Here is a 46,694-nt window from a genome sequence, read left to right on the forward strand (position 1 = left end):
CGCGCTCGACTTGCATGTATTAGGCACGCCGCCAGCGTTCATCCTGAGCCAAGATCAAACTCTCAATAAAATTGTTGAGTTGTTCTACTCTCATTTGAAGCACTAGCTTCTTCTTACTTCTTTTCTTCTTAACTTTCTTGGTTGTTTGGATTCAGTTTTCAAAGATCAATTGTTGCCGTCTTTTGACGACGAGATATAATATATCATGTTTAATTTGTGCCGTCAATACTATTTTTAAAATTAAATAATTAATCCACTAAATAGTATAGCTAAACCTTACTGACACTTTTTTTGACAACAGAAATTAATATAGCATACCAGGGCGTTCGTTGCAATACTTTTTTTGGCCAAATTAGCTGAATAACTAAAATTTATAATTAGGGATATATTTTAAAACTTCTTGTTCCGTAGCCACTCGGCGAAATAGTTGAAATAATACTTGATAGCGATCATACATAGCTTTTTTTACAATGATATCAATCCGTGTATCTTCTAAATCAAAGATCAATTCATCCATTTCCTTTTTTATCATATATTCCAGTTCTTTTAATTCTTTTTCATTTATAATCATTCCTAGCATAACAATCCCTCATCTCTCTATATTTAAACTTAATCATATAATTAACCCTCTATACCTATTATTTTCCCAAATTGCAAAAAAACAAACCATAATAAGTAGCTCTCTATTCATATTCTATAGTGAGACAAGCATAAGATAAATTATCTAATTTATACAAAGGAGTAATTATGATGTCTTTTTTCTTCGTATTTAAATTTAACCAGCTGAAAAAATACTTTATTGTCCTTGCTTTTAGCTTTATAGTCATTTCTTTACTTGTTTTTAATGCTACTAAGTATTTACAGGTTTTTTCTTCAGAAGAGGATCCTCGCGCATTGATGAAGGGAAACGAGGATAGAGATGAAATTGCTTTAACTTTTAATATTACTTGGGGAGATGAAGTGCTCGAACCTATTTTAGACCAATTAGAAGACGAAAATGTATCGGCCACCTTTTTCCTATTAGGTGAATGGGCTGAACACCATCCGCACTTGGTTGATTTAATCGTTGAAAAGGGGCATGAAATTGGTATGCTTGGTTATCGATATAAAAGCTATCTTAAACAAGATATCAACGAAGTAACAAAAGACCTTTATAAAGCAAAAGATGTATTTACAAAACTAAACTATCCTGATTTAAATTTATTACGAACACCTAGTGGCCATTTAAATAAAGAGGTCTTAACGACTGCTGTAAACCAAGGTTTTCAAGTTATTGATTGGCGAGTAGATCCGAATGACTGGGAAAAACCTGGCGTGAATTATATTGTTGATCAGGTCATGTTAGAGACTGAAAGTGGTGATATTATTTTAATGCATGCATCTGATTCCGCCACTCAAACAGCAGAAGCACTGAAAACTATCCTACCTGGTTTAAAGGAAAAGGGATTTCAGTTTGTAACAATTTCCGAACTCATCACTCAAGCAGAAATCAGCATAAAACCGATTGAATAATTATGACACATATTTATGCTTTAATCTTCTCATATTAAGAGTATCGAAATTAATTTGAGAAGGAGTAAAATCAATGCCTAAAAAATATATAATCATTATTTTAATTATCCTTAGCTTAATAACAGGATGTAGCCCAGGCAATGACCAATCCAATCACAGTCAAGATGGCGGGTATGAGGCAACAAAGAAAATGGTAACAGATATTTTAAAGTCAGAAGACGGTAAAAAAGCCATTGCCGAAGTTATTGCGGATGATTCGTCACAAGAAATCTATGTTATTCATGACGACACTGTAAAAAAAGCCATTGAAGACGCTTTGACTTCCGAAAAGGGGAAAGATTTTTGGTCAAAGATGTTTAGTGATCAGGACTTTGCAAAGGAATTCTCCCTTGCGATGATTGAACAGCAAGAGGATATTTTCAAGCGACTAATGGGCGATGCAGAATATCAAAAGAAAATGCTCGATCTTTTTGCTAATCCTGAATTTGAACAACAAATCCAGTCACAGTTAAAAAGTCAAAAGTTTAAAGGACATTTAGAAGAAAGTATCCAGGAAACGTTAGATTCCCCACTTTTTCAAGCCAAGGTCTCTGAAATTATTGTCCAACATGCCAAAAAAATCGTTGGTGAAAGTGAAGAAGATGGAAAAGAGGAACAGGATAAACAACAATCTGAAAAAGAGGATTCAAAAGGCGAGTCTAGTCAGTAAGTAAATGTCCCATTCTCAAATTTTTAGTGAATGGGACATTAATTATCGTATAGAGCTAAATACTAACTAACTGATTATAACAAAGGTCAAAATTCAACCGTTAAAAGATATTCAGCTATATCCTGGTAAATTTGTCCGATTGGATGTGCTTCAGGATAAACAGAACCGTGCTGATTTGGATAAGGACTAGGTTGACTCAAGGGAATTTGAGCAAGTAATGGGGTATTTAATTCTTTAGTTAAGGCCTCACCACCGCCCTGTCCAAAAACATATTCCTTCTCTCCCGTTAACTGACTTTCAAAGTAGGCCATATTTTCAACGACACCGATGACTTCATGATTTGTGTCTAATGCCATTTTACCAGCCCTAGAAGCAACAAAGGCAGCTGTCGGATGAGGTGTTGTGACGATAATCTCCTTTGAAGATGGAATCATTTGATGAACAGACAAGGCCATATCCCCCGTTCCTGGTGGAAGATCGAGTAATAAGTAATCTAAATCACCCCAGTCAACTTCTACAAAAAAGCTCCGTAGCATTTTACCTAAACGCGGGCCACGCCAAATAACAGGCTCATTATCCTCAACAAAGAAACCCATTGAGATGATTTGAACACCATGTGCTTCAACAGGAATAATTCGATTCCCCTTTAAGGTTGGCCGTTCAGTAATACCCATCATGTCAGGGACACTAAAACCGTAAATATCAGCATCAACGATACCAACTCTTTTCCCCAACCGGGCCAATGCAACGGCAATATTCACGGTCACTGTTGATTTTCCAACACCTCCTTTACCACTTGCAATTGAGATAAACTTCGTATTTAAATAGCCATCTAATAATGAAGAAGGCTCATTTTTATTTGCTTGTAATTTTGCCAATTCTTCAGCCGAAAATTGTTCGAAATGAATCGCTACCGAAACAAAGCCAACACGTTTCAGTTTATTAATAATTTCTTCTTCAATTTTTCTTTCTTCTGGTGAATTTATCTTTCCAATCGCTATCTTTAAACGAACGTGGTCCGAAGTTTTATCTGCTTGAATCTCCCTTACACCATTCGTCTCAAGTAAGGTTTTATTTAAAGTTGGGTCAATGATTGATTTCAATAATGCCATAACTTGCTGTTTGTTTAACACGGTTTAGAACTCCTTTCAATTCATCTACTGCAAGTATAGCACATTCGATTTTTAAGAAAAAATCAATTAAATGATTCAGAGAAGTAGCTTAGGATACCATAGTAAATACTAGCTGCCATTTTATTTTGATAGATCGATTGTTTCAATAATTCACGTTCATCTGGATTTGATAAAAAGCCTATCTCTACAAGGGCTGCAGGTCGGTTAGCGTGTTTCAAGACATAGACACTATTGATGGCTAGTGCTTCTCGATTTGTATTCCCAAGGTTCACTTTGATTTCCTCTTGAATCGTTTCTGCTAATATTTTGGAGCTCGGCTGATTTGGATGATAAAAGGTTTGGGCACCACGCCATTGCGTAGAAGGAAGGGCATTTAAATGGAGCGTAATAAATATATCAGGATCTTTTTCCTCCATAAAAACTACCCGATTTTTGATATCTTCTACTTTTCTTTGAGAAACACCCTTCGTCTGATCATTTGCCAGGTCACGGTCCGTTTCCCGAGTTAAATAGACTTCTGCACCAGCCTGTTGTAAGTAATGTTGTAACTTTTTACTTACAGTTAAGGCTAATTCCTTTTCTAATGTCTGATCTGCACCCACTGCGCCACCATCTGCACCACCGTGTCCAGGATCAAGAACGATGACTTTACCTGATAAAGGGAGAATTAGGGATTCAGTTGAATTTGTGGTTTGTTCAATTGGAGATCGCATTAAAACAATAAGTAAGATAAAACCAGCAATCCAAATGATCAACTTCATTATTCTAGGCATTGTCCATTCCTCCGTTCATACTTACTTAACTATATGGAATAGCTTGGACAAATAGAACATTAGAAAAGCCCATTTAATTCGATTTTTCATATGATAAATCACCTAAAGAAAAATCATAATATCGTGATTAGCTATCCACTTCCGTTCACGTGTGCATTGTTAATATAACAACATTCTAAATAGCATACAGCCATTGACTAAAGCGCTTTTTTATACTACCATTAACTCATGATGACAACCATGAAATAACTTCATGGGAGAAAGGAATTGTTTATGGTTACGATCAAAGACATTGCCAAATTAGCTGGGGTCTCTCATACCACCGTTTCTAGAGCATTGAACAACAATCCACTGATCAAAAAAGAAACCAGGGAACAAATCCAGAAAATTGCGCAGGAATTGCAATATGTACCGAATTTCAATGCCAAAAGTTTAGTTAATCAAAAGAATTATATGATCGGATTATTCTTCTCTAGTATCAGCCAAGGGACAAGTTCTAGCTTCCTTGTCGATACGATCAAAGGGATTCGTTCAATTCTGGACGATAGTTACACCTTATCAGTAGAAGGAATCGAGGATATTCAACATTGGGAGCACATCAACTTCCAGCGTTATGATGGTATTTTGGTAATGAGCCAAAGCGACAGCGACCATACATTTCTTTTACATTTAAAAAAACAGACGATCCCCTTTGTCGTTGTAAATCGACATATTCATGATCCGGAAATCATCAATGTCGTCGCAGATGATGCTAAGGGTGTGACTGATGCAATCGAATATGCGATCTCACAAGGTCATAAGGAAATTGGCTATATCGGCGGCCGAGAAAGTTTCCGTTCTGCCAATGAACGTCGCACTGCCTTGGTAAATTGTCTTAAGAAAAATCAGCTACAGATCAACGAAAACTACTTTACTTCGGGTGATTATAGCCTGGAAAGTGGATTTCAAGCGATGAAAAGGCTACTAAATAATCAAAGTAAACCCAGTTTAGTGTTCTGTGCCAACGATGATATGGCGATTGGCGCCATGCGTGCGATCAATCACTACGGCTTAGAAGTTCCTAAAGATATATCAATTATCGGTTTTGATGATACACCATTAACTTCGTATCTCAATCCACCTTTGACAACTGTTCAAAAGCCACTTAAAAAGATCAGCCAAATCGGAACTTCATTGCTGCTACAATTAATAAACAAGGAAGTCGTCAATGATATGAAAGTAGAGATTCCAACCTCTTTGGTTAAACGGCATTCCGTTACCCAAGTGAATCAAAATTAACAAAAGCAAAAGATATTTCTTTTGTTTTAAACTAAAATGTTAACGTGTTCAAAATGCAGAAGGGAGGGAAAACTACAAGCTAAGGAACAATCCGTTAGTCATCATTCTATCGTTTTATGAAAAGAAGTCTTTGGAAAATAAGTAGAGATTATGAAACAGAATTTACACAGTTTGGGGTAGGGCGTTTACTACTATGCCCTGTTTATCTTTTTTAACCCTACTTATAAAAAATGTAAGAACAGAAGTTGCATGTTAGAGCCATCTAAAAAGAAAGGGAGATAAATATGTTTTTAAATGATGATTTTCTATTAAGTACCGACTGGGCTAAAAAATTATATCATAATCATGCGGCAAAAATGCCAATTATTGATTATCATTGCCACCTAGATCCAAAGGAAATTTACGAAAATAAAAACTTCAGCAATATCACAGAGGCATGGTTAGGCGGTGACCACTACAAATGGCGCTTAATGCGTGCATGTGGTGTACCTGAATCCCACATTACCGGTGATGCTTCTGACTATGAAAAGTTTGTAGCTTGGTGCCAAACTGTACCAAAAGTAATTGGAAATCCTCTATATGCTTGGACACATTTAGAATTAAAGCGTTTCTTTGGTGTTGATTTATTGATCAATGAAGAAAATGCCGATCAAATTTGGAATACAGTCAATGCTAAATTAGCTACGGATAATTTCCGCCGTCGAGAAATAATTAAAAACTCTAATGTGAAAGTCATTTGTACAACTGACGATCCAATCGATGATTTACATTATCATCAATTACTAAAAAGTGAGGAGCAGGCATTTAAAGTATTACCAGCTTTTCGTCCTGACAAAGCTTTGAATTTAGAAAAACCTGAATTTAGCGATTGGGTAGACAAATTAGCAGACGTTAGCGGACAGGAAATCTCCTCCTATCCTCAACTAATCAAGGCTTTAGAAGCACGGATCGATTACTTCCATGAAAATGGTGGGCGTTTATCTGATCATGCGCTAGACATCTTACGCTATCAGGAAGCAGACGAGGATGAACTAGAGACAATCTTTCAAAAAGCGATGAGACAAGAAGCTTTGACTGAGATAGAAATTGATGCTTATCGTACAGAAACATTAAGTCGCTTAATTCAATTTTATCATGCCAAAGAATGGACAATGCAACTGCATATTCATGCCTATCGTAATTGTAACCAGCGCATGTTTGACCAATTGGGTCCAGATACTGGCTACGATGGTCTAAATGATTTATCGTTAACGATTCCTTTACAAAGACTATTGGATCGGGCAGAAAAAACAGATCAATTACCACAAACTATCCTATATTCATTAAATCAAAATGATTATCCTGCTATCATGGCCTTAATCGGTTGTTTTCAAAAAGACAGCGCTGGCAAATTACAATTAGGTTCAGGCTGGTGGTACAACGATACCTATGCTGGTATGCGTCATCAATTGACGATGTTTGCAGAAGGCAGTGTGCTAGCTAACTTTGTTGGTATGTTAACAGATTCACGCAGCTTCTTATCTTATACTCGACATGAATACTTCCGCCGTGTCCTATGTGGATTAATTGGTGAAATTGTTGAACGTGGTGAAGCTCCAGAGGATGAGGCATTACTAGGTAAGATGATAGAAGATATCAGTTATAATAATGCTGCCAATTATTTTGGTTTTTGAGGTCTGACATGAGAATATTAACCGATATAAAAGAAGAATTAACTGAAGAGCCCAAGGAAACAATGCTTTCCTTGGCTCTGCTTGATAAGGAGAAAAGGCCATTTGTCCTTATCTGTCCAGGTGGTGGTTACACTCATCTTGCCATTGAAAAAGAGGGAATTTCGATTCAAAATTGGCTTCATTCTTTAGGATACCACACTGGCATTCTTTCTTATCAAGTTAAAGATATCAATCCTAACCTTTTCCTAGAAGATTTAAATGATGTCATGACTTATCTTAAACAGGAGCAATTCATTTCAAAAATTTTTGTGATGGGCTTTTCAGCAGGTGGTCATGTAGCGGGCCTGATTGGGACAAAGGCGACTGTAAAACCTGATGGTCTACTCCTTTGCTATCCTGTTGTCAGCTTTTTGGAGGCATTTAGTCATCACGGATCTTGTGAGCATTTTCTAGGGAAATATGGATCTGAGCAAGATAAACTAAAATTTTCAATAGAGAAAAATGTTGATTTAAATACGCCACCATGTTTTATTTGGCACACAGCTGAAGATACTTCCGTTTCGATGGCAAACAGTTTGGCTTTGGCTAACGCCCTTAATCAGCAAAAGGTAGCTGTAGAACTTCACATTTTTCCTGAAGGTCACCATGGCTTAGGGATCTTACCAGATGTGCCTCATACCTTGCAATGGAAAAGGTTAGCTGAGAATTGGATAATAAATATGACAAAGGAGCGCGGAAAGTGATATGACTACTGTCTTTATTGCAGGTGATTCTACCGCAGCTGAGAAATTAGCAGAAAAACGTCCAGAAGCTGGATGGGGCGAAAAAATCCCACTTTATTTTAATAAAAAGATCGTATTTTCAAATCATGCGAAGAATGGTCGCAGTACAAAATCATTTATCGCAGAAGGGCGTCTAAATGAAATTGAAGAAAGAATAACTGAAAATGACTATCTATTGATTCAATTTGGACATAATGATCAAAAGTTGGATGATCCTGACCGCGGCACGGATCCATACGGTGATTATCTTGATAATCTCGCTAAGTTTATTACCCTAGCTAACAATCATAAGGCCCAGCCTGTTTTGCTAACCCCTGTCACACGAAGGGATTATCTTGCTGATGGCTGTTTGAACCCGAAAACACTAGGTGACTATCCACAAGCGATGAAGGAATTTGCCAAGAAAGAGCAGATACCCATTTTAGATATCTTTACTCGATCACAGAACTGGCTTGCTCAATTTACCAAAGATGAGACACGGAAGTTTTACTTACACGGAAAGCCGAATGAATGGAGTAATTATCCAGAAGGTGTTGTAGATAACACTCATTTTAGTGAGCAAGGAGCAATGGAAATCGCCCGCATTGTTGCTGAGGCGATTGGGGAAAGTTCATTACCCTTAAAGAGAGATCTCTTGTAGTCGCAATTACTAAGGCTATAAAATGAAAAGGAGTTCCAGTGAAAATCAATTCACCGAAACTCCTTTTTTTGTTCGCTGCTTTTTCCCAGCTACATTTATAAATCTAATTGTTAGAAGTAACAATCACTTGAACACTACTTCTATTATTTATTTTTTAAATAACTTTCTGTAAACTCATCAATAATCTTACTTCCACCATTATTCATGAAAGTATCGATCGCTTTATCGTAATCTTCCATCTCATATTCACCCATCATATATTTATAATAGGCATCTTCTACACCTTCAATTAGGGTAGACCATTCAGTATTATAAGTTTCTGAATTCAGTGATTGAGTTGGGTCGATGATAGCATATTCTTCGTTCTCAGCTATTCTCTCATCTGCTAAGTTTTTCAATTCACTCGTACTCTTGAATGTATCTACTAATTCAGATGGACGAGAAGAAGAGAATGGTTGAACTTCTTGTTGCCATTGATCGTCATCGATTCTAACATACTCGTCGTTTTCATTGATTTCAAAGTGAACGCCTTCGACACCTTCTGTCATCAATCTAAACGGTTCTTCATCCATTAAATCATTGATGAATTGTAGTACAACAGCAAGATCTTCTTCTGTATCTACCTCACTTTTCGGAATTGCTAGCCAGCCACCCATTCCGCCATTTGTATCAGAAAGAATGCGACGTGGAACATCTTTATATGTCATGTCATTAATTAATTCCCATTCCATATTTTCTTCCTCAGTACCTTGGGCTTCAGCTACATAGTTTCGAGCTTCAAATAGACCGGAAAGTACGATACCGCCTTTTCCTTGGATAATGTAGTCCTTTTGATCATTTTTAGCCATAACAGTAAAGTCAGAGTTCATCCAACCATTTTCATAAACATCACGGAACCATTCCATTGCTTCTTTATACTCAGGTTGAGTAAAACTAGGAATAACTTCATCATCATCAGTGATTGTAAACCAGTTTCCTGCTCCAAAGTAACCTGACAGTGAGCGCATACCAACATAGAATGATTCGTTTCGTTCAACAAATCCTACTGTATCATCGACACCGTTTCCATCTGGATCATCTTCAGTGAAGGCTCTAGCTACCTCATACAAGTCATCAAGTGTATGTGGAACATCCAAACCTAGGTTATCTAACCAGTCTTTACGCACTAGGACACCGTAGCGTGCAATTGGTTTTTGGAATGGAACACCATAAATATGCCCTTCAATTCTTGACGCTTCCAATCGGTCTTCTGAAATATTAGCTAAATTCGGATAGTCTTTTAAGTAAGGCTCAACATCCCAAAACATTCCTGAACTTAATGAGTTACGTACTGTCGTATTTTTGATATCTGTCAAACTAACAATATCAGCTAAAGTCCCTGATGCAAGAGCAGCATTGATTCGTTCATCTTTCGACGCATCCGGTACCCAGTTGAATTCGATTTTCATTCCAGTGTACTCTTCAAGTCTTTCTTGAATATCCCCTGAAGGAGGTGCTGGTGTATGCAACATTGCCATCCAGGAAATCGTATCTTTGTCTGATGTAGCAGTATCTTCAGTATCGTTATCTGCCGGTTCGCTATCTACATCTTTATCTGCAGATCCGCCACCGCAACCCACTAATGAAATAGTGAATAGTAACATGAAGCCTAAAATAATACCCCACTTTGCTTTTTTCATCTTCTCTTCCCTCTTTCAATATATTTTTTATATTAGTTTAAATCAGATTGCCCTGTTAAATTGAGGATGAATCTGACTTATACTCAAAATAATTAAAATCTGCATAACATCCAAATTGTTTATCTAAATCTTGGACACCGATTCCAACAAAGTTACCGGTGAATCCACCTGCAAGGAATAACAAATTAAAGGTTTCCCCAATTTCTTGCCACTCACTTTGTTCTGATGACTTCCAATAAAACTGACCCTTTGTCTCTTCTACAACCACTTTTAAGTAAGTTGTATGATCAGTTAATTCAATGATATCAGGAAGCAAGACATTTTCTCCCTGCTTACATTGCATTAACCGCAAAACTGATCCTTTCGATTCATCATAGGTGACATAGCAATAAATATAGTTCTGTTCGCTTAAGAATAAGAATAGTCCAGCCATTTGATTAAATGTTTTCGGATCAAACTCCATCATTGTTTCCGCTTGAAAACGAAAATCCTTCTGTCGGATAGCTAATAAATGCTGTTCAAAAGTGGATTGTGGCGATTCTCCCGAAATCATTCTGAGATAACCTGGACGGGTCGTTAGATCACACCACGATTTTTCAGGCATAATTCTTCGAGCGTTCCATTCCTTAGCCAACGGACCATCAAAATCATCTCGAAAATCTGTATCTATTTCTTGTTGGACTACGGATTTCGTTTCGATCATCGTATATTCTTCTGGAGCAGTAGAACCATTCGCTAACCGAAGCCAACCGTCTTCAGTCCAAATCACTTCTTGGATCGCAGTCTCTCGACCTAAAATAGCCGCTTTTCCTAACAAGGGGCGAGTCGTCAAATAGGCCATATACCATTTACCATTTATCCCTTCAACGATGCTCCCGTGTCCGCTACATTGTAATGGTGATTCGGGTTTATCACTTGCAGTCAAAATTGGGTATTCAGGATCTAATTCATAAGGTCCGGTAATTTCCTTGGCTCGACAAATCGTTACAGAATGTCCTGAACCGGTACCCCCCTCAGCTGTAATTAAGTAATAAAAACCTTGATGATAATATATATGTGGCGCTTCTGTTTTAGCTAGTGGTGTGCCGTCAAATATCTTATATACTTCACCCACTAATTGCTGAGTCGTTGGATCATATTCTTGTAAAACGATTCCCGCAGATTTGTTACCTGTCGTCATCCGATAATCCCAAATTTCATTCAATAGCCATTTGCGCCCATCTTTATCATGAAATAATGATGGATCAAATCCACTAGAATTCAAGTAAATCGGTGAGCTCCATGGTCCAGTGATTGATTTAGACGTGATCAGGTAATTATGACAATCTTTGAAAGGTCTCGTTGTATTTTTTACATCCGTATAAATACAATAATACAAACCATCGTGATAGCTGAGTTGCGGTGCCCAAATACTACAATTTTGCGGATTTCCTCTCAGATCAACCTGATCAGTCAGAATATCCGTTACGTGTTCCCAGTTCACCAAGTCCTCTGAACCGTAAATTCTAATCCCGGGTAACCATTCAAATGAGGATACGGCGATATAATACATTTCACCCCCTTTCAAAATATATGGATCTGGATTAAAGCCTCTTAAAATAGGATTTTGAATTTTGCTTTGTACCATTTTTCTTCCTTTCATAAAATATTTTTATTAATAATCAAATTTAAACGGGTAAATCAACTTGCTTTCTCGCTTTTGCATAGTCATAAAAGCAAAGTCCACCTGTTACAAAGAACGGAAAAGCTAACACAAATGCTATCAGTTGACTTCCTAACAGCGTGACAAGTCCAGCTAAGATATAGCCAATTCCAGCTCCTATCCAATAGCGTTGATTACGAAGAAACAAATTAGAAATAAAAACTAAGATAAGCATTGTAATTACTGTGAAAGCAAACCATGACCCTAAGGTTTTAAACATTAACAAACCTTCTTGATCCGAAAGATGTTTTAATACATCATCAAAAATGGGTAAGAAAACTTTTCGGTATTGTTCCACTGTCATTTTATTAACGATGATACTGAAACAACCAAGAAATACCGTTATAATTGCTGCGGTAATCCCACTGATCCATAATTTCACTTTACGATTCATCTACTTTCGCTCCCTCCACAGTAATCCAATCCTCTCTATTTGGCTTTTCCGCATAAGAACAGTCAATTTCTTCATAACAAACGGTCTGACGCGCCTCTAGTTTATTCCAATCATGCCAACCTTCTGCTATCAATTGCCGGTCAAAGCAACAGTTTTGAAATCTGGTTTTGGCAAAGGAGCGCCAAGGTCGACCCAAATAGTAGGGGCTTTCTCCAGTAACCTGGCAATTCTTAAAGATAAATCCGGCTTGATTTACTTTTGTAGAGGCGGCTGTTAAATAATTGGGTGACTTTCGCTCTTTTCCATGAATCTGACAATCTATGAAAGTAGCTGAACCACCGCCAAATATGAAATCGACTGTTCCACTAATTCGACAGTTTTCAAAAACAACCCTTTGTTGTCCAAAAGTCTTTTTGAGCCAAGCGCTCTCTAAAGGTGTTCCATCCTTATTGTTGTCAGGAAGTGGACCTAAGCAAAGTGTATCTTGATGCCCTTCCAATCGACAGTTGCGCAGTCGAATTTTGTCACCTTCAATATAAAGAGCAGATGCCTGGCCTGCATGTGCATCACTACCAGCCGAATTCATAATTGTAATATTTTCTAGGTAAATTTCTTTACCATTCAAAAAGACAGTTGCTGTCTGAAAGGTTCCTCTCACTTCTCCTTTTTCATTAAGATCATGGGCTGAAAAGTTACCTTCTATCGTTACATCACCTTCACCAACCATGTCTAATGAATTACAGTAGACTTTGATATTCTCACGATAATGTCCAGCTTGGATCAGGATCCGGCAAGGCGCTTGATAAATTTCCGCTTGATCTACCGCTTGTTGAATCGTTTGATAAGCTTGGGGATCACTAGGATCAACACATAGTTCTATCACAACTTCTCCCTTAGAAAGCGCTGCCATAAATAGTCCATCTCCTTCGTTTCCTGATGGCCACCAGTCAGGATCTCACATTGCCAATGATCAGCGTGACCACAATCACGGTAGACCTCTTTCAATTGGGCATCAAGCTGTTTCACTCCGCTTAGCGGACAATGTAGATCATTACGTCCAACCAGGCTTAGGCGTGGGCGAGGGGCAATTAACCTTTGAATATCCAACGTCGTATGGTTTGTCAATATTCCGGGAATATAGTAATAAAACCCATGATGGTCCAAACAACGTTCATTAATCAAACTCTCATAGTCCACTTGACCACCAATATCGACTACTACTTTAATCCGTTCATCCATCGCCGCCAGCCACCAACTCATCATGCCACCCATTGACATCCCCATCGTCGCAATCCTCTGACTGTCGACTTCCGGACGTTGAATGAGGTACGAAAGAAATTGTTGATTATCATACAAACGTAAGCCCCATAATGTATGCCCTTTCAATAAAAACTCTTTGAAAAGTTCACTTTCCTTTTTTCCACGGCGTTCACCAAAGCCCCACATGTCAATGACACCAACCGCATAACCAGCTTTAGTTAAACGACTCAAAAAACTTTCCTGCTGTAAGTAATCACTGCTATGAACCAGTTCGCTCTTACCGCCTGTGAAATTCCCACCATGAGAATGGTTAAATAATACTAGTGGTTGCGGTTTATCACTCGTATATGCAAAATAGGCCGGAACCGTTTCAAGAGTATTCAATGTTATCTGCAATGTTTCTAATGTGTAATTAGCTGTTTCTTGCTTATCTAACAGAACCGCTTCTGGTTCAACCGCCAGTGAAGGACCTAAAAATTGATACAATTCATCTCTTGTCATCAGTTACTAGATCCTGCGATATATTCTTCACCATTAACTTTGCAATGGTGCCAATAGACTTGATCGCTGTTTTCGACGTGGAATCTTTCTCCTTCCACACCATCGATTGTTACATCATTGAAACTAATATCTTCCGCACATCCAATGTAAAAGCCATTTTTGACCATTTCTTCAATCCCTGTCATCATGGCTGGTTTACCTGGTTGAGCATCGTCGGCCATTGAAATTGAGATATTCTGAAAACTAATCTCAGATACGGGTTGTTCCGATAATCCATAGATAAAACCGGCTGAAGCATTAACATTTCGAGCGGTAATATTAGCAAAATGAATTCGACGAAACATCGGTGTCTCTTCAGTAATTGGATAAGGCGTTTTATCCCAAACGTATTTTTCTTTCCCTTTTGGACCACAAAAGTAATATAGGTTAAGAATAAATGGGCAAATGACATTATCCATCACAATATTACTTACTCGAATATCTTCCACAATTCCACCACGACCTCGACGTGACTTCAAGCGAATGCCTCGATCAGTATCTTGAAAGATGCAATTGCTAATCGTCACATTACGAATATCGCCACTCATCTCACTACCAATAACAACGCCACCATGACCATGAATCATCTGACAATTCGTGATCGTAATATTTTCACAAGGGACTCGCTGTGCCGTATCCTCTGTACCAGCTTTTATCGCAATACAGTCATCCCCAACATCAATTTGGCAATTACTAATTCGGACATTTTTACAAGACTCAGGGTCAATCCCATCTGTATTCGGTGAATCAGCTGGGTTTTTGATGCTAATATTATCTACCGTCACGTTCGTACAAATAATTGGATTGATTGTCCAGCTAGGTGAATCAATGACGCGGAAATCTTTCAAGGTCACATGCTCACACGAGTCAAAACTAATCAATTTAGGTCGAGGGAACTTTAATTTTTCCCGTTCATTACGGAAAATATGCCACCATTGTCTTCCATTTCCATCTAGCAAACCAAATCCAGTCACCGCTATATTTTTTGCATCCTCTGCATAAATACAAGAGGCATAAACTTCGCGCTTGACTCCTTCCCAACGTGAAGTCACTACTGGGTAATCTGCTTGGTTATCAGAAAACTTCAAAACACTTCCCGGTGATAAAAAGAGTTCAATATTATCTTTTAAAATGATTGCTCCAGTATAAAATTCTCCTGAAGGGATAACTACTCTACCGCCACCCCTTTCTGCAACATGATCAATTGTTTGATTGATTGCGCTTGTCGCCAAACTTCCATCCGGCTTAGCGCCAAAATCTGTGATAACAGCTTCCATCTTTACTTATTCAGCCTCCTAGCTATCTTTTAAAGGTTCTAAAATTAGACTTGCCTGTAGGAAGGCACCAAAACCTTTGAAATCATTGGTTATAATCGGTTCACTAATGTAATAAACAAAGGAACCATCCCGGCGATCTTCTCCACCTAAACCAGCTACTTGACAGTTACGCGTCAAATTCACCCAGCCTTCATCGGTAAAAAAGACAAATTCCTCCTTCAATCCCTGGTAACTTTCATCAACAAAACTTTGCCATGAGTCAGCAATAAACCCTCGTTTAACAGCTTTCGCAGCTGCATAAACAATCATGCTCGAAGCAGATGCTTCAAGATAGTTACCGTGTCGATCTCCTTGATCCAATACTTGATACCAAACGTGTTTCTCTTTATCACGAACTTGTGCCAATGATTCAAGACATTTTTCAAAAATGACCTTAAGTTCATCAACCTCTTCTTTACCTGAGATAATTTCCATCGTATCAACCAAGGCCATCATATACCAGCCCATTGCACGACCCCAGAAGTTGGGTGAATGACCCGTTTCAGGATTTGCCCAGAATTGTTGTTTCTTTTCATCCCAAGCATGAAATAATAGTCCAGTCTTTTCATCTAAAGTATGTTCGTAACAAAGGGTAAATTGCTTGATAACGTCTGCCAATCCTTTACCTTCTTTAAAGGTAACTAAGTACTGAGCTAAAAATGGAGAACCCATGTATAATCCATCTAGCCACATTTGATGTGGATAAATATTTTTATGCCAAAATCCACCATCCGATGTACGGGGCATCTTTTGAAGTTGCTCAAATAATGTATCCATTGCAACTTTATATTTTGCTTCGCCTGTTTCTTTATAAAGCAAAAACAACAGTTTACCGTTATTGATATAATCTATGTTCATGGCATTCATATTATAGCCTTTGATCGATCCATCGTCCTGGATATAAAAATCCATTGTTTCCTTGATATAATCAAAATAGCTTTGGTCACCTGTTTGATAATAGGCTAGTTCAACTCCTCGAAGGACAACACCTATATCATAAGACCATTTACCATGATAGACTTTCTCTTTCGGTAAGATCGAATAACGTTCAAATAATGTTGTTAATGCTTTTTCAGAAAGTTTCATTAATGATTTCTCTCCTCACTGATTCCTTATTCTTGTAACTTAATGTGCAGTCACAGAACTGTTTTCCATTTCATCTTCTTCATCTTTCTCAAAAGCATCCTCTTCCCTTGGCGTAAATTCTAGTAAAATTGTTTTGCCGAAGAAGGCTAAGACAAAGCCATAAAAACCAACGCCGAACAGAAAGAGTAATGCCGGTGAATATTTAAAGAATAGAAAATAGCTAGCGACGATAATCGTCCATGCAATAATTGAGTAATGAAGATAACCCAAACCAAGCATGGCAGAACCGCGAATGATCTCTTTGATTGTCGCGAATTTCGTTGCTGCCATAACTGTATAAACATGTGAGAAGGCAAATATCAAGATAACGAAGACAAGAACATTGGCTACTTGATAGTACCACTGTGTTAACGAAAATAAATTAACAGTGATGATCGTAAACAATGCTAATACGATCCAACTAATGAAAAGTGATTGCAAATAGCGTTCTTTAAAATAAGTCCAGAAGCTCTTCGTAATTTTCGGCTTTTCTTTTAAACGTAACCAGCGATCGTAATATTTCATCATGGCATATGTTGCCGGCCCTATCGTAAAGAGACCAAATCCAGCGATTGTGAAAACAAACCATAGTAGATTTAAATAAGCAACCGTTAAGATGCCGATCATTATGTCATTTATATTATTAATTTTTTCAATCGTCATCTTGATCTTTCCTCTCTTATTTTATTAATAGATTCCATCTTCTCCAATTTTCTTAGCAAACTTATTCGCTAAAACAACGAGTATAAGTCCAACTAATCCTTTAAACAAACCTACAGCAGTTGAATAACTCAATTGTCCATTTTGAATCCCAGCTGTATAAACGAAGGTATCAAAGATCTGTGCTACTTCCCTGTTCATTGAGTTCATCAAGAGGAACATATGCTCAAATCCCATTTCCAACACACTTCCAATTTTCAAGATAAACAATGTCACAATAGTTGGCCGAATACAAGGTAATGTAACGTGCCACATTTTACGAAGTTTTCCGGCACCATCCATTTCGGCCGCTTCATAAAGTTGGACATCTACATTAGTGATTGCCGCAAGATAAACAATCGTTCCCCAACCTGCACCTTTCCACATCTCTTGGAAGATATACATTGGGCGCAACCACGAAGTACTTGTTAAAAAGGAAATTTTCTGTCCACCAAGATTTTCAATAATATTGTTGATGACTCCACCTTCTGTTGTTAGAAGGACGTAGAAAATAGAAACAACGATAACCCAAGACATGAAGTGCGGTAAATAAATAATTGTTTGAACACTTTTCTTAAACTTTTCACTTCTTAACTCATTGATCATTAATGATAAAATGATCGGTAAAGGAAAAGCGAACACAATATCCATCCCAAATATGACTAGGGTGTTTTTCATCAGCATCCAAAAAGTATCTTCCGAAAACAAACGAACAAAGTGCTTCATTCCTACAAAGGGGCTATCTAAAATCCCTAAGAAGGGTTGATAATCTTGAAAAGCAATAATTAACCCACCCATAGGTATGTATTTAAAAATGATAAAATACAATAACCCAGGTAGCAACATGATATACAATGCTCTATTCGTTCTTATTTTTGCCCACTTTTTCTTTCTTTCTTTAACCTTTGCCTCACGCTTATTTAAATTTATAAGAGGCTTTTTTTTGACTATCTCCATAATAGGCTTTTCCCTCCATTTCGTGACCTTCCCGAGAATAACTTTATGATAACGCGATCATGGAATTACGTATATAATCATTTCTTATCATTGTAAGCGGATACATATATTTTCCGACTTTATTTGTGAATATTTACACAAAAAAGTGACGTTAGCGCTTACGTCATGCGTCATTTCAGCGTTTTGTCCTTTATTGTCATATGAAATAATGATTATATACGTAATGGAAATCTCGTGATAAGTTAGATTTATTAAAGAACTATCAACAGGAGGTTAATCTATGCAATCTGTTTTAATGAAAAAATCAAAAAACAAAGTTAATATTCCTATGAGCGAAAAAGTTGGACAGATTTTAATTGTTTTGTTCTTACTAATTTTTACTTTGCTCTGTTTGCTACCCTTTCTAAATGTATTAGGAAGCTCCTTTGCAACATCAGGAGAAATTGCAACTAGACCTTTTATTATCATTCCAAGAACTTTTACGCTAAATGCTTACCGCTATATACTGTCAACACCAACTATTTTTAAAAGTATAGGTGTTTCCCTATTTGTTACGGTTGTTGGTACATTTGTAAGTATGGTACTCACATCATTTATGGCGTATGCTTTATCACGTAAATATTTACATGGGCGTTCATTTTTTAATTTCCTTATTGTCTTTACCATGTTGTTTAGCGGTGGGATGATCCCAACTTTCCTAGTTGTAAATAATCTAGGGTTGATCGATTCAATCTGGTCACTCATTCTCCCATCTGCGGTCAGCGCCTATAATTTGATTATTATGCGTAACTTCTTTCAAGGAATTCCTAATAGTTTAGAAGAGTCGGCTAAAATGGATGGTTGTACACATTGGGGTGTATTCTTCCGTATCATTTTACCATTATCACTACCTTCTATCGCTACGATCTCATTATTTTATGCGGTTAATTACTGGAATACGTATCAATCTGCCATTTTGTATATCAATAATCCAGATAAGTGGCCAATCCAAGTATTACTACGTCAAATCGTTATCGTTTCAAGTGGAATGAACGCTGATGCTTCTAGTGTCGATATTGTTCCACCAGCTCAATCAATCAAAATGGCTGTTATCGTTGTCGCAACTCTACCAATGTTAATCGTTTATCCATTTGCACAAAAATACTTTGTTAAAGGTGCGATGATTGGATCAGTAAAAGGTTAAGAAGATTCGTTTATATTTCAACAGACTAAAGCCACCGTATCTTACGATCAGGATACGATGGCTTTTTAAAATGCTTTTTTTAAATGGGATGCTTCCGGGGATGAATCCTGTACGAATTCCTCCCCTACTACCTTCTAAGACTTAGAGCAACCATTTTCATACCGTTTTATTAGTTACTTGAAGTAAACGTTGGCAGACAACAATCCAAGCATGATCATTTTCTCACATTCCACATAACAATGCTAGAATCACCGGTTATTTACCTGATCTAGTTATCAAATGCTAGGTCATGTCTGCTCTGACACTTTTCCACTATCTCTTATTTTGCTTACGGTACTCACCTGGAGTAAGTCCTTCTTTTTTCTTAAAAAAACGAATGAAATTCTGCGGGTTATTATATTGTAACCGCTCAGATATTTCCTTAATCGTCATTTTCGTCTGAATAAGCCACTCTTTTGCAATCATTAATCGATAGTTTTGTAAATAATCCGCAAAATTCAAACCCATCTCTTTTTTAAAAACACTACTTAAATAGTTAGAATTATAATGCAACTGATCAGCAATACTCTCCAAGGAAATATCTTGATCATATTGTTTGTGTACCAGTACGGTCACTTTATCTGATAAATTTTTCATTTCTCGATCAGTTACATTTTGGATCGTTTCCACGATTGGTATAATTAAACCATGTAATAACAACTCTTTAATTTCAAACAGGTTATCTTTATTTAAGACTTCTAAATAAAGATTCTGACTGTTCTGCAACACATCATAGTCTGCTCCCAGAAGTTGCCCCAGCTGGATGATGCTATTCATCAAGCGCAAAATCGCATTTCTTATCGTCAGTGGATTATGATTCTCTTTAACAATTAGATCAAACACCTTAGTAAAGTGTGATTGAACGATGCTTACTTCTTCGCTACGCATGGCATCCAAGAGTTCTTGTTCTGCTTCCTTCGGATATTTGATCACAGATTTCTCATCGAGTTGTGAAACAATTTCATCGAAAAAGATCATTGACTCTTGCCCTAAATTGATCCTAAAGTGCAATGCCTCTTTGGCATTATCTACAGCTAATTTGCTATTTGTTAAATCAGAATATATATCAGAGATTCCAAAACTAATTTTGATTTTAAGATACTGGCGCGCTGCTGATTGGATGCTTTCACAATAGGTAATAATCTGTTTCCGATTCATTGCCGATGTTAAGCGTAAAATAGTTGCCTGTGTATTTTGATTCAAAACAATGGGGCGGAACCGGTGTTTCTCGGGAATTAACTCTGAAACTAGGTTTTCAATGGCTAGCAAAAAGATATCTATCGTTGATTGTTCTCTGCCGCCAAGATCATCGATTTGAATTGTCATCACAACGAATCGCTCATCATCAGCAATTTGATAATCGAACTGAGCAAGTTTTTCAGCTAATTCATCTGTTGAAACCCGACCACGAAATAAATTTAATTGAAATAGATTTTCCAGTTCGGGTTTTTGGTGATTTAATTTTAATGACAAATCTGTATTTTCTTCAACAATCGTATCAATCCCCAACAGAATTTGGTCAATTTCAGCTTTACGTCCAACAGCTGAGGGATCGACAGCTAATAAATCTCTAATTTTCTTCATGGGTTGTGATGCTGTATTAGAAACTATGTAAGTAATCGTTATAAATAATATTAAAAGCAGTGCAATAATTAGAACCAGCCCTATTTCCAAATCTAAAACAGAAGAACGAACTTTATCCTCGGAAAGACGTGAAATATAGATCCACTGATTATAATCTGATTGGGAATAGATATAAATATCACCATTTTCCGCTTTGACAAAGCCCTCCTTGTCATCTGCAGTCATTATTGTCTTCTTTAGGTCGTTATCTAATTTCTCTCCATTATTTGTGTATAATATTTGGTCATCTTGATTAAAAATCATGTAGAAGTTATCATCAGAATCTTGGACTAACCGATCGATAGAACGCTTACTAATATTGGCAACACCTATTGCAGACCGTTCCCTACTAAATGTCGGTAAAAGCATTAACATCTTCATCTCATTTTGCTCAGGTGTCCAAGTTAAGTAACGATTGGACTTTTCAATAGTTGAGTAAAGTTCATCGATTTCATCATCAGATAATTGGTTTAATGATCCGTTGTTGATCTCCCACCCCTGTGAAAGACTGATTAATTGATAGGTAGCATTATTAACTCCCATCACACCAAAGTATGCTAATTCAGAGCTCACCTCTCTCACTTCCATAAAATTACGGTGATCCAAAGGTTGGTTGATCAGTTCTTTAAAGCTGTTCGTATTACTATAATTCGTAAATAAAAATTCAATTGTTTGGATTTTCTGCTCCAAGTTCCCCTTTACTTGATTGACATAAATCTGTCGATCAACAATTAGATTACTTTGGATCTTCTGATAGGTTTCATTATAAGTATAGAAGCCAAACCCAGTAATTAAAGCGGTTCCAATTACAGCAATCGGAATAAAAATGCTGTAAAAGAAACTGGAACGTTTAAATATGCCTCTTAATCGGCGCAATTCTATTTCCTCCCAAGTCTTAATCTAAAATAGCTATTGACTGTTCAAATCTATTTTAGCATAAAAAATTGTAAACGTTGCTTTTATTACAAAAAATTTTAACGTGTGCATTTTTTAAACCTTTTTCTTTTAAAAATGCACCGATGGTTTAAATAGGATCATCAACTCTATATTTACCGCAGACTTCCTGGCTTTATGACTCCATTTTCTATAAGTCAATGAAACCGGCGGATTATAATAAAGAAGCAATCGTTAATAAAACGGCTGATTCATTCATTTATCAAATCTCCGCTTCATATAATGAGTGAAGTGTTAAGAATGGGGGAACGACAAGAATAAGGAAATTTAATCTTCAAATAGAATCTTTCAAAGAACTTGGCTTTAAACATGTAGATTTAACTTAGAATATTAGCCTTTTTTGTCACTTCATCTCATTTCGAAGAAAAAGCCGACAAAAATTTTAATATTTCGACACTTTAGCTGCATTAATTTGCTATTATTAAAGAGAAGGCTAAATAACAAGTTGATGGGGGGAAGCTTTTAAATTGGATATTCAAACGATTTATTTGTACGGATTAATTATCGGTGGTGTCATGACATTACTTTATATGTTATTTGGTGATGTTTTTGAAGGTATTAGCGAGATCACACCTGGTTGTTTCCTAAACCCAACTGTTATCTTAAGCTTTATTGCTGTATTAAGCGGTGCAGGATATATTATGGAATTAAGAGGATCGCTAAATAGCGCATCAATTCTTGTCTTAGCTACCCTAATTTCTTTAGTCATTGTTAGTATTATTCATTTTTTCATTCTCGTTCCACTAGCTAAATCGGAACAAAGCACTGCGATTAGTAGAGTCGATTACATTGGCAAGAAAGGTGAGGTCATCATCACAATTCCAGCTCACGGAATTGGTGAAGTATTAATCAAATCGGGATTTGGCTCAACAGGAAACATCGCTAAATGCGTCTCAAACACTGGAATTCCTCAAGGAACTTTAATTTCAGTGATTGAAATAGATCAAGATGGGGTTCTCATTGTCGAGCCTATCTTAAAAAAATAATGATTTAGGAGGGGAAACATGGATTACGGAATTGAATTTGTTATTGGTAGTGTCGTTTTAGCAATCATTATCTTAGCTATCCTTGTTTATGTAGCAAAGTACAAAACCGTTGGACCTGATGAAGCACTTATTGTTACTGGTAACTTTTTGGGCAAGGGGACAAATGTAGTAGAGTCAGAAGACGGTAAAAAGATTAAAATTATTCGTGGTGGAGGTACTTTTGTCGTTCCAGTCTTTCAACAAGCGGAACCACTAAGTTTACTTAACCACAAGCTAGAAGTTGGGACAACCGATACATACACAAAACAAGGGGTCCCTGTTACAGTTAATGGTGTATCAATTATTAAAGTAGGCTCAACGATAGAGGATGTATCTACCGCAGCTGAACAATATCTCGGGAAAACACGTGAAGAGTTACGAAATGAAGCAAGGGAAGTACTCGAAGGCCATCTACGTGCCATTCTTTCATCAATGACAGTAGAAGATATTTATAGTAACCGCGAAGAGTTTGCCCAAGGTGTATTCTCTGTTGCACAGAAAGACTTAACAAAAATGGGGCTGAAAATTGTCTCTTTTACAATTAAGGAAATTTCCGATAAAAACGGTTATCTAGAGGCATTGGGGCAACCACAAATCTCTACGGTAAAACGTGATGCTCAAATTGCTAAAGCTGAACGTGAAAAAGAAGCTCGAATTGAAAACGCCCGCGCAGAACAGGAAGCGAAAACAGCAGAATTCCAAAGAGATGCCGAAATTGCTGAATCGGAAAAAGAAAAAGAATTAAAAATAGCAGAATATCGCAGACAACAGGATAGTGCAAAAGCAGAAGCTGACCAGGCCTATCAATTACAAGAAGCCATCGCCAAGCAAAAGGTTACCGAAGAAAGAATTCAAGTTGATATCGTTGAACGTCAAAAGCAAATTGAATTGGAAGAAAAGGAAATTGCTCGTCGTGAAAAACAATATGATGCAGAAGTGAAAAAGAAAGCGGATGCTGATCGCTATGCAGTTGAGCAAGCTGCTGAAGCTGAAAAGGCAAGAGAATTACGCTCTGCTGAAGCACATCGTTTTAAAATTGAACAAGAGGGTCTCGCCTTAGCCGAAGCTGAAAAAGCAAAAGGATTTGCTGAAGCTGATGTCATTAGACAACGTGGTCTCGCTGAAGCAGAAGCCAAAGCGAAGATTGCCGAAGCCTTTGAATTATATGGTCAGGCCGCTATGATGGATATGGTGCTTGACATGTTACCGTCATATGCAAAAGAAGTGGCCACACCACTTAGCAACATCGATAAAATTACTGTTGTGGATACCGGTAGTGGAGATGGGAAAAATGGTGGAGCAGGTAAAGTATCGGGATATGCCACTGACCTGATGGCAACCATTCAAGAGACACTAAAAGCATCATCAGGCATCGATGTGAAACAACTCCTTGAGAGTTATGCTGGCAAAGGAAATGTAAGAGAAAGTATTGACCAATTAGCTAAAGAAATCAACACCGAGTCAAAACAAAGTGAACCAGCAGTGGAAGAAGGAAATATAGAACCAGAAGAAGATTAATCATTGGGGAAACCCTATCCTATATTAATGAATAAACCGTATGAAATCAGATTTTAAAACCTTTATTTCATACGGTTTTATTTTTACATTTATGACCAAGATTAATTAGTTTTTAACTGATATTCTAATCTCTTTTTAATCCATTATTAAATCAGCAGCAATATTAGGTCAAGACGGTAGATTTCACTGATACTCTATTTCTATGTGCTTAATAGATTATATGATAAACCCATGATTGACTAGGGATTTTCCGACCTAGGCATATTTTGTCGTGGATAACGGCGATTTACCATTATAAAAAGGCTGAGACAAAACAAGTCTTACTAAGTAAATAGAACCATTTTTACTGTTGTGATCTTTTCGATTCTTTGAAGTCTTAGAGTTATGGTATGTGTTGCATCATCAAGGTCAGTTTTGCCTGATCTTATCATCGTTTATAATAAGAAAGGTGCTTATCTTCAATGTGATAAGCACCTTTCCCATTCTTCATTTATTTAAGATTAATAACGATCAAACTTAACAGCAAGTTTCATTTGATCTTCGAATTCAACCTCAAAGCTCCATTCTTTCAACTCAGAAAAGTCACGATCAATAGCAGTTAGAAAGTCCCCTGCTAATGTACCAAGCGATTGATCTAAATCAATTGTAACTTCAGATAGAATTCCTTCCATTTCCGCTTTGGCATCCTCACCATGTAAATCATTCTGATCACTGTACTCAATCGAAAAGTCTTGGTCATTCAGTTCATATTCATAAGCCCACTCTTCACCGGACAGAAATTCGATATCGAGATCAAGTTCATTAACTACATTTGACTGATTTCCCTTAGCCGTATGATATTTAAAACCAAGTTCCTCCCCAGAATATGTTTCAAGCGCTAAATCTATTTTCTCTAAATCCTCACGATTAAGCGCTAAATAATCCACGAGTTCATCGATCATCTCATTAATTGATCGTTCATGGTCAATCTGAATGGCAGCAAGCAAAGCCTCAATTTCCTGAAAAGCTTCCCTTCCACTCTTTTTAGTATCTGAGCCATTTTCATGCTCAATCTCTGCTTCTTGATCTTCTCGATCAAAGTCATAATCCCATTCTTCATTCGTTAATAATTCAATATTTAACTCGAATTCCTTTATTTCTTCAGGATTATAGGTAAAATCCCATTGATCCATTGGTACTTCAGTTGAAGCTTGATCACTACTATCTGATCCAGATTCCCCTTGTTCAGTAGTTGGATTTTCATTTCCCTCGACATCATCTTGCACTTCATTATCTGATATCTTTGTCCCATCATCTAAATTAGAGTTACTTGTTCCACATGCCCCAAGTAACAGGACACTCGAACAGAGCAAAGCTATTAATAACTTCATTTCACACCATCCTTTTTATATGATTTGGTCATTTTCAGATATTTACCAGGTTTAGCTCTATATTGTTTTATCAATATAGTAAAACTTGATATCCTCACATTTAATTACTCTCCTCTGGCATATTCATACAAACCCTTTTGTAAGCCACTATTACTATACCCGATTTCCCCCTATCCAATCATCAACTTTCCCAAATAGCTTAAATTTAGACTTGATTAAATAATCACCACAGGAAACGGTAAAATGATTCGGTAATCCACCTTGTTTAGCATTTGGACTAGCAGACAGAGTTTGTTACAGTCTTAGGTGATTGCTTAGAGCTGGAATTAGCTGAGTATAAATCCCCCTATCCAATCATCCAAGAGAATCCTCAGGAGATAAATTGGGAATGGAGATATCTCTCACTCTAGTAGCGGAAAACGCACTGCCTTATCTAAGTCGAATTTTAACACAAGCTTAATCATATTAACTCAGTCTAAATTCTTGTAATGATTCTGTAAATTTAACCATTTCCTTTAAATAATATGGTTTAATGAGACTGATTCAAGAAAAGGAGGTAGCTATATGAGTCAAATTGAAATGATTGACCTTTCAAAGTCATACAACAAGCAAAAAAATGTATTGGATAAAGTTGATTTATTCATTGAAGAAGGGGAATTCTTTGTCCTTGTCGGCCCATCTGGGTCTGGAAAAAGTACATTACTTCGTATGATTGCTGGCTTAGAGGAGATAACATCTGGCACATTGAAAATGAATGATCAGATTGTCAATCACCTGCCACCGAAAGATCGAAATCTTTCAATGGTCTTTCAAAATTATGCATTGTATCCCCACTTATCTGTTGAGCAAAATATTCTATTTGGTTTGAACGCTAAAAAGGTGGATAAGCAGGAACAGAAAAGGAGACTTCTTGAAACTGCTGAAATGATGGGAATCAGTGAACTTTTAAAACGGAAACCCAAGGAACTCTCGGGTGGACAAAGACAGCGTGTTGCATTAGCCAGATCTGTTGTGAGCGAAGCGCCCCTTTGTTTAATGGATGAGCCGCTTTCCAATCTGGATGCTAAACTTCGGTCACAAATGCGTTTGGAAATTCGCCGTTTGCAGAAAAAACTAGGCATGACAATGATCTATGTGACCCATGATCAAGTAGAGGCGATGACTATGGGTGATCGAATTATGGTGCTGAATGACGGAAAGATTCAACAAATAGGAAAGCCCATTACTTTATATAATGAACCTGCGAATTTGTTTGTCGCATCCTTTATTGGCTCACCTAAGATGAATATGGGAAAAGCTGTTTTCCATGCTGATCTGAATCAACTCGTCATTGAGGAGACAATCCATCTAGATATAGATGCTGTTACCTATGAAATACCAAGTGACTCGAATGTAACAATTGGGATACGACCGGAACATCTCTACCCTGGAACTCTAAATAATACGTCGCATGAGATCGAAGTAATAAACGTCGAGCAATTAGGAAATGATACATTGATTGTATTTGGGGTAGGTAAGGAAATTTGGACAGCTAAATGGCCTGGACAATGGGACGTGCAAGTAGGAGAAAAAATCCCCATACATATCGCGATTGAAAATCTAAGTTTCTTTAATTCGGATACAGGGCTATTAATTAAGCCAGCAACTACAAGCAAACAGCATGAGGTCGTAACAGCATGAGTATGAATAGTAGTGTGATCCAACAAATCCCAACAAGCCAAATCGAGTTTGAACGCGCGATAAAGAAACAGCGGGTGAAGAATTTCTCTAAAGGGATATTATTCTTATCCCCTTCAATTGTTCTATTTAGCGTCTTTCTTTTCTATCCACTCGCTCGAACGATCTATTTAAGTTTTTACTTGACCGATGCGACGGGAGTAACAACCGTTTTTGTAGGTTGGCAAAATTACGTGACGATGTTTACATCGCCGATTTTCTTGCAGAGCATGAAGTCAACCTTCTTATTTGTTTTGTATACCGTTCCCATTACAATTATCATCAGTTTATTTTTGGCGGTAATCGCAAATGAGAAATTAAAAGGAATTGGTTTTTTCCGAACCATTTATTCTTCAACCATGGGAATTTCTGTTGCAGCTGCGTCTGTCTTCTGGCTCTATTTATTTCATCCATCAATTGGCCCATTAAATCTTTTGGTAAAAGCTTTTGGGGCTAATGAAATTGGCTGGCTGACCAATCCATCATGGGCCTTACTTTCAATTTCGATAACAACGATATGGATGAATATCGGCTTTACCTTTTTGATTTTATTAGGTGGCTTACAATCTATCGACTCTTCTTTATATGAAAGTGCGGATATCGACGGTGCTGGCTATTTCTATCAATTAAGAAGGATTACAATTCCGATGCTCTCACCCACACTATTCTTTGTTGTGACTGTAGCAATTATTAATGCTTTTCAAACCTTTGGGCAGATTGATATTTTAACCCAGGGCGGTCCCGTGAATTCGACCAACCTTGTCGTCTATTCTATTTATCGTGAGGCATTTGTAAACTATAAATTTGGATCAGCCAGTGCTCAGGCGGTATTATTGTTCATCGTTATTTTATTGATGACTTTCTTGCAATTTAAGTTTGGTGAAAGGAAGGTTCATTACCAATGAAAATACCAACAGGGCGAAAGCTTATCTTCTACCTATTACTGATCATTTCAAGCCTGCTTGTTTTTGCACCAACATTCATGGCCTTTGTCATGAGCTTTATGTCGAATAAGGATATTATGACCGGGAGTCTACCGACAACTTTATCCTTTGATAATTACCTTAAAGCATTTGGGCAGTTCCCTTTATTAAAATATTTGATAAATAGTTTAATTATTTCTCTCATCATTATGCTAGGGCAATTGATTCTATCAAGCTTAGCTGCTTATGCCTTTGTCTTTATAGAGTTTAAAGGAAGAGATTTTCTATTCTTTCTTTTCATTGCAACAATGATGGTTCCTTTTGAGGCTTCGGTTATACCAAACTTCCATATTATTCGTGATTTAGGCTGGATTGATACCTATCAGGGACTGACGATTCCATTCTTCGCAATGGCCTTTGGGACATTTCTACTCCGGCAGAACTTTAAACAAATACCGAAAGAATTAAAAGAAGCTAGTCAAATCGCTGGAATAGGAGAGCTTAAATTCTATCTAACGGTTGTTCTACCTGTTGCCAAAACGAGTTTACTAACCTTGGGTATCTACGGATTTTTAACTTCGTGGAATATGTATTTGTGGCCATTACTCACGACGACGAACGACAGTGTTCGTACTGTACAAATCGGGTTAAAACAATTACAAACCCAAGAACAATTAAATGACTGGGGGGTCATCATGGCAGGTGCCGTGATTGTCGTGATTCCAACTTTAATTCTTCTATTCCTTGGTCAAAGTAAGTTGCAAAGTGGATTAACAGAAGGTGCTTTGAAATAAATTTAACTTGTTAAAAAGAAACGAATGAAGGAAAAAACTTAAAAATTAGGGAGTGTAATGAAAAAATGAAAAAGATACTTGCGATTTTTATGTTAGGATTCGTATTATTCCTTGCAGCTTGTGGTACAGACGGTGATGCCTCTGATCCCAAAGGAGAAAAGACCGCCTCTGCCGATGCTGAAAGTACAAGTGATCAGTCGGAAAATACGGACGAGAAACAAGTTGTTACATTCTGGCATTCGATGGGTGGAGCTGGTCAAGAAGCATTAAATGCGATCGTTGATAGCTATAATAACTCCCAAGATAAGGTGCAAGTCAATGCAGAGTACCAAGGTTCCTATGATGAAGCATTGACAAAATTTAATAGTGTTGCCGGTACAGACAGTTCACCAACTATTATTCAGACATTCGAAATTGGAACGATGTCTATGATTAACAGTGGCACTATCCTCCCGATTCAGGAACTCATTGATGCGGAAGGTTATGATATGAGCGGTTTAGAGGAAAATATTATAAACTATTATTCTTTAGATGGAACATTCTACTCGATGCCATTTAACTCATCCACACCTGTTATGTATTACAATAAAGATGCTTTTAAAGCAGCTAACCTGGATCCCGAAACGCCACCAGAAACATTTGAAGAAGTCGAAGAAGCGAGTCAGGCAATAGTAAAGGCTAATCCTGATATGAAGGGTTTTGCGCTCCAAGCATATGGTTGGTTATATGAGCAATTACTCGCAAATCAAGGTGCCTTATTATTAAACAATGATAATGGACGAACAGATACACCAACTGAAATTGGTTGGACAGAAGAAGAAGGAAAGTCAATCTTTGAATGGGTAAAACGTATGGTTGATGATGAAACCTTCGCTAATTATGGGACGAATGGTGATAACATGGTTGCTGGTTTTTTAGCAGGGGATGTAGCAATGTTCTTACAATCTTCAGCTAGTTCAAGAGAGGTGATTGATAACGCACCATTTGAAGTTGGCATCGCATTTTTGCCACATCCTGAAGCGAAAAAACGAGAAGGCGTTGTGATTGGCGGAGCTAGCTTATGGATGATTGACGGGAAGCCAGAGGAAGAAACGAAAGCAGCCTGGGATTTCATGAAGTATTTACAAACACCAGAAATACAAGCAGAATGGCATGTTGGAACCGGTTATTTCGCAATTAATCCAGCCGCATATGACGAAGAACTTGTTGTCGAGGCGCATGAGGAAATGCCACAATTGAAAGTAACGGTTGATCAATTACAAGCGACGACTTCATCTTTCGCAACTCAAGGTGCCTTAATGGATATGATTCCGGAAGGGCGTAAAATTATCGAAACAGCACTTGAAATGGTTTATAATGGTGGCGAAGTTGATGATGCATATCGTACAGCAGTAGAACAATTTAATACAGCAATTGAACAAGCGAACGCAGCCCGGGGAAACTAACGGAGTAAAATCTGCTCTCATACAGCAGGAATTTCCCCCACCGTTTCTTAGAAGGACAAATCGAGCATATACTAACTTTTAAGCTCAACCCATCAGTCGATTTATTCACTTGTAAGATAAAAGTGTTGGCATACAGTCAGTTAACTTGTAAAAAGGAAAGGGGGAGTAAGGCGAACTCAATGCGCTTTATTCCCCTTCTGACGATTAATTTAAAAGGAAGTGTAAGGATGGCAGAGACTAAGATTTTTGGACATCGAGGGTGTATGGGAACCTTCCCTGAAAATACCTTACTAGGTTTTCAACAAGCGATCTGCAAAGGTGTTGATGGGATCGAATTAGATGTGCAACTTACAAAAGATGGTGAAGTTGTCGTGATTCATGATGAAACTTTAGAACGAACGACAGATGGGACAGGGTTTATCAAAGACCTTACCTTACAAGAAATTAAACAATATAGTGTCGGCGCAAAGTTTGCTCATTTTAAACAATACGATCAAAGGACATGGGATGCAGAAGGTGTCCCAACACTTCAGGAAGTTCTAGAGCTCCTAGCACCAGACAAAGCTGAACTTAATATTGAATTGAAAACAACCCTTTTTAAATATGATGGGATCGAAGAAAAGGTATTGGACCTCGTAAATGAATATGGAAATGGTCGCAAAGTTATTTATTCCTCTTTTCATTTACCTTCTATTTTACGAATAAAGCAATTAGATCCACACGCCAAGATTGCTTGGTTATTAGGTCAAAAACCATCACATCCTGAAGATTATTTACAAAGCTTAGACCTCGAGGGCCTGCACCTATCCAGATCGAGCGTAATAACTGATCCTCTTTATCTAAAAGATTTCGTGGATAGGGTTCGGGTTTGGACCGTTAATAATCAAGATGAAATTAAACAATTACAAGATTTGGGTGTTCAAGCGATTATAACAGATTTCCCCGAAGAGGCACTAGCCAATCGAAGCGGAGGGAATGCCCTTGCTTAATAAAGGAATCAATCTCTTACTTGTTAGTTCTATGCTCCTTGCAGGCTCTTATATCGTTGGGAAGAGTGAAATCGAGCCTGAACCCGCTATCGTTGATTCACCAAAAGTTATAGCCCATCGTGGGGCAAATGACCGATTTAACGAGAGTACAATTACAGCCTACAAAATTGCTGCTAAAGACGATGTCGATGCACTTGAAATTGATTTAAGAATGACCGCTGATGGTGTCCTGATTGCGATGCATGATGAAACAATTGATCGGACAACGAATGGAAGGGGCAGTGTTTCAGATTATTCTCTAGAGGAGATAAAGGAATTTCAAACCGTTGGAACTTTTGACCAAAAACGAATAATAGAAGAAATCCCGACATTAAGGGAAATCATCGAAACATTCAAGAATACTGAACACTATTATATCGAAACGAGATTAGTCAATGGAGAACTTTTAATGGAGGAACCGTTAATCGAAGGATTACTTGAATATGACCTGATCTCCCAAAACCTTGTGACCATCCAGTCATTCTCAGAAGAAAGTTTAACAAAAATACAAGCACTAGCACCAGAAGTCCCGTTGACACTTCTATTTGGCAAAGGTAAATTTGATTTAAAGAAAGCAAAAACAAGTGATTATCCAATTATAGGGATTGAAGCAAGCGACATCACTTTGAGAATTGTTAATGAATTACATCGGCAGGGAAAAGAGATTCATGTGTTTTTCAACGATAGGTCAACAGAAAGAGAAGAACAAAGACGGGTCTATGACCTAAATGTAGATGGTTATTTTACCAATGATATTCGCTTTACACAGGATTTATTGAAACAAGATAATGATTAATATGGATATAACCTCTGAATGCCTAACAAAGATCAAAGTGCATTAAGGTCGGTATAGTCATTCAATGCAAAGGATAAAAGCGAAAAAGTCCTCTTTTAAAACAGGACTTTTTCGCTTTAATAAATTACCTTATTTCACTGAGCCTTTTATTAACCAAAAAATCCAGTCCCGCTTCATTACCTTCCCTTAAATTCTACGATCCACTCTAACTCCAATTCAATAGCCGCATTCTCCAACTATTGCACACCTAAATTAAACGTATTCTTCCAATCCTCCCCCCTTTTGTATCCCTTCCCTATCCAATCAAAGAAACTTTCCTTCATTTTTAACTCTTTTCTCTAATTTTAAATCAAATCCTTTTTTAAAAAATTAAGAATTCCTTAAGAAATTCATTCACTAATCGCTAAGAATTGATTGGTATGATCAATCTAACCTTCAAATGATCATGAAAGGGGGATTTACTTTCACTTTGAATTGCTCATGATAGATTAGACTCAATTGTGATACAATTTGAAGGGAAATGAAATGAACAAACCTTGCTATGAAGGGGTGGCAGAATGAATATTTTAGTATGTGATGATGATCAAGAAATTGCCGATGCAATCAAGATATATTTAGAAAATGAAGGTTACACAGTTTTTAAAGCAAGTGATGGGTTAGAGGCAATTACACAAGTTGAAAACCATAATATTCATTTAATTATTATGGATATTATGATGCCAAAGATGGATGGGATTAAGGCAACAATGAAAATTAGAGAGGAACATCATATTCCATTAATTATGTTGTCAGCAAAATCTGAAGATTATGATAAAATCCTCGGGCTTAATATTGGGGCAGATGATTATGTGACAAAGCCATTTAATCCGCTTGAATTAATTGCCCGTGTCAAATCACAGTTAAGAAGATATACGGCACTCGGAAGTATGGAGACCAAACAAGATGTCTATCAAACAGGTGGGCTGGTATTGGATGATGGGAAAAAGTCAATTACAGTGGATGGTGAACCCGTCCGTTTAACACCTGTGCAGTACAAAATACTAAGATTACTCACTGTAAATGCTGGTAGAGTATATTCAATTGATGAAATATATGAAAAGGTCTGGAATGAACCATCCTTCAATCCAGAAAATACGGTCGCCGTACATATTCGCAAAATTCGAGAAAAAATCGAAATTAATCCTAAAGAACCGAAATATTTAAAGGTGGTGTGGGGAATTGGCTACAAAGTTGAAAAAATTTAGTCACTCAATTTTTGTCAAAATAGTTGTGTTTCTATTAATGATTGCCTCTGTTGCAGGTTTAATTTATACATCATTAAACATTTTTAAAATAACAAATGGAAATATCGAAATTCTTTTTGAAAATAGCTTCATAGAGAGCAGCTCTTTTAAAATAGAATTTGACTATACGATCAATCAACTGACTGACCTCATTGATATATATAAAAGTGAGGAAAATATCCTAGAGGGAAATACAATCGATAATGATGAATTAGAAATGTATTCCTACAACGATGATGCAGTAGATAGTGAGACGTCCCTAACGGATGAAGTCGCAGAAGTACTAGTGGATAGTGAAACGGACGCAACAAGTGAAATCATACAAGAAAGAATTGCAGATGAGCTAAAGGACTTTAAACGGATTTTAAAAAATCTCGAACTAGAAGATGAGCCAATTTATTATGTGACAGATGGCAAAAATACATTTAGCAATACAAAACAAACAAAAAAGGAACAATTCGAAAATTACCCAGTCTATTACATTAGTGAAGATTATGATTGGGAAATATACCCGAGCACATTGCATCCTAATCATTCTTTATACGGTTACCCAGAAATTTATCGATCGGCTAATCCGGAAGATACGAAGATATTTGTCGGTTATACAGAGGACTATATTGATACATTATCAAAAGAATGGAATGTAAATAAAACAGCTTCAATGAAAGAATTCTACGTTTTACTTGTTTGTGCTGCCATATTTATTTTAAGTTTCATTTATTTAATAGTTACAACAGGAAGGGACTCCTTTCAAGATAAATCAGTCCACATGCACCCTTTTGATAAACTTTATGTTGATTTTAACCTGATCATCATACTCTTCTTAACTGGCATTTGGCTTATATCCATCGATCACATGCTATTTTATTTAGGAATAACAAACTGGACTATTTACGCGATTACATTACCAGTTATGGCCATATTAATGATTCTATTATTATCGCTGACTAGACATCTAAAAAACAAAACATTCTTCAAACATTCTTTATTCTATACGATAGTTCATGGGCTTTATCTATTTGTGAAGGATATTTATGATAGTGGGAGTGTTGGGATAAAAGTAGTCATTATCGTAATTTTGTACCCCATAATCACTACAGCTTCATTATTCTTTTTCCCAATTACAATTGGCCTTGCCGTTTGGTTTGCATTAAAACAAGTGAAGAAATTCAAGCAAATACAGGAAGGTACCCAATTGATGAAAGAAGGAAATCTCCAACACCAAATCAATCTTGAAGGAAAAGGAGAATTCGCAAAGCTTGCGTCAAATATTAATAGAATCAATGAAGGCTTTAAACAGGCGGTCCATAATGAATTAAAAAATGAACGGATGAAAACAGAACTCATTACGAATGTATCACACGATATTAGAACACCACTTACATCGCTGATCACCTATACAGATTTATTGAAAACTGAAACAGATCCTGAAAAAATTCAAGAATACATCGGGATACTCGACCAAAAGTCCAAACGGCTAAAAGGATTAACAGATGATTTATTTGCAGCAGCCAAGGCTTCAAGTGGGGATATTCCTGTCAATTTACAACAAATTGATCTTGTCGCTTTAATTAATCAAGGGATTGGTGAAGTCAGTGAACAAATCACTGCAAAAAAACTGATCTTTAAAGTGAATGAGCCTACTGAAAAAGTCTATGTCACCGCGGATGGAAAATTACTATGGCGCTCGATTGAAAATATTCTATCTAATATTTTTAATTATGCCTTAGAAGGGTCAAGAGTATATATTGATATAACTAATCAAGGAGATTGGACACTGATTAGCTTCAAAAATATTTCAAAATATGAACTAAATGTTACCGAAGAAGAGTTAATGGAACGATTCAAACGAGGAGACGATTCAAGGACCAGCCAAGGAAGTGGGCTTGGCCTATCCATCACAAAAAGCCTGATTGAAAATCAAAATGGTAAATTCAAAATTAAAATTGATGGGGATTTATTTAAATCAATGATCTATTTACCAAGTGTTGATCATGTTGACTCACATGAAAATGAATAAAGAAAGGATATCGCGCTTATGGCTGAGACAAGCGAAGACAAAAATGGGGATTTTACTGAATACTACCAAGCGCATTACAAAGAAATGTACCATGTAGCAAAACAAATTGTGCACAACCACCATAGTGCGGAAGATGTTGTCCAAGAAGCGTATATTAAAGCATATAAAAATTACGGATATCTCATTGAAAAATCAAAATGCCGTGCCTGGTTACGAACAATTGTGATTCGAACGGCCATTGATGATTACCGAAGACAAACAAAATATGAAATAGTCTCTGTCGAAGAAGGGGCAGAAATCGGATATCTCCTACCTTGTCCAAAGAGCTCCGTTGAACACCAGTTTGACTATTATTTAATGCAGGAGCAAATTGCAGAAAAAGTGGCTACCTTGCCGCAGAGTATGCAAGCTGTGTTAAAAATAAAAATCTCAACAGATGGAAAGGACCAAGAGATTGCCCAACAATTAAATATCTCCATCTCAGCAGTCAAAACCCGATTACATCGAGCACGGAAGCTCTTAAAGACTGAGTTGAAGATGGTCAATGTCTAATGATATTAGCTATGTGGACACGCATTATATTGCCTGTACGCCCATTCAATATAACACGTGTTTCACATAGTTTAATACTTTCCAGTAGCTAACATAATTACATAAACTAAGGGGCTATAAATTTATCTATCTTCTATTTTTTGTATGTAATCTTCTACAAGATACTTATAATTATGATTGACAAGATAGTTAACTGTTTCAACCTCCCTGTTTGGATCTTGGAAATATTTTTGGTCTTGGCTACGGAATTTACCCTCAAATGCCATGTCAGCAATTTTCCTTAGTAGTATTTCCGGCTTGAAAATTTTAATATTAACTTTAATATATCCCTCGTCAGGATTAGTCTTATCCAGAATTGCAATTTCATTATAAGAAGGCTGCCAATCAACAATATTGTCATAAAAAACTTGGTACTCTTTGTTTTTAACTTTTAAAATAAAGTATTCAGTGTTCTCCTGATAAGAAGTATCATGCGCATGTTTTAAAAGGATAATCGCAAATAAAAATAAAAGTGCTAAACAAGCAAACACGATAGCCATTTCTGTTTCTTTCATAAAGATACCCATGACAGAGAAAAAGATGGCAAAAATGTCCAGAACAATAAGGATTTTCATAATACAGCCTTCTAACTTACCTGGTTTCTGGACTTTACCTTCATACTTAGGTTTATAAATTTTATCCCTTATATAATTGACGATTAAACTTATGATGATTACTAAGGCTGGAATTAATAATAACCTAATCATACGATTATTCATCCTATCAATCTCCTTTAAAAATAAATAGATAATTTCAATTTAGTTAATAAACAAGTTTCCTATATAGAACTATTTACCCAAATCCTAGTTTATATAACCTTGTAGATAATACATACAAATTTGGATATACTACCAAATCCGGCATATGAACCTTTTATCGGTGGGCGTTTTAAAGCGAGTTAATCTGTGTTAATATATCTTTAACGATTTAATATAATAAGGGGAAGCTTTCTAGGGTTCCGCACTAAATAGTTGGACTGGTCCAAGAGAAAGCCCATAGCATCGCTATGTCACGGAAGGATAAAAGCCTGGGAGATACTGTTTATAAACAGCGCTCTTTGGGCTTTTTGTTGTGTAAAGGACTAGTAATCACAAACTTGGAGGTGTTCTTTGATGGATCGAAACTGGATTAAAGTGTTTATTGCTGCACTTTTAGAAATCCTTTGGGTAATTGGCTTAACCCATTCCGATAGTTTTTGGACTTGGACGGCAACAATCATTCTTATTGTAGCTAGTAACTATTTAATGATTACAGCAGCACAAGTGCTTCCCGCAGGAACTGTTTATGCTGTTTTTGTCGGACTAGGCACTGCAGGTACAGTCATTGCGGGAATTCTTCTCTTTGGGGAGCCATTCAAATGGGTAAAAGTTATTTTGATCATAACCCTATTGATTGGAGTCATTGGATTAAAATTAGTTACACCTGAAAAGGTAAAGGAAGGGGTTGAGTCTTAATGGCATGGATCACCTTGATTTTCGCTGGATTATTAGAGACATTTGGCGTCGCAATGATCAATCAGCTTTCCGTCAAGCGGAATTGGCAAACAGTCCTCTTACTTATATTAGGGTTCGGTTCAAGCCTTGCCCTCCTAACTTATTCCTTACGATTTATTCCAATGGGAACAGGTTATGCAATTTGGACAGGAATTGGCGTTGTCGGTGGAGCATTAATCGGAATGATATTTTTTGGTGAGTCCAAGGATTGGAGAAGATTGATCTTTATCGTGCTTGTTTTATGCTCAGCAATCGGACTTAAACTTGTTGCATAATCTCGCAAAAGAAAGGTCAGTTATAGTGTTCTCATTTTCTATAGCAATCACTAGTATCCAAAAATATGAGCCTGATTCTTTATGGCAAAGAATCAGGCTTTTTCTAGTGGCTTACCCTCTAACCAGTTAATATGTCCAATTTCATATACCTGCTCATCAGTCATTTTTAAAGGCAACATTATATTTTACTCAATCACTAACTGTGGGATCAGATGGAAGGATTGAATAACAAAACCAAAATCATAGTCCCTTACTATATCATCTATTATAAATAAACTACGCTCTTTCCAAATCACTTTTTCGACACTCGGCGGATCCATACCACTTGGGATATTTGCGGTTACTCGCCCCAAAGAAAACATTTCTTATTACTACAAGGATATAGTCTAGAGGCCCTTAAACCAATCGAGCCCTTACTGTCAAGTTGATCTCCAACTTACAATTCCTAGTTCCCTCCGAATGCTTGATGGGGAATCTTACTAATAAGTGCACGATGATGCGAAAGTGATTGACTCAGTCATCCTATTTTTTTGAAAATTTAAGCTAATTTCCTTTGATTATCAAACGCCATTAATCGGTTAAAATTTACATTGAATGCGTTGAATTATATTCAACACACCATTCACTTTATTGAAATTCCCAAAAGTTTGTGAAGTGTTATACTTATTTTATCAAATATATGGAGGCGTTTTATAATGAAAAAACTAACAGATGAAGTCACTTTTCGTCATGGTGCGACAATCTCTACTCGGACTGCCCAATCACCCATGCTGACAAATAGTGGTCTAGATGAAAAGGTAACCCAAGACACAATCGATTATTATAATGTACGATCACAATCCGCAGGGATGGTCATTGTTGAGTATACAAGCGTTAGCAAAAATGGAGGTCCATCACGTTCTTGGGCACCTAATCGCGAGCAGTTGGCAATTTACAATGACGATTTTATCCCTGGACTTAAAAAAATTGCTGATGGACTAAAAAAAGATGGGAATAAAGCCATTCTTCAATTAGTTCACTCAGGTCGTGAAGCTCAATACCGTATTACACTTGGTGGTCGTGCTGAAGTCCCTTCGAAAATTGATTTTCCTTGGATTGATTATCCGCTACATGAATTGACTGAAGATGAAGTGTGGGATATTGTAAAGGATTTTGGTGCAGCAACTAAACGGGCCATTGCGAGTGGTTTTGATGGTATCGAAATTCACGGTGCCAATCATTATTTACATCAAGAATTCTTTTCCGCCTTTTCAAATATTCGTACTGACTTTTGGGGTGGTAGTCTTGAAAAAAGAATGAATTTTGCTATTGAAGTTGCTCGTGAAGTGTTTAAAGTAGTGAAAGAAAATGCTCCGAAAGACTTTATTGTGGGCTATCGTATTAGTCCAGAGGAAATTCATGGAGATAACGTTGGTTATACTTGGCATGAATCGCAACAGCTGGTTAAAAAGCTAACAGAACTCTTTGCGTTTGACTATGTGCATCTTTCTACAAATGATTATACAGCTACCCCAGCAGATTCCGATAAAAACTATGCAGAACTACTTGGAGAAAGTGTACAAAAACCAACGCTTCTTATGATTGCAGGTGGTATCCATACGGTCGAGAAAATGGAGGATGCTTTGAAGTATGTAGATATTGTAAGCTTAGGTCGTCCAACGCTAATCGATCCTCAAATTGCTTATAAACTGAAGACTGGACAAGCTGATAAAATTCTATTGGAATTTAACGAAGAATCCGTTAAAGGATCTCACTTAACACCTGGCTTAATTGAATTACTTTCAAATACAGATTACTTTGCTATGCCAGGGATAGAATATCTTAAAACACTAACAGATATTAAATTAGATGATGTTGTAACTCACGACGGTACAAAATAAAACAAAGGGATGCCTATTTAATTAGGCATCTTTTTTTATCCCTAATGTAATAGCTTCTAGTAGTTCTTGCGTTTCCTTAGATAGCATATAATTAGGATTGGTCAACCAACCAAGTTTAAAGTTATCATCAATGATATGCCCGATATCAATCTGTTTTAAATTTGAAAAATCTGTATTACTTGATAAGTTTCCTTGTAAAGTTCGGCCAAAACAGACTGTATTTAATCTAGTTATTGATTGTTCCATTGCCCAAGCATCATCAACTCTGAAAACAAGAGATAAGGGTCCACATTGAAATTGTAATCTTTCAAAAATTTCGTCATGAAATTTATCGTTGAAAATACTGAATTTTTGTTCTTTCAAATCTTCCAAAGTGATTGGTCTATCTAAGAAATTTAAAAAGTTGTCAGGAGCACATAATAAAACTAGTTTACTATCACAAACTGGAGCAAAAGCTAAACTTTTTATAGCTTCATCATGAGCATTATTGATAGCGATAAACCCCGCATCAATTTCATGATGTTTAACCCGGCGAACAATAGACTCAAACTCATGACAGCTAATATCAAATTGTACATTCTCAAATTTATTTGAATAGTTTTCAAAAAATGGATTAACAAAAGGCTTTAACATCGTATTCATGTAGTGAATAGAAATTTTTTGATGTTTTTTCGGATTAGAAACAATACCAGCAGTCGTTTCAAGACTATTTTTTAGGCGAAGAATATCCGAAATAGAAGAAAGTAATTGTCTCCCCTCGGTTGTCAACTTGGTTCCAGATGCTGATTTATCAAATAGCCTTACCCCTAATTCACCTTCAAGTTGACCTATTGCAATACTTAATCCTGATTTACTAATATGAAGAACATCTGCAGCTTTTTGCATAGAGTTATGCTGGGCCAAAACCTCAGCATAGAGTAATTGTTCAAAATTCATATGATCATTCCCTAAATGATTTACTTGTATTAAAAGTTGAATAAATGATCTGTTGATATGATTTATAACTTATCTGATTCCTTGCCATCATGTGCTTCCCAGTGACAATTCATCATCTCAATACTACTAAATACAGCTTTAAAAGACAAATCTTGAGGAAATTATCGTCTATGCCAAGTTTCCCCTGACCATGTTATTACACCAATATTTCTGGCACTTTACTTTTTGTACGCTTTTTTAGCTACCGCACTATCACTTGCTAGCCTCTGCATATGTACTTTTGATAAAAATGCGGTATATTAACTGTAGACACACATATATTAAAAAAACGACCACCGTTAGCGTTGTAGTCGATAGATACCCATTCTTCGATAGGAGATTGGCGTTATCTAAGTTTCTAAACAAAAATAGCCCTCATCCATCCGATAGGGGGCTATTTTTTACGTTTAAAATTGTGGTAGCTTGCTACAGAGCATGCAAGCTATGTTAAAAATAAAGCTCTCAACAGTTAAACATCGGGCTCGAAAATTGCTAAAGTCTGAAATAGGAAGTACAAATATATGATAATACTTACCCGGATCATGTGAGTCCCCTTTATATTGTCTATTCGTCCTTTCAATATAACATAAGATTTACATGACCTTTTATTTTAGGCGACTAACTGGATTAATCATATTTATTAAAAAGATTCAAGTTAAATATGAATAGATCCATCCATTACTAATCGAATATCTGTCTTTTTATAAAGGTATCCCTAAAAACAATAAATATTTATTGAAAAACGATAAATATTTAGTTAATATAAGATTATCATCTAATTGGAGGGGTGTTTTTTATGAAGCGTGGATCACTATTGTTTTTGAAAGTAACAATCTTCTTACTTGGTTTAATCATTCTTCTTTTAGCTATTTTTTGGTTGCCATGGTTAGCTCATTTAAGTGCAGAATTGAATCCAGAATATGCTTATTTGCAATATCCAGTTTTAATCGGCATTTATATCACAGCTCTTCCGTTTTTTACTGCTTTGTACCAGTCATTAAAATTGCTCAATTATATTGAACATGGTGATGCTTTTTCTAGTCCTTCAGTATTTTCTTTAAAGAGGATTAAATACTGTGCGATTGCAATTAATATTTTGTATCTGATTGGAATGTTTTTTCTTGTCTTACAAAATGCATTACATCCAGGGGTGGCCATGATCGGACTGACAATCAGTTTTGCTTCGGCCACAATCGCAGTTTTTGCTGGAGTACTTGAACAACTTTTAAAAAATGCATTGGAAATAAAATCAGAAAATGATTTAACAGTCTGAGGTGAATAAAAGTGGCAATTATCGTTAATCTTGATGTGATGTTAGCTAAAAGAAAAATGAGTGTAACTGAACTATCAGAAAAGGTTGGAATTACAATGGCAAATATCTCAATTCTGAAAAATGGTAAAGCAAAAGCAATTCGATTTTCTACGTTAGAGGCTATTTGCGAAATTTTAGATTGTCAGCCAGGCGATATTCTTGAGTATCAAAGTGATCAGTAAGTTCAAAGATAAATAATTCAAAAATAAAAGAATATGGATTTATGAAAAAAGCTTGCTCTTAAGTTTGATTTTAATGTCTGTATTTTTTAGCTTGTTATAGAGTAAGGGTACTAAGCCAACGGAAGATACGGTGGTAATAAGTGTACTAAATAAAGCTAACTTTGATATCTATATGATTGAAATTGTTACGGGATATTTAGGTGGTGGAATGGGTTATGCAGATAAATCAAAAATATGAAAAAGCGATATATCCAGCATGGTTTACATCAATAAGGACGATTTAGACTTAAGAGGTTCTAATTTTCACATAAATACTTTTTAATAGTGACAAAGCCTATTCACTCATTTAAGGAAGGAGTAGCTTGTGAAATATTCTTTATTTAGATTTATCGACGTTTTTGAGGCGATTGCTAGCTATCTTATCTGTTTTGCTACAAACTTAATATTTATTTATGTACAAACTTTGAATTTAGAAGGCTTTTCTATTTTAAAGTCCTTCTTAGAAAGTATGATAGATTATCAGCTTATAATAAATATTTTTCTTACATCTATTATAATCGTATTTCACTATCAATTTTTAAACCGTAGGAAAACAGAAATATTCTGCCGAATACTTGTAGGAGATACAATGGTAAATATTATAATCCGATATATCTTGAATAGTTTAGCTATATTAATGTTTAGTTTTTTACTATCACTCTCATTAAACTTCTATTTAGAACTGAATGTAACCAGCAATCTCTACTTGGTTTTTATTTTTATTATATATATATTAATCAGTGCAGGTCGGGTGAAAAAAGAATGAGAATTTTACGTTTTTTTATAACTAGAATATTTTTAAAAAGGTGGATACTTGTTTTAGGTATGATCATATTACTTTTTTTAGCTAATTACGTTTCTTTTTCTACTGCTCGTTCAATTATTTCAACTTTTCAAGGTTATCAAGAACTAGAAACTCTGAATCAAGAAGGAACTTTTGTTGCTAATCTAGACCCAAATAGTGAAGCTGATTTTGATAAAATTGAAATAGATGAAACACAAAAGGTATATGAATATTTAAACAACAATTATACCTATGCTCTGCAGGCCAATGGTTTTGTCACATCATTAGAAAATAAACATAATATGGATGTTGCTTTCAATTATATCAATGAGGAAGCTTATAAGATAAATCAATTTCGGTTATCTCATGGAAACCATATAAACTTCAATTATAAATTTAATAAAGAAAAAATACCTATTTTAGTAGGTGCAGGTCTAGCCAAAACATATCCTGTAGGGTCAAATATTGAGATTACAGATCCTGTCACCCAACAATTAGTCAATTTAAACGTTCAAGGAGTCTTGGAGGAGAATGCTCACCGTTCTAATTTTTATGCTCCCAACTCAAAAACTTATTTTAATTTTTCAATTTTTATACCTGTTAATGAAGAATTTATTAACAGTGCGGGTCTTGACCTCCATGTTAATGGTTTGATGGACATTGTACTTCTTGATTCGACAAAAGATGAAACAATGAATTTAAAAGAATATATCCAGGAAAATCTAGGTTTAGCGTTTAATTTTTTTAATCAACAAGAAAACTTTAATTACTTTGAGAATTATTATGTTAATTCATTAAAAATCATCTGTACTATCACCTTTATTTTACTCATAATCATTGTTTGTCTAGCTACCTGGAATACTTTGATAAGTATTCGATTAATGATAAAGGATTTTACAATCAATTTATTAGTCGGATTAAGTTATTCAAAACTAAGAGCAATTTTTTATGGTTATTTCGGAATATTGTTTTCTATTATTCTTGCCGTATTATTTGGGATAACCGCCTTCAATAGATACAGTTTTTGGTTAAGAAAGGGCTCAACTTTTGCTACTTACGGCATATTTGGCTTAATAAGTCTGGATTGGTTGGCTTTACTTATTGTTCTTTTTATAGATTTTATTATTGGATTTACAATTGTTGAACTTACGATAAGAAAAATTAAAAGTATTCCGATCTCCGTGGGGGTATTGCAATGAATAGTATAATTAAACTGGAAATCCTAGAAAAAACATTCAAGAAGAAGGATTTTTCTATTTTAAATGATTTTAAGTTAGAAGTTGAACCTGGAGAAAGACTTTCTATTATAGGGGAGTCTGGAGTTGGGAAAACTTCTTTGCTTAATATTATTGGTCTGCTTGATACACAATATCAAGGGTGCTATAAGCTTTTTGATTCATCTGTTAAGGATTTATCACGAAATAAACTAGCTAAGTGGCGTAATCAAAAAATTGGTTTTGTTCTTCAGGAGTCCGCACTAATTAATTCTTTGACCATAGAGGATAATATTAAATTGCCGCTTATGTATGCTAACAGAAAAAAAGACATAACTATTCAAGATCGCTTTAAACGAATTGTTAATAAAATAGGAATTGAGCCCATTTTAAAGAAAAAACCACTTGACTGTTCTGGTGGGCAACGAGCTAGAGCCGTTTTTGCTAGGGCTGTAATTATGAATCCCCAAATTATTTTATCAGACGAACCAACTGCGTCTTTAGATTTAGAAAATAGAGAAAAAATTATCAATCTACTTTTTGATATGAATAAAGAATTTAATACCACTGTTATTACAGTGACTCATGATTTAGACTTAGCCAATCGTCATGAACGAATAATTACTCTCAAAAGGAATGAATAAAATGGGGTTTTATATAATGATCATGTCATTCATACTCGGCATATCCTTCACCATTCTTGGTACTTCTCGGATGAAACGGAGTTTTTTATACAAATTTTTCATAGTGCTAGGAATCATTCTCATTCTTTTTGGTGTTTATCTGGCAAGGCCTCATTAAGAATCATAGTTATATATAGATCATAAATGAGTTATATTTGGTATCGATGTGAGAGGATTATTTTATTTACGTATTTTTTAATTATTGTGATAATCATACTGCGCGTCTAGACATGGTATGCCCTAAATCATATCATATTTCTTAACCATCTTTTGAAACAGAGGATTGATATAATGGAACCCTTGATCTGTAAACGTCAAATAAAATACACTTGGGAATTAAATGCTAGTCATGCAATCATCTTCATAGAAACTCAACAATGCAGGTTATGCGGTGACACTTAAAGAAAAAACAGAATGGAAAGTACGCTATGGTGCTTGGAAAGAAAGTTAGCATAGTATAGCGGCTTGGTGCCGAGAACATGAAGTCAATATGAATCTACTATCAGAAATTATTCGTGTGCTACAGGATAAATGTTGACTAATAACAGTGAGAGGTTTCCTCCTTGTGGAGTGCCAATAATCGTTTCCTCATATTCCTCATCAATCTGTACACCACTGACAAGGTATTTTCGGATGAGTGAAATGACATCTCCGTCTTTCACTGTTCATGCGACTAGATTCATTAATCGGTCATGATTCAATGTATCAAAGAACCGCTTAAAGTCAATATCCACAATCCATTCATAGCCATCATTCATATACTCTAGCCCTTTGAGAATTGCCATTTCTGCATATCGTCTTGGGCTAAAGCCATAGCTATAGTCACTAAATTGCCTATCAAATAGTGGGGTTAGGATTTGTGCGATCGCTTGTTGAATCACCCGATCTTTAACTGTGGGGATGCCAAGTAATCGCACACCACCATTGGGCTTTGGTATTTCCACCCTTAATACAGGCTCTGGTTTATAGGTTCTATTTCGAATACTTTTTAAAAGATCATCTTTGTTTAGGGCTAGATAACCCTGTATTTGATCAACCGTCATCCCATCAACACCCGCAGAGCCTTTATTCCTTTTCACTTGTTTGATTGCTAAGTTAAGATTTTCTTCGTCTAATATTTGATTGAGTAATTTTCTTTCGTACATGCTTGTTACATCCTTTCTTTCTCGTAAAGTAGGTATCCACTTTCACGCTTTATGCCAGTGGTCTTGTGTCCTCTTTCAATTGAGATGATTATAACGTAAGCGTCAAATAACCCACACCTATTATTCAGGTCTGGGTTTGTTTATACTTTAGTTATGATTTCATTTTGGACTTTGACAATGTAATGGAATACTTGTTGACCATGGCAAGAGTTGATCCAATTCCTCTTTATTT

The 46,694-nt window shown here is 36.3% G+C and carries 43 protein-coding genes, 1 rRNA gene and 1 riboswitch; of the genes, 25 read left to right on the forward strand and 19 right to left on the reverse strand.

The genetic code is table 11. The features are described 5' to 3' along the window. Together KQI76_RS07830 and KQI76_RS07835 are read right to left on the reverse strand one after the other, a co-directional pair. Window positions 1-70, reverse strand: a 16S ribosomal RNA gene (locus KQI76_RS07830); the annotation flags it as partial. 294 nt (window positions 71-364) lie between these two features. Then, window positions 365-580 (reverse strand): hypothetical protein, encoded by a 216-nt coding sequence (locus KQI76_RS07835; protein WP_216399775.1) that lies wholly within the window; start codon window positions 578-580, stop codon window positions 365-367. Window positions 581-750: 170 nt separating this feature from the next. On the opposite strand from KQI76_RS07835, the gene pdaB reads away from it, so the two are divergent. Next, window positions 751-1,512: a polysaccharide deacetylase family sporulation protein PdaB gene (pdaB, locus tag KQI76_RS07840; RefSeq protein WP_216399776.1), complete on the forward strand. Its 762-nt coding sequence runs from the start codon at window positions 751-753 to the stop codon at window positions 1,510-1,512. 73 nt (window positions 1,513-1,585) lie between these two features. After that, window positions 1,586-2,221, forward strand: coding sequence for a spore germination lipoprotein GerD (gerD, locus tag KQI76_RS07845; RefSeq protein ID WP_216399777.1), 636 nt, complete (start codon window positions 1,586-1,588; stop codon window positions 2,219-2,221). An 86-nt stretch (window positions 2,222-2,307) separates the two neighbouring features. Here gerD and KQI76_RS07850 read toward each other — a convergent pair whose 3' ends face one another. Further along, window positions 2,308-3,354, reverse strand: a complete 1,047-nt coding sequence (locus tag KQI76_RS07850) for an Mrp/NBP35 family ATP-binding protein (RefSeq protein ID WP_216399778.1) — start codon at window positions 3,352-3,354, stop codon at window positions 2,308-2,310. A 62-nt stretch (window positions 3,355-3,416) separates the two neighbouring features. Further along, a complete protein-coding gene (cwlD, locus tag KQI76_RS07855; protein ID WP_216399779.1) occupies window positions 3,417-4,127 on the reverse strand; it encodes an N-acetylmuramoyl-L-alanine amidase CwlD in 711 nt (236 codons plus the stop codon). Between the two features lie 273 nt (window positions 4,128-4,400). Here cwlD and KQI76_RS07860 point away from each other — a divergent pair, with 273 nt between their 5' ends. The 4 genes from KQI76_RS07860 to KQI76_RS07875 all read left to right on the forward strand — a co-directional run bounded on the left by KQI76_RS07860 (window position 4,401) and on the right by KQI76_RS07875 (window position 8,500). Beyond that, complete coding sequence (locus KQI76_RS07860) at window positions 4,401-5,405, forward strand: LacI family DNA-binding transcriptional regulator (RefSeq protein WP_216399813.1); 1,005 nt, start codon at window positions 4,401-4,403, stop codon at window positions 5,403-5,405. A gap of 284 nt (window positions 5,406-5,689) precedes the next feature. Further along, the gene (gene uxaC / locus KQI76_RS07865) at window positions 5,690-7,078 is read left to right on the forward strand and encodes a glucuronate isomerase (RefSeq protein ID WP_216399780.1); all 1,389 of its coding nucleotides are present in this window, start codon (window positions 5,690-5,692) and stop codon (window positions 7,076-7,078) included. A gap of 8 nt (window positions 7,079-7,086) precedes the next feature. Beyond that, window positions 7,087-7,821: an alpha/beta hydrolase gene (locus KQI76_RS07870; protein ID WP_216399781.1), complete on the forward strand. Its 735-nt coding sequence runs from the start codon at window positions 7,087-7,089 to the stop codon at window positions 7,819-7,821. Window position 7,822: 1 nt separating this feature from the next. Continuing rightward, the gene (locus tag KQI76_RS07875) at window positions 7,823-8,500 is read left to right on the forward strand and encodes a rhamnogalacturonan acetylesterase (protein ID WP_216399782.1); all 678 of its coding nucleotides are present in this window, start codon (window positions 7,823-7,825) and stop codon (window positions 8,498-8,500) included. Window positions 8,501-8,643: 143 nt separating this feature from the next. On the opposite strand, the gene KQI76_RS07880 is transcribed toward KQI76_RS07875, so the two are convergent. The 9 genes from KQI76_RS07880 to KQI76_RS07920 are packed head-to-tail and all read right to left on the reverse strand — an operon-like array spanning window position 8,644 to window position 18,061. Further along, window positions 8,644-10,179 carry an extracellular solute-binding protein gene (locus tag KQI76_RS07880; RefSeq protein ID WP_216399783.1) on the reverse strand — a complete coding sequence of 512 codons (1,536 nt, stop codon included), beginning with the start codon at window positions 10,177-10,179 and terminating at the stop codon, window positions 8,644-8,646. A gap of 55 nt (window positions 10,180-10,234) precedes the next feature. Further along, window positions 10,235-11,806, reverse strand: a complete 1,572-nt coding sequence (locus tag KQI76_RS07885; protein WP_216399784.1) for a glycoside hydrolase family 43 protein — start codon at window positions 11,804-11,806, stop codon at window positions 10,235-10,237. Window positions 11,807-11,846: 40 nt separating this feature from the next. Further along, window positions 11,847-12,275 carry a hypothetical protein gene (locus tag KQI76_RS07890; protein WP_216399785.1) on the reverse strand — a complete coding sequence of 143 codons (429 nt, stop codon included), beginning with the start codon at window positions 12,273-12,275 and terminating at the stop codon, window positions 11,847-11,849. After that, window positions 12,265-13,185 carry a pectinesterase family protein gene (locus KQI76_RS07895; protein WP_216399786.1) on the reverse strand — a complete coding sequence of 307 codons (921 nt, stop codon included), beginning with the start codon at window positions 13,183-13,185 and terminating at the stop codon, window positions 12,265-12,267. Before KQI76_RS07895 ends, KQI76_RS07890 begins: the two co-directional genes overlap by 11 nt. Further along, the gene (locus KQI76_RS07900; RefSeq protein ID WP_216399787.1) at window positions 13,155-14,036 is read right to left on the reverse strand and encodes a dienelactone hydrolase family protein; all 882 of its coding nucleotides are present in this window, start codon (window positions 14,034-14,036) and stop codon (window positions 13,155-13,157) included. The genes KQI76_RS07895 and KQI76_RS07900 overlap by 31 nt, the downstream gene beginning before the upstream one ends. Further along, the gene (locus KQI76_RS07905) at window positions 14,036-15,352 is read right to left on the reverse strand and encodes a glycoside hydrolase family 28 protein (RefSeq protein ID WP_216399788.1); all 1,317 of its coding nucleotides are present in this window, start codon (window positions 15,350-15,352) and stop codon (window positions 14,036-14,038) included. The genes KQI76_RS07900 and KQI76_RS07905 overlap by 1 nt, the downstream gene beginning before the upstream one ends. A gap of 18 nt (window positions 15,353-15,370) precedes the next feature. Continuing rightward, entirely contained in the window at window positions 15,371-16,477 is a 1,107-nt protein-coding gene (locus tag KQI76_RS07910) for a glycoside hydrolase family 88/105 protein (RefSeq protein WP_216399789.1), read from the reverse strand. A gap of 39 nt (window positions 16,478-16,516) precedes the next feature. Next, entirely contained in the window at window positions 16,517-17,179 is a 663-nt protein-coding gene (locus KQI76_RS07915; protein ID WP_216399790.1) for a YesL family protein, read from the reverse strand. 24 nt (window positions 17,180-17,203) lie between these two features. Then, complete coding sequence (locus tag KQI76_RS07920; protein ID WP_305853368.1) at window positions 17,204-18,061, reverse strand: ABC transporter permease; 858 nt, start codon at window positions 18,059-18,061, stop codon at window positions 17,204-17,206. A 439-nt stretch (window positions 18,062-18,500) separates the two neighbouring features. Here KQI76_RS07920 and KQI76_RS07925 point away from each other — a divergent pair, with 439 nt between their 5' ends. After that, the gene (locus KQI76_RS07925) at window positions 18,501-19,355 is read left to right on the forward strand and encodes a carbohydrate ABC transporter permease (RefSeq protein ID WP_253288875.1); all 855 of its coding nucleotides are present in this window, start codon (window positions 18,501-18,503) and stop codon (window positions 19,353-19,355) included. Window positions 19,356-19,667: 312 nt separating this feature from the next. Here KQI76_RS07925 and KQI76_RS07930 read toward each other — a convergent pair whose 3' ends face one another. Next, a complete protein-coding gene (locus tag KQI76_RS07930; RefSeq protein WP_216399792.1) occupies window positions 19,668-21,893 on the reverse strand; it encodes an AraC family transcriptional regulator in 2,226 nt (741 codons plus the stop codon). A 545-nt stretch (window positions 21,894-22,438) separates the two neighbouring features. Here KQI76_RS07930 and KQI76_RS07935 point away from each other — a divergent pair. Next, entirely contained in the window at window positions 22,439-22,957 is a 519-nt protein-coding gene (locus tag KQI76_RS07935; RefSeq protein ID WP_216399793.1) for an NfeD family protein, read from the forward strand. Between the two features lie 18 nt (window positions 22,958-22,975). Beyond that, window positions 22,976-24,514 (forward strand): flotillin lipid rafts scaffold protein FloT, encoded by a 1,539-nt coding sequence (locus tag KQI76_RS07940; protein WP_216399794.1) that lies wholly within the window; start codon window positions 22,976-22,978, stop codon window positions 24,512-24,514. A gap of 500 nt (window positions 24,515-25,014) precedes the next feature. On the opposite strand, the gene KQI76_RS07945 is transcribed toward KQI76_RS07940, so the two are convergent. Further along, window positions 25,015-25,884, reverse strand: a complete 870-nt coding sequence (locus tag KQI76_RS07945) for a YusW family protein (protein ID WP_216399795.1) — start codon at window positions 25,882-25,884, stop codon at window positions 25,015-25,017. A 564-nt stretch (window positions 25,885-26,448) separates the two neighbouring features. On the opposite strand from KQI76_RS07945, the gene KQI76_RS07950 reads away from it, so the two are divergent. The 9 genes from KQI76_RS07950 (at window position 26,449) to KQI76_RS07990 (ending at window position 36,441) form a co-directional block, all read left to right on the forward strand. Next, window positions 26,449-27,564, forward strand: a complete 1,116-nt coding sequence (locus KQI76_RS07950; RefSeq protein WP_216399796.1) for an ABC transporter ATP-binding protein — start codon at window positions 26,449-26,451, stop codon at window positions 27,562-27,564. A 2-nt stretch (window positions 27,565-27,566) separates the two neighbouring features. Then, entirely contained in the window at window positions 27,567-28,505 is a 939-nt protein-coding gene (locus KQI76_RS07955; RefSeq protein WP_216399815.1) for a carbohydrate ABC transporter permease, read from the forward strand. Then, window positions 28,502-29,317: a carbohydrate ABC transporter permease gene (locus tag KQI76_RS07960; RefSeq protein WP_216399797.1), complete on the forward strand. Its 816-nt coding sequence runs from the start codon at window positions 28,502-28,504 to the stop codon at window positions 29,315-29,317. The genes KQI76_RS07955 and KQI76_RS07960 overlap by 4 nt, the downstream gene beginning before the upstream one ends. A 65-nt stretch (window positions 29,318-29,382) precedes the next feature. Then, a complete protein-coding gene (locus KQI76_RS07965) occupies window positions 29,383-30,762 on the forward strand; it encodes an ABC transporter substrate-binding protein (RefSeq protein WP_216399798.1) in 1,380 nt (459 codons plus the stop codon). Between the two features lie 227 nt (window positions 30,763-30,989). After that, window positions 30,990-31,751, forward strand: a complete 762-nt coding sequence (locus KQI76_RS07970; protein WP_216399799.1) for a glycerophosphodiester phosphodiesterase — start codon at window positions 30,990-30,992, stop codon at window positions 31,749-31,751. Further along, the gene (locus KQI76_RS07975) at window positions 31,744-32,586 is read left to right on the forward strand and encodes a glycerophosphodiester phosphodiesterase (protein ID WP_216399800.1); all 843 of its coding nucleotides are present in this window, start codon (window positions 31,744-31,746) and stop codon (window positions 32,584-32,586) included. The genes KQI76_RS07970 and KQI76_RS07975 overlap by 8 nt, the downstream gene beginning before the upstream one ends. Before the next feature lie 557 nt (window positions 32,587-33,143). Further along, on the forward strand, window positions 33,144-33,830 hold the full coding sequence (locus tag KQI76_RS07980; RefSeq protein ID WP_216399801.1) for a response regulator transcription factor: 687 nt from the start codon (window positions 33,144-33,146) through the stop codon (window positions 33,828-33,830). Continuing rightward, window positions 33,805-35,889: a sensor histidine kinase gene (locus KQI76_RS07985; RefSeq protein WP_253288872.1), complete on the forward strand. Its 2,085-nt coding sequence runs from the start codon at window positions 33,805-33,807 to the stop codon at window positions 35,887-35,889. Before KQI76_RS07980 ends, KQI76_RS07985 begins: the two co-directional genes overlap by 26 nt. 18 nt (window positions 35,890-35,907) lie before the next feature. Next, window positions 35,908-36,441, forward strand: coding sequence for an RNA polymerase sigma factor (locus tag KQI76_RS07990; RefSeq protein WP_216399802.1), 534 nt, complete (start codon window positions 35,908-35,910; stop codon window positions 36,439-36,441). A 122-nt stretch (window positions 36,442-36,563) separates the two neighbouring features. Here the strand turns inward: KQI76_RS07990 and KQI76_RS07995 are convergent, their stop codons facing one another. After that, a complete protein-coding gene (locus tag KQI76_RS07995; protein ID WP_216399803.1) occupies window positions 36,564-37,199 on the reverse strand; it encodes a hypothetical protein in 636 nt (211 codons plus the stop codon). Window positions 37,200-37,419: 220 nt separating this feature from the next. After that, a riboswitch (guanidine-I (ykkC/yxkD leader) is annotated at window positions 37,420-37,516 on the forward strand. Window positions 37,517-37,592: 76 nt separating this feature from the next. Here KQI76_RS07995 and KQI76_RS08000 point away from each other — a divergent pair. After that, window positions 37,593-37,934, forward strand: a complete 342-nt coding sequence (locus tag KQI76_RS08000; protein ID WP_216399804.1) for a DMT family transporter — start codon at window positions 37,593-37,595, stop codon at window positions 37,932-37,934. Next, window positions 37,934-38,248: a DMT family transporter gene (locus tag KQI76_RS08005; protein WP_216399805.1), complete on the forward strand. Its 315-nt coding sequence runs from the start codon at window positions 37,934-37,936 to the stop codon at window positions 38,246-38,248. The genes KQI76_RS08000 and KQI76_RS08005 overlap by 1 nt, the downstream gene beginning before the upstream one ends. 185 nt (window positions 38,249-38,433) lie before the next feature. Here KQI76_RS08005 and KQI76_RS08010 read toward each other — a convergent pair whose 3' ends face one another. After that, window positions 38,434-38,610, reverse strand: a complete 177-nt coding sequence (locus tag KQI76_RS08010; RefSeq protein WP_216399806.1) for a hypothetical protein — start codon at window positions 38,608-38,610, stop codon at window positions 38,434-38,436. A gap of 333 nt (window positions 38,611-38,943) precedes the next feature. On the opposite strand from KQI76_RS08010, the gene KQI76_RS08015 reads away from it, so the two are divergent. Further along, window positions 38,944-40,128, forward strand: a complete 1,185-nt coding sequence (locus KQI76_RS08015) for an oxidoreductase (RefSeq protein WP_216399807.1) — start codon at window positions 38,944-38,946, stop codon at window positions 40,126-40,128. A gap of 21 nt (window positions 40,129-40,149) precedes the next feature. Here KQI76_RS08015 and KQI76_RS08020 read toward each other — a convergent pair whose 3' ends face one another. After that, the gene (locus tag KQI76_RS08020) at window positions 40,150-41,064 is read right to left on the reverse strand and encodes a LysR family transcriptional regulator (protein WP_216399808.1); all 915 of its coding nucleotides are present in this window, start codon (window positions 41,062-41,064) and stop codon (window positions 40,150-40,152) included. A gap of 835 nt (window positions 41,065-41,899) precedes the next feature. On the opposite strand from KQI76_RS08020, the gene KQI76_RS08025 reads away from it, so the two are divergent. From KQI76_RS08025 to KQI76_RS08040, 4 genes are all read left to right on the forward strand, one after another. Then, a complete protein-coding gene (locus tag KQI76_RS08025; protein ID WP_216399809.1) occupies window positions 41,900-42,376 on the forward strand; it encodes a DUF2975 domain-containing protein in 477 nt (158 codons plus the stop codon). A gap of 11 nt (window positions 42,377-42,387) precedes the next feature. Next, window positions 42,388-42,597, forward strand: a complete 210-nt coding sequence (locus KQI76_RS08030; RefSeq protein WP_216399810.1) for a helix-turn-helix domain-containing protein — start codon at window positions 42,388-42,390, stop codon at window positions 42,595-42,597. An 801-nt stretch (window positions 42,598-43,398) separates the two neighbouring features. Further along, window positions 43,399-44,619, forward strand: a complete 1,221-nt coding sequence (locus KQI76_RS08035) for a peptide ABC transporter permease (RefSeq protein ID WP_216399811.1) — start codon at window positions 43,399-43,401, stop codon at window positions 44,617-44,619. Continuing rightward, window positions 44,616-45,278, forward strand: a complete 663-nt coding sequence (locus KQI76_RS08040) for an ABC transporter ATP-binding protein (protein WP_216399812.1) — start codon at window positions 44,616-44,618, stop codon at window positions 45,276-45,278. The genes KQI76_RS08035 and KQI76_RS08040 overlap by 4 nt, the downstream gene beginning before the upstream one ends. A gap of 704 nt (window positions 45,279-45,982) precedes the next feature. On the opposite strand, the gene KQI76_RS08045 is transcribed toward KQI76_RS08040, so the two are convergent. Next, the gene (locus KQI76_RS08045) at window positions 45,983-46,462 is read right to left on the reverse strand and encodes a reverse transcriptase domain-containing protein (RefSeq protein ID WP_253288873.1); all 480 of its coding nucleotides are present in this window, start codon (window positions 46,460-46,462) and stop codon (window positions 45,983-45,985) included. Window positions 46,463-46,694 lie beyond the last annotated feature (232 nt).

Origin of the sequence: Amphibacillus sp. MSJ-3 (assembly GCF_018919165.1) — a bacterium.
Taxonomy (GTDB): Bacteria; Bacillota; Bacilli; order Bacillales; family Amphibacillaceae; genus Amphibacillus.

Coding starts and splice junctions, on each gene's coding strand:
- KQI76_RS07835 (WP_216399775.1), bottom strand. CDS start 580: ATGCTAGGAATGATTATAAATGAAAAAGAATTAAAAGAACTGGAATAT.
- pdaB (WP_216399776.1), top strand. CDS start 751: ATGTCTTTTTTCTTCGTATTTAAATTTAACCAGCTGAAAAAATACTTT.
- gerD (WP_216399777.1), top strand. CDS start 1,586: ATGCCTAAAAAATATATAATCATTATTTTAATTATCCTTAGCTTAATA.
- cwlD (WP_216399779.1), bottom strand. CDS start 4,127: ATGCCTAGAATAATGAAGTTGATCATTTGGATTGCTGGTTTTATCTTA.
- KQI76_RS07860 (WP_216399813.1), top strand. CDS start 4,401: ATGGTTACGATCAAAGACATTGCCAAATTAGCTGGGGTCTCTCATACC.
- uxaC (WP_216399780.1), top strand. CDS start 5,690: ATGTTTTTAAATGATGATTTTCTATTAAGTACCGACTGGGCTAAAAAA.
- KQI76_RS07870 (WP_216399781.1), top strand. CDS start 7,087: ATGAGAATATTAACCGATATAAAAGAAGAATTAACTGAAGAGCCCAAG.
- KQI76_RS07875 (WP_216399782.1), top strand. CDS start 7,823: ATGACTACTGTCTTTATTGCAGGTGATTCTACCGCAGCTGAGAAATTA.
- KQI76_RS07880 (WP_216399783.1), bottom strand. CDS start 10,179: ATGAAAAAAGCAAAGTGGGGTATTATTTTAGGCTTCATGTTACTATTC.
- KQI76_RS07885 (WP_216399784.1), bottom strand. CDS start 11,806: ATGGTACAAAGCAAAATTCAAAATCCTATTTTAAGAGGCTTTAATCCA.
- KQI76_RS07890 (WP_216399785.1), bottom strand. CDS start 12,275: ATGAATCGTAAAGTGAAATTATGGATCAGTGGGATTACCGCAGCAATT.
- KQI76_RS07895 (WP_216399786.1), bottom strand. CDS start 13,185: ATGGCAGCGCTTTCTAAGGGAGAAGTTGTGATAGAACTATGTGTTGAT.
- KQI76_RS07900 (WP_216399787.1), bottom strand. CDS start 14,036: ATGACAAGAGATGAATTGTATCAATTTTTAGGTCCTTCACTGGCGGTT.
- KQI76_RS07905 (WP_216399788.1), bottom strand. CDS start 15,352: ATGGAAGCTGTTATCACAGATTTTGGCGCTAAGCCGGATGGAAGTTTG.
- KQI76_RS07910 (WP_216399789.1), bottom strand. CDS start 16,477: ATGAAACTTTCTGAAAAAGCATTAACAACATTATTTGAACGTTATTCG.
- KQI76_RS07915 (WP_216399790.1), bottom strand. CDS start 17,179: ATGACGATTGAAAAAATTAATAATATAAATGACATAATGATCGGCATC.
- KQI76_RS07920 (WP_305853368.1), bottom strand. CDS start 18,061: ATGTTGCTACCTGGGTTATTGTATTTTATCATTTTTAAATACATACCT.
- KQI76_RS07925 (WP_253288875.1), top strand. CDS start 18,501: ATGAGCGAAAAAGTTGGACAGATTTTAATTGTTTTGTTCTTACTAATT.
- KQI76_RS07940 (WP_216399794.1), top strand. CDS start 22,976: ATGGATTACGGAATTGAATTTGTTATTGGTAGTGTCGTTTTAGCAATC.
- KQI76_RS07945 (WP_216399795.1), bottom strand. CDS start 25,884: ATGAAGTTATTAATAGCTTTGCTCTGTTCGAGTGTCCTGTTACTTGGG.
- KQI76_RS07950 (WP_216399796.1), top strand. CDS start 26,449: ATGAGTCAAATTGAAATGATTGACCTTTCAAAGTCATACAACAAGCAA.
- KQI76_RS07955 (WP_216399815.1), top strand. CDS start 27,567: ATGAATAGTAGTGTGATCCAACAAATCCCAACAAGCCAAATCGAGTTT.
- KQI76_RS07960 (WP_216399797.1), top strand. CDS start 28,502: ATGAAAATACCAACAGGGCGAAAGCTTATCTTCTACCTATTACTGATC.
- KQI76_RS07965 (WP_216399798.1), top strand. CDS start 29,383: ATGAAAAAGATACTTGCGATTTTTATGTTAGGATTCGTATTATTCCTT.
- KQI76_RS07970 (WP_216399799.1), top strand. CDS start 30,990: ATGGCAGAGACTAAGATTTTTGGACATCGAGGGTGTATGGGAACCTTC.
- KQI76_RS07980 (WP_216399801.1), top strand. CDS start 33,144: ATGAATATTTTAGTATGTGATGATGATCAAGAAATTGCCGATGCAATC.
- KQI76_RS07990 (WP_216399802.1), top strand. CDS start 35,908: ATGGCTGAGACAAGCGAAGACAAAAATGGGGATTTTACTGAATACTAC.
- KQI76_RS07995 (WP_216399803.1), bottom strand. CDS start 37,199: ATGAATAATCGTATGATTAGGTTATTATTAATTCCAGCCTTAGTAATC.
- KQI76_RS08000 (WP_216399804.1), top strand. CDS start 37,593: ATGGATCGAAACTGGATTAAAGTGTTTATTGCTGCACTTTTAGAAATC.
- KQI76_RS08005 (WP_216399805.1), top strand. CDS start 37,934: ATGGCATGGATCACCTTGATTTTCGCTGGATTATTAGAGACATTTGGC.
- KQI76_RS08010 (WP_216399806.1), bottom strand. CDS start 38,610: ATGTTTTCTTTGGGGCGAGTAACCGCAAATATCCCAAGTGGTATGGAT.
- KQI76_RS08015 (WP_216399807.1), top strand. CDS start 38,944: ATGAAAAAACTAACAGATGAAGTCACTTTTCGTCATGGTGCGACAATC.
- KQI76_RS08020 (WP_216399808.1), bottom strand. CDS start 41,064: ATGAATTTTGAACAATTACTCTATGCTGAGGTTTTGGCCCAGCATAAC.
- KQI76_RS08025 (WP_216399809.1), top strand. CDS start 41,900: ATGAAGCGTGGATCACTATTGTTTTTGAAAGTAACAATCTTCTTACTT.
- KQI76_RS08035 (WP_216399811.1), top strand. CDS start 43,399: ATGAGAATTTTACGTTTTTTTATAACTAGAATATTTTTAAAAAGGTGG.
- KQI76_RS08040 (WP_216399812.1), top strand. CDS start 44,616: ATGAATAGTATAATTAAACTGGAAATCCTAGAAAAAACATTCAAGAAG.
- KQI76_RS08045 (WP_253288873.1), bottom strand. CDS start 46,462: ATGTACGAAAGAAAATTACTCAATCAAATATTAGACGAAGAAAATCTT.